This is a genomic window from Pseudomonas sp. Irchel s3b6 (assembly GCF_900187415.1).
GTDB lineage: Bacteria > Pseudomonadota > Gammaproteobacteria > Pseudomonadales > Pseudomonadaceae > Aquipseudomonas.
On the sequence record NZ_FYDM01000024.1, the window covers coordinates 1 to 41,898 of the forward strand.

Here is a 41,898-nt window from a genome sequence, read left to right on the forward strand (position 1 = left end):
CGTCAGGCGCGACTCTCATCGTGGCGCTGGGGCATGCCCCAAACAGACGCCGGATAGATTTATGCAAGCCAACCACTTCACCCGTTTATCAGTATTGCAAAAATGGGGGTGACCATAGATTTTTGTGGGCGGGATTTGGAGCGCTGCTACTGCCGAGCGATTTGACAGAAACCTGCCGCCCCCTGAAATAGATGCAAGCCTTCTCCGGAGCCGGACGATCCAGAAAAATAAACACGCCCCCCTTTCTCGCCCCTAGATATTGACCACGACAGCCGGGCATGATAGCGAGTGCTATACTTCTCTCGGATTGCATGAAGTGTGCAACGTTCCCCATGGGTACAGATACCGACTGCAAATCTCAGTTAACGACTGCAGGACAGAGGAGGTCTGCAGCAAACACGAGATGGGAGGTGTGCCATGAATCGACACTATTACATCAGTGACAATCTCGACGATCTTGAAACCGTTGAAAATGAATTGGAAGCCGGCGGCATCAATACCGAACAAATTCATGTGCTCAGCGAAGAAGTTGCCGATGTTGAACAACATCACCTCCACGAAGTTAACTCGTTAATGAAACAAGATGCTGTTCACTCTGGCGAGATTGGTGCGGTGATCGGTGTGCCACTCGCGGCGCTGGTCCTGGGTGGCGCCTATTGGATGGGCTGGACCGAATCCGCCGCAGGCTGGGTGCCTTTTATCTTCCTTGCCTTTGTTATCTTTGGCTTCTGCATCTGGGAAGGCGGTTTTTTTGGGTTCCAGGTGCCGAACACTCACTTCCGCAATTTTAAACAGGTGGTCGATGAGGGCAAATATATCTTCTTCGTGGATGTCGAGCCGAATCAGGAATCGGTATTGGACCGGGTAATCGAACATCATCCAACGCTGAAGATCGCCGGCACGGGTACGGCAGCCCCCCACTGGACAGTCGCCTGGCAGCACAAATGGCATCAGTTCAAGCGAGTGATATCGGGTTAGCCCCAGGAGGCTCAAGGCCATCCGGAAGTGCTTATTGGCCGAAGAAAACTACCCGGCTGAGGAAAACATACTCCGCCTCGGAGGCCATCAGCCCGACGAGCACCAGTAAACACAACGGTGGCACCAATATGGCATAGACCATGGCCAACCGTTCCCAGGCCATATGCATGAAGATGGAGACAATCAAACCTGCCTTCAACAACATGAAAGTGATAATCAGGGACCACCTGAGGTAGCCCTGGAAGTGAAAATAGTCGACCAGATACGACAGTGTGCTGAGGACGAATAACAGCCCCCAGATTTTAAGGTACAAACTGATTGGATGTTGCTGACCCTGAGCATGCGCCATCATCCGTGCTCCTCTTCAGAACCATGAACAGTCTCTTGGACCTACCATAAATAAAAGAAAGCAAAGATAAACACCCACACCAAATCCACGAAGTGCCAATAAAGCCCAGCTATCTCGACGATCTGATAGTTTCCGGAGCGCTCATAATCTCCCCGCAATACTTTCAGCGCCACAATGCTGAGGTAGATGACACCGATTGACACATGCAGTCCGTGGAAACCGGTAATCATGAAAAAGCTGGCACCAAATTGCGCCGCCCCCATAGGGTTCCCCCAGGGACGCACCCCTTCTGAAATGAGCTTGCTCCATTCAAATGCCTGCATGCCGACGAAGGTCGCACCCAAGGCTGCGGTCGCCAGCATCAGGGCAGTGGTTTTCGCGCGATCACGGCGATAGGCGAAATTGACTGCCATGGCCATGGTGCCGCTGCTACTGATCAGCACAAAGGTCATGATGGCGATCAGAATAAGCGGGATTTCTCTACCGGCGATCGTTAATGCGAACACTTCACTGGGGTTCGGCCAAGGGACGGTAATGGTCATGCGTACCGACATGTAGCCGATCAAAAAACAGGTGAATATAAAAGTATCGCTGAGCAGGAATATCCACATCATCGCCTTGCCCCAAGGCACCTGCTGGAAAGCCTCCCTATCCGAGGACCAGTCGCTGGCGATGCCCTGCCATCCCGGTGCAGGCAGCACGCTGGGTGGATCGGATGAACTGGACTCGTCTGGGGCGGGTGGGTGCGATGCCATGGCTTTTCACCTCAGGCCGCAGAATCTGGCGATGGCTTCATAGGTTTGCGGCGTGCTGGTCAGCAGAGCGAATAGCACGAACCAAAGACCCAACAAGTAATGCCAATAGATGGCACAGAGTTCTATGCTCGCGCGAAGTTGCGGCAACGGCACGCGATGCAGGAATTTAGCGACGGTTCTGCTCCAGGCTATCAGCCCGCCCAGCAAGTGGAGCCCATGCAGGCCGGTCAACAGGTAGAAGAAACTGTTGGCCGGATTACTGGCGACAAAGTAGCCCCAGGCGACAAACTGCTGCCAGACCCAGAGTTGCCCCACCAGAAAGGCAATTGCAAATACGCCCCCCAATGCAAAGCCAATGACCGTTGCGCCAAGCCGAGCCTTTCGGACTGCCATACGCGACCACTGCAGTGCGATGCAACTGAACACCAGAAAAGCCGAATTCAGCCATAGCTGCCATGGATTGGCTAACGGCGCCAAGGGCTCTGTCAGGGGTAGCCAGTCGGCCATTTGTGAGCGGGCGATAAAGGCAATCAGGAAGAGAAAGAATAACGAGCTCACCACCACCAGAAACAAGCGCAGGCCTGTTCTTGCGGTTCTATCGGCACCCTCGGTGGCCTGAATGCCCTCGGGATCGCGATTCCAATTGCCGCCGGGGTCTGCGCCGTCGGCGCTTCTCAATAGCAGTCTGTTCATGTTTTAACGTCCGCTATCCTGGTTCCGGCGCTGAGTTGCCGCATATGCTCCAGCTCCTCGGCGGAAACCGTTTGCGGAACGAAATCCTGTTCTATCCCCGGCACACTGTAGTCATAGGCCCAGCGATGCACGACCGGCAGCTTCGCGCCCCAGTTACCGTGTATCGGCGGGGTGTCCGGCGTTTGCCATTCCAGACTGGCCGCGCCCCAGGGATTACTGCCTGCGGGCTTGCCTTTAAATACACTCCAGGCCAGGTTGAACACGAACAGCAATTGGGAAATGCCGACGGTCAATGCGACCACCGTAATGAAGGCATTCAAATCTTGCGCCGACTGCGGGATGAACGCGTAGTTTTCATAGGCGTAGTAGCGGCGTGGCATGCCCTGGAAACCCAGGTAGTGCATGGGGAAGAAGATGGCGTAGGTGCCCAGAAAGGTAATCCAGAAATGCAGCTTGCCCAGGGTGTCGTTCAACATGCGCCCGGTGACTTTCGGGAACCAATGATAGATGCCGCCGAACACCACCAGTACCGGTGCGACACCCATGACCATATGAAAATGGGCGACGACGAAATAGGTGTCCGAGAGCGGAATATCCACGATCACATTGCCGAGAAACAACCCGGTCAGACCGCCGACCAGGAAGGTGACGATAAAGGCCAGGGCAAACAGCATCGGCACGGTCAGATGGATATCGCCCCGCCACAGGGTCAGCACCCAGTTGTAGACTTTCAGCGCAGTTGGTACCGCGATGATCAAGGTGGTGATGGCGAAGAAAAAGCCAAAGTAGGGGTTCATTCCGCTGACATACATATGGTGTGCCCAGACCACAAAACTGAGTACGCCAATCGCAATAATGGCCCACACCATCATTCGGTAGCCGAAGATATTTTTACGCGCATGCGTGCTGATCAAGTCGGAGACCAGACCAAATGCGGGAAGAGCAACGATGTAGACTTCCGGGTGGCCGAAGAACCAGAACAGGTGCTGGAATAATATCGGGCTGCCACCCTGGTGATCGAGCTGCTGCCCCAACGAGATGATCGCCGGCATGAAGAAGCTGGTGCCCAACAGCTTGTCAAACAGCATCATGACCGCACTGACAAACAACGCCGGGAAAGCCAGCAAGGCCATAATCGAGGCCATGAAGATGCCCCATACGGAAAGCGGCATGCGAAACAATGTCATGCCGTGCGTGCGCGCCTGCAACACCGTGGTGACGTAGTTCAACCCGCCCATGGTGGCGGCGACAATAAAAATCGCCAGTGAGACGAGCATCAGCACGATGCCCCACTCGACCCCTGGTGTCCCCTGAGTAATGGACTGTGGCGGATAGAGCGTCCAGCCCGAACCGGTGGGGCCGCCAGGGACAAAAAAACTGGCGAGCAACACCAGTACCGCTACTAGATAGAACCAGTAACTCAGCATGTTGACATAGGGGAAGACCATGTCGCGGGCGCCCACCATCAGTGGGATCAGATAGTTGCCGAAGCCACCCAGAAACAAGGCCGTCAGCAAATAAATGACCATGATCATGCCGTGCATGGTCATCGCCTGATAGTAAGCACTGGCGTCCATGAACGCCAAACTACCGGGGAAGCCTATCTGCATGCGCATCAAGCCGGACAACACCACGGCGATAAGACCCACGAACAGAGCCGTCAAGGAATATTGAATGGCTATGATCTTGTGGTCCTGACTCCAGATATATTTGGTCAGGAAACTTTTAGGTTCGTGCAGTCCTGCTGTTTCGGCTTGATCCGTATAGGCCATCACGTCATCCTCCTGCCGAAGTTTCGGTGTATTTCTGGCTCCTTTACGGCTCCTTGCCTGGCTCCGCCTTGCTCGCATCAGCGTCGGTATTCGCTTTGGATTTGATAAAAGCGATCAGTGCGTTCAACTCCTTATCACTCGGAGCAAAGGCCGGCATGACGGCTGCATAGCCCTTGACGATTTTGGCGCCGGGATTAAGAACCGAATCCTTTATGTAGCTCTCATCGGCCTTTATCGTCGTGCCGTCGGCAAGGGTTACTGCCTTGCCATACAGGCCCTGCCAGCTGGGACCGACGCCCTTACTGCCATCGACACTGTGGCAGACCACGCAGCCAAGCGACTCGGCCAGCCGCTGTCCCTGCACCGCCAAGTCTTCACCTGGGCCCGACGCTTCACCAGTAGAAAGCTCATCGTCTTGCCGCGCAGCACCCAGTGATTTGATCAAGGCGACGAGAGCACCCAGTTCATCGTCATTGAGAGTATAGGCCACCATGATCGGCGGGTAGCCTTGTACCAGTCGGGCCTTCGGATCGAGGATCGACTCTTTCAGGTAGGCCTCATCGACCAGCACATTGGTGCCATCGGCAAGCTGTTCCGTGCGGCCATACAGCCCCTTCCATCCCGGGCCGAGACTGGCGCTGCCATCCTGGCTGTGGCAGGCACCGCAGCCGTATGTTTCGACCAACTGGCGGCCTTTTTCCAGCACGCTGTCCCGACTGGGCTTGGCAGCTGTCGTTAATGTCTGGGCAAACGTCGGTTGGCTGTTCAGCCATTGAGCGAAGGCGTCCCGTTCTTCCACAATCATATGGCCACGCATGTTGTAATGACCGACGCCACAGTATTCAGCGCAAAGGACTTCATATTTCCCGGTTTTAGTCGGCGTAAACCAAAAGTGCGACACCATCCCAGGCACCATATCCATCTTGCTGCGAATTTGCGGCACATAGAAATTGTGCAGCACATCTTTAGAGCGCAGTAAGACTTTCACCGGTTGATCGAGTGGAAGGTGAACTTCATTGTTTCGTATAAGGACATCGTCCTGCCCAACAGGATCCTTGGGATCAAGGCCGAGGGGGTTGGCCGAATCAACAAACTTGATATCCGATCTGCCCAGCTTCCCGTCCTGGCCGGGAAAACGAAAGGCCCACTGCCACTGCTGGGCGACCACTTCAAGTTCATAAGCATTTTTCGGCACCCGGATGAAATCGTTGTAAACAACCAGACCTGGCGCCAACATCGCGGCAATACCTACCGAGGTAACGATAATCAACCATAACTCCAGTTTTTTACTTTCTGGCTGGTAGTGCGCCCTGGCACCCTCCTTGTGACGATAACGCATCACGGCGACCGCCATGAATACCGTGATGGCAATGAAAAATATTCCGCTAATGATCAGGGTGATGAACAGGGTGGTGTCTATTGACCCCCAGTTGGAAGCTGCCGGTGTCGCCTGCCAAGGCGCTAGTATGTGGAATAGCACTGATGCAATAACGATTAGTATCAAGATAATTGCTATTGCCATTTCCTCTTCATCCTATTCCTGTTGTTCATTGGTTATGCAAAAGCATCGCCACTGACGTCCAAGCAGGGCAGACAAAGACCACCCATCCGGGCGGCAAAGTCAGTAAGGAGTATAGAGCCATCGGGTTGTACCGTGAGGTTGGCAAGCAAGGCCCGGCTACCCGCTATACTGAATCTCTGATGACGGACGGCAGGGACCGGCCAGAAGCGGCCCGAAAAGTCGAACCCTGCCCTTGTGCGGTCATCAAACATAAGTGATGGCATTGAGCAGGGACGATAGCTACAGAGTCCAGCAATCCACATGGGAGGTTTCGTCATGAGTGCGCTGACGATCGAAGGCTGGTGCAAAACCAGCGGAGCCCAAAAGTCCACCCCGATGGGGGAAGTCCATTTCTACGTCGATGGACCTCTCCATCTGCGTCTGGAGGAGGCCGAAGAGCGCCTGCAGAAGAGCCAAGAGCCTGAAGCCATGGTCGATGTCGATATGGACACGATGGAGTTGATCATGCCCGAGGGATACGGCCCCTTGTCCGACTGTCAAATGCGCGTCTATTTACACGACGAACGCGGTCAGTTTCATCTGGTCGGGCACCGTGCGAGCGATGGCAGCTTGATCTACACCAACGCGGTGTTGATTGATCAGTTGCTTGAGTAACGACTACGCGATTCTCGACATCGGTTTCTCTCTATAGGGAAATGCGGTGCTGAAAACTCACGTTTTAAAAAGAGCCAGCCAATGACTCTTTGCGTCCAGGCTATGTAAAAACGCGGGCCCCGTCCCGATCCTGACAGTCAAACCTACTCTGAAATGTTTTTACACAGCCTCTCAGTGACCGGTTTTTTATACCTGCGATTTCTCATTTCATCAGTCCTTCCGAGCGAATCGAACCATCCGGCAATACTTGCGTCCCCTTCCCCGACCGCTATGCCTCGCTGCGATTCCTACACTGATCCCTACCATTCATCACTTGGACCGCCAAGCCTGGTGGTTATAGTGTTGATAACAAAATATCAGTAGGTATAGTAACCACCTACACAGCACAGGGACGTGATGTGAATAGCCGATACTTGATCGCCCAAATCGTCGCAGACGGCTGGTACCTGGTACGGATCAGGGGCAGTCACCACCACTTCAAGCATCCAACCAAGCCTGGACGGGGGACTGTTCCGCATCCGAAAAAGGACTTATTGACCAAGACGGCCGTGAGCATCCTGCAACAGGCCTTGCTGTACTGAATCGGCGCACAGCAACCAGAGGACAACGAACATGCTTTACCCGATTGCAATTTCAATGGGCGATGACGCACACGCCTGGGGCGTTGAAGTGCCGGATATTCCGGGGTGCTTCTCGGCCGGTGATGACCTGGACGATGCCATCGCCATGGCACGGGAGGCCATCGAAGGTCACTTCGAGATTCTGGCCGAAGACGGCTCGGCGATTCCGCCAGCCAACAAAGTCACCGTGCACGCGGCCAATCCACAATACGCTGGTGTCACTTGGGCGCTGGTGGACATTGATGTCACCAAGTACCTGGGCAAGGCGCAGAAACTCAACATCACCCTGCCCGGTTATCTGCTGACCCGTATCGACGAATACGTGCTGCATCACCCGGAAGAAAAAAGCCGCTCCGGCTTTCTGGCCTCGGCGGCGTTGAAGGTGTTGCAAGAGGGCTGATCGCCCTTAGCGGGTCGCGACGATGAAGACACGCGGGAATGGCAACAGCACCGAGCCATCGGCCAGTACTGGAAAGAAGGGCTCGATTGCCTCCAGGTACTGCGCCAGGTACTGGGCTTTTTCCACCTCGTTCAGTGGCTCCAGGAACGGTCGCAGGCCACTGCCCTTGAACCACTCGACCACCGCCGCCGGACCACCCGCCAGCGGGTGATGGTAGGTGGTGCGCCACACATCGACCCGCGAGCTGCAGGAACACAGCATCTGGTAGTAGGTCGTGGCATCGTCCAGGGTCGTGCGCTGTCCGGCGATATCAACCAGCTTGTCGGCCCATGGGCCGTTGGCGGCGACTTCGCGCATCATACGGTGTGCGGGTTGCTCGAGGTTGTCAGGCATCTGGATCGCCAAGCTGCCACCGGGCGCGAGCTTGGCCACCAGCGATGGCAGCAACGTGGCGTGGTCAGGCAACCACTGGAGCACCGCGTTGGCGAAGATCACATCAAATGGGCCAGGCTCGTTCCAGGTCGCGATATTCGTGGTGTCGAAGCGCACACTCGGCAAGCGCTTGCGGGCGGACTCGATCATGTCGGCAGAACTGTCGATACCACGGACCGAGGCATCGGCAAAACGCTGTACCAGCAACTCGGTGGAGTTACCGGGGCCGCAACCGATGTCGATCACCGAACGCGCATCCAGGTTGGGGATCGCAGCCAGCAGATCACGCGCCGGGCGCGTGCGCTCATCCTCGAAAGCCACGTACTGTTTGGCGGACCAACTCATCGCATACTCCTGTAATCGATCAGGACGGGAGCGACGTGCCAGGTTCAGCCTTTCGCTCGCGGGACGTCAGTAAGCGACGGCCCCGCAACTTCGTCAAGCTGCAGTAACCGGTTGAAACATCTGCGCCATGCAACCGACGAGCACGCATTGAACATTTTGTTTGGGTAAGTCGAACGCTGCGCTGTGGCGAGCGAGCTTGCTCGCGCTGGTCTGCGTAGCGGCCCCATCGTTACGAGCGCTGCGCACTCGAGCGGGAGCAAGCTCCCTCGCCACAATAATGCCGTCCGACTGGAGATCGTCTTGACCAACTGATACTAACCCAAGGGCCACACTTTCACCGGCACGTCTATGTCCACATCCTCCCCTGCTTTCCTGCTTGGTGTGAGCACCTTTTTACGGTCAATAGCTGCCTGATGGCCGCCCCCCCCATTCAGTAAACGTCGGATTTACCAGTTTCGGCCCCGTGATTAATCGTAATACCCAACTGTCTTTTTCAAGCGATCCGAGTACTCGTAAATATCATCGATCGAATTGATCGGGTGACGGGTTTCATTTTTTTCTTCGTCAAAGATACCGATGTACTTCTGTGAGCGATTGAAGTGCAGTCGGCAGATCGGTTTACGATTATTGTCGTCTAGCAGGATGCCGAAATAACTCTGTGTATCACGCTGCACAATGCGTTTGGCATCGACGACAGACCTCACCACCGCACGGACGATGTGATACCCCTCCAGTTCTTCCAGAGTCGTCAGTACTTTGTCATCCGACTCGTCACGCCCCTCCAGCTCAACGGCGCTTGAACCTGTCGACGACAACGAAGACAGACTGGGTTGGATAGCGCCACTCATCGCCGACTTAAGGCGATCATTGATCTGTTCATTGAGAAATTGCACAACAGCTTTTCGAGTCAGCTCTTGAAACTGCTCTCGGACTTTTTGTGTGATCACGCCGTCGTACACTCGGGATGCGAAGACTTTGACGAAATCGTCATCAGGCTTGCTGACCTGCGCGGCGATAACCTTTTTAATCTGGCTGACGTATTTCAACTCCCCCGCAGCATTGATGATCGAGTCGACATCGAATGCTGACTTGGTCAGTTTCGTCAGCTCTGGTACCGAATACTCGTCAATGTCGAGCAGATCGAGCTCAAGAAAAGGTTTTTCGTCCATTTTGTTGGGAGCATCCAGGTCGGTGAAAAACTTGTAGACCTGACCATTTGTGAGGATCGAGATGCGGGCACTGGTGACGTGGAAATAACGAAACAGCTGCGATGCATGATTTATGTGCAAAGGCTCACCAATTTTTTTGCACTCGATCAGGATCTGAACATCTCCATCTTTCATGATCGCGTAATCGATTTTTTCTCCCTTCTTCGTTCCTACATCGCAAATAAACTCAGGGATCACCTCGGACGGATCAAACACGTCATAACCAAGGACGGTGCTGATGAAGGGCATGACGAAGGCGTTTTTGGTGGCTTCCTCCGTCTGAATGGATACGCCTTGCAGGCGAACTTTTGCGGCTAGACTTGAAAGCTTTTCAATAAATTCCATGAGCGGCCTCTTACCTGTTTCAGATCCATGTTTGTACATGCTGGCAAAGTGATCGCCATTGATACTAGTCTCAAACCGGCACAAAGAAAGAAACCGAACAAAGGTCGAGGTCAGATGCAGAGAATTGCTACAAATTCGAAGTGAGAGACGCCCTGGCCATAGGCATGAGATCACCGATGAGGATTACCTATAGCTACAGACACCAGCAGGACTTGAATCATCGCTCAAGCAGATTAACGACTCGCCCGCAAGGCCCTGGCCATTTGCAGATGATGCTCAAGCCTGGGCAAGGTTTCTTCGACGAAGGCCTTGATCTCCGGCACGTCGGTGGTGCTCGCTTCTTGCTGCAGGTGTTCGATGGTGTGCTCGGTGGTTTTCACCTGGCTGGCGGTGTAGGCCGAATCGAACGACTCGCCTTCCTGGATGTGCGGTATCAGGGTTTTGGCCTTGCTCATGACTTCTTCTCGTGGCGCCACTGGCAGGTCGAGTTTCCTGGCGATTTTCGCCAGGTGCTGGTTGGCCGTGGTGCGGTCGTTGATCACCACAATGGTGTAATCCTTGATCGCCTTGGACTCGGTTTTCTGGTGCGCCATACGGCTGACTTCAATATCCGCCATGCCCTGGGCCGAGGCCTCGTTGATGAAATCGACCGGTGATTCGGCCAATGCGCTGCGGGCACCAAGCCCCAGTAGCACGGCAAGACAGATGATCGATAGTCGGCTGGCCACCGAGATCATGGTCACGCCCTCCTTGAACAGACAGATGAGTGCAGTGGGTGTCCCCACTTGTCTTCAGAAGGCAAAACAAGGCAAAGGTTTAGCCAATCGGCACTGACAGCGACGAACGGCTCCCTGAACCCGATCAGGCGCGATCCAGACGCTCACTCAAGCGTTTGGCGGCGTACATGGCTTCATCGGCATGCTTGAACAGTTGCTTCTCTTCGGTGCCGTGCTCGGGGTACAGCGCCACGCCAATGCTCGGCAGGATGTTCAGGCTATGGCTGTCCAGGCGCATGGGTTGAGCAAGCACTTGACGGATCTTGATCGCCACTCGCGCGGCATCTTCAGCGGCCTGGACACTGTCGAGCAACACGACGAATTCATCGCCGCCAATGCGCGCCACGGTGTCAGACTCTCGTACACAGCCTTGCAGCCGATTGGCCACCGCTTGCAGCAACATGTCGCCAACGCCGTGGCCGTAGGTGTCGTTGACCTGCTTGAAATCATCCAGGTCGACGTACAGCAGCGCCATGCGTCCCAGGTCCCGCTTGGCTTTGCCCAAGGCCGAGGCCAGGCGCTCTCGCAGCAACTCGCGGTTGGGCAAACGGGTCAGGTGGTCGTGCTGGGCCATGTATTGCAGACGGCTGTGCAACTGCTTGCGCTCAATGGCCGCCGCGACTTGGGCGCAGACGTACTGCAGCAGTTCCTTGTCGCGCTCGGTGTAGTGCACGTCACCCGGCATGCTTTTGACGATCAAGGCACCAATGGTGCCTTTCTGCGAGTTCAGGGGCACACCCAGCCAGCACGGAGAGTCCTGATCACTGACGACGCCGGAACAACCGGACACTGCAAATGGCTGCTCGGGTGTCACCAGCACCGGTTGCCCGGAGTGGATCACCTCGGCGCACAGCCTCCCGGTCACACTGAACTCGGGATCACACTCGTGATGGTCGACATGGTAGGGAAAGTTCAGTTGTTCGCAGTGCTCGTCATAGAGCGCCACCGAGAAGTTCAGCGCCGGCAACCACTCACCGATCAGCTGGTGAATTCGCTTGAACAGCGCCAGCAGATCCTCGGCGGCGTGGGCCGCTTCGGAGATCGCATACAAGGCTGCCTGCCGGGACTCGGCCAGTTTGCGCTCGGTGATGTCGCGGGCCACGGCGATGCGCAATTGATCGACTTCGGACCAGCGCGCCGACCACATGATATGGACCACCTGACCGTCCTTGCGCAGGTAGCGGTTTTCGAAGCTGGGGTTCGGTTGGCCACGCATGATTTCCCGGGCAGCGTCCAGGGTCCGCTGACGGTCGGCCGGGTGCACCATCTCGATCATCTGTTGGCCGATCAGCTCGTCCTGGGTGTAACCGAACACTTGCTCGCAGGAAGCACTGACAAAGACAAAGCGTCCCTGGCTGTCGACGGCACATACGACGTCGAGCAGCAGATCGATGTAACTGGCCAGCGGTGCGGAGTTTCTGGTGGTCATGTTGGATGGATACTGTCCAAAAATGCAGCTATGAGTATCAGTCCATGGACCTGGCAATCCCTGAGCGCGGGTGCCTTGTTACAACTGACGCAGCCTTGCGTGCAGCCTCAAGTCTTGTTTGCTAGCAGGCCCGGCACCGCATGCAGCAGGGCGTTGATGGCGAAACCGATGAACATTACCCCGCAAATCCGGGTGATTGCCAGCTCATGACGCTGATACAGCGAGCGCACCCGACGAGCGCCCACGACCCCGATCAGAATAGCGTATGCCGCGATACCGCCAAGGAAACTCAGCGCGATCAGCCACGGCAGCATCGACCAGTGCAGCAACTCGGCGCGGCTGGACAGCAATGCGGTAAAAGTCGCCACGGCCACCGGGTATGCCTTGGGATTGGTCAGGCCGAACATGATCCCATGCCAGAACGGCTGGCGCGCCGGTCCTTGCTCCGTGTCGCCGCTGCCGGGGCGGCTGCGGATCGCCCGCACGCCCAGCCAGAACAGGTACAGGCCGCTGAGCACTCCGAGCACGTCAAACGCGCTGCTGCCAATTTCCCGCGCACCGACAATGGCGATCAACGCCGTGCTGCACCAGACCACATCGCCCAACAAGTGACCACAGAGAAACCCCGCGCCCGCGCGCCGGCCTCGGGCAGCGCCAATCCCGAAAACCGCGAGCACACCCGGCCCCGGCGTGATGCCGTAGATAAAACCCGAGGCGAGTACGGCGAACAACAATGAAGACGTCATCGGTTAACACTCCCTGTAAGGCCATCCAGGCCTGAACGGCGTGCTGGAGTGCGCTTTTTAACACAAGCCCAGGCGGTGCCTGTAACCATAAAAACTCAGAAGATCATGACTTGAAGTCATACCTCACCCAGCGGGCCGATGCCGGGTGCTACGGCGTGAAGAATTTCATCCCGGCATAGGGCCGCTGGCGACAGGCCTCAAGCCGTGATGCCAGATCACCGACGTGGGCTTCGAGCTGATGCCCGTCGGGGTCCAGGAAATAGAACGACGCGCCTTCACTGCGGTTGCCTCGCCACTCTGGCACAGCGGCTGTTCGCAAGCGCGCGACGAACACCGGGAAATCGTCGGCACCCAGGCTGAAGGCGTAATGGGTGTAATCGACAACGGCGCCTGGCTCACGCCTGGGGTCGAGCGACAGGCACAACCACAACCCTGGCAACGACAGATAGGCACCGTTGTCCCAGGTGGCATCGAGGCGCAGCTGCAGCAGGCCATGATAGAACGCCAGACTGCGTTCCAGGTCAGTGACCGCCAGGGTCAGGTGGTTGAGGCCGTGGAGCATGCCGGGTACCTCGCGAGTGATATTCTGAATCAAAGCACTGGGGGCAACAGACGAGCGGGACTAGCTCCGCCCCCCTGACTGCAATGTAGTATGTTGTATTACAAACCACTACATCGAGACAGCCATGTCCGTCATGTCTTTGCGCCTGCCAGACGAAATTGCCGACACCCTCGCCAGCCTGGCCAAAGCGACAGGTCGGAGTAAATCTTTCCTGGCCGTCGATGCGCTACGTGAGTACCTGGCTCGAGAAACCTGGCAAATCGAAGAAATCCAGCACGCGTTGAAAGAAGCTGATGCCGGAGACTTTGCCAGTGATGAAGAAGTCAGTGCCCTCACCGGCAAGTGGACCGGTAATGCGCGTTGAGTGGCTGAGAACCGCACTCAAAAATATTGATGACGAAGCCACTTACCTTGCCTTGGAAAATCCGAAGACAGCAACCGACTTCGTCAAAGCCATCTTCGCCAGTGTCGAGCAGCTCTCCCGATTTCCGGCCATGGGCCGTGAGGGCCGCCTGCCCGGCACTCGAGAGTGGGTGCTACCCGACCCCCCCTACCTTATCCCTTATCGTGTTCGCCAAGGCAGGCTTCAAATACTGCGCGTGTTCCACACCCGTCGCTTACCGCCCGGAGCATGGTAGGTCACGGTCCGTGTCATAGACCCTGCATCTCCTTGGGAACCACATACTGCCGACCGTCATAGCGCAGCGTCGTCAGCACCGTCTTGCCCACCGTTTCCTTGTATTCACAGTCATCGCGCCCCACCAGGTTCTGCGTGTCGGTGGTCACCGACCTGACGATCAGGTCGGCAAAGCCATGGCTACTGGTTTTGGCCATGTCCAGGGTGCGTTTGGTGTGACTGAATTCGCCGGCGCAGTTGGTATCCCACTCGCCGTTGCCGGATTCGATCACCAACTGTTCAAGGACCGGACGCAACACGTTGCCTTCGCGCACGTACAGCGACAGGACGGCTTGCTCGAACGGGTTGGCACGCGATGAACCGGTGAAGCCGGCACGCACGCCGAATGCTCGCAGATCGGAGGTGAGTTTATAGCGCGCGGTGTCGATGCTCAGCCCATCGAAGCGCACGGCATCGGAGCTGTACACCGACGCCTGGGCATAGCGGGCCAGCGGCTTGCCGTCGACGTTGGACACCACGGCCAGTTTCAGGTCGTACATGCCCATGCCATCCGGCGCATCGCTGAGGGTGGGGTCCGGCTCGATCTGCGACAACGCGGTGATGGTCTGGCCATCGTAGGCCGGCCAGTCCTTGCACACCGAGTAGCCCGGCACGCCCTCGGGCAACAGCGGTTTTTCACATTCGGCATAGGCCTGAGTTGCACTCAGCGCGCCACTCATGGCCACGCAGCCCAGCCAGCGGTATTTCAAGGTCATTCCGTGTTCCTTGTGTACGTCTTGATCAAACAGTCAGCCATGCACTATCGCCTGCCCGACCTGTCGATTCAACCAGTTCAACGCAGGGTCACCTCCCCGGTGGCCATGCCAGGCGAGCACGAAGGTGAATGGGGGGATGTGAAACGGGGGCGGCAGGATCACCAATTGCGACTGATCGATACCCTGCAGGCCACGGGCGGCGACGGTGAGGATCAGGTCGGTTGCGCGAATCAATTGCGGGGCCACACTCCAGTGCGGCAGGCTGACGGTGACGTGACGGCGCTCGCCAAGGGTGGTCAGCGCGCGCTCGATTTCCGGGGTGCCGCTGCCACGCATTTCCAGCAGGACATGGGGCCGGGCGAGATAGGTCGGCAGGTCGAGCATGCCGCTGGCCGGCAAGCTGTCGCGATCCACCAGGCAGGCAAACCGCTCCTCGAACAGCGTCGTGGAGCGCAGCTCGTTGGGCAGTTCGGGAAACACCCCGGCGGCCAGGTCGATATCGCCGTTGAGCACACCTTCGAGCATGCCTTCGCGACTGGCGTGGCTGATTTGCAGGTCGATGCCCGGCGCCTCACGGCGCAAGGTACGGATCAGCCCCGGCAGGACAAGGGCCGCGCCGTAGTCGGACATCGCCAGGCGGAACCTGCGTTTGGCTGACGCGGGGTCAAAGGCGTTGGGTGCCAGCAACGCCTGGACCTGCGACAGCGCTTCGCGCAGTGGCGCTGCCAGTTCCAGCGCACGCGGAGTGGCGACCAACCCGGCACCGGCACGCACCAGCAAGGGATCACCCAGCATGTCACGCAGCCGCGCCAGCGCGTGGCTGACCGCCGGCTGGCTGAGATGAAGGCGCTCGGCCGCGCGCGTCACGTGCTGCTCGCTGAGCAAAGCGTCGAGGATCACCAGCAGGTTCAAATCGATACGGCGCAGATCATTCATCCGATGCATGTTCTGGATAGCTATTTGGAATTTAAATCTGCGCGACGAATACCTTAGAGTCCAGCAAAACCTGTTGGAGAAACCTCATGAGTACCTTGCATTGGGCCGGACTGTTGCTACTGGCGGTGATCGCCGGCGCCGTGGTGCCCTTTCAAAGCGCGATCAACGCCAACCTCAGTCGCGGCCTCGGCCATCCCTTGTGGGCGACCCTTGCATCGTTGCTGGTGAGTATGGCGGTGTTGTTGCCGGTGATCATCGCCCTGCGTTTGCCGCTACCGTCCCTGGGGTTCATCAGCAAGGCGCCCCTGGGGATGTGGGCCGGCGGTGCCTTCGGTGTGTGCTTCATTGCCCTGGCCTTGATGCTGCTTCCCAAACTGGGGGCATCCGGGTTCATTGCCCTGGCGCTGAGCGGGCAGGTGGTGGCGTCGCTGGTGCTGGATCACTTCGGGTTGTTCGGGCTGGTGGAGCGGCATCTGACCCTGCCGAAGCTGCTCGGCGCGGCCATGCTGATTGCCGGGGTGGTGTTGATTCAATTCAGCACCAGCCCCGCCAGAGCCCTGCTGCCGGACCCGTGATTCAGCCCCCTGCTCCACGGTCCCGGCGTAAACCGCTACGGGCGCCAGCCTGGCCACTGGCGCTGATGAGCGTGGCCCTGGCGGTGACAGCCATGGGCTGAACCGTCAGAACGCGTTGCGGAAAATCTCTTCGATCTGCCGCTGATCCGCCGCCCGTGGATTGGTCAGGCCACAAGCATCTTTCAGCGCGTTGGCCGCGAGGAGCGGGACGTCTTGCAGCTTGGCCCCAAGGTCGCGCAAGCCGGCTGGAATCTCCACGTCCCGGGACAATTCACGGATCGCTGCGATAGCCGCCTCAGCACCCTCCTGCGGGTTGAGACCACGGGTCTCGACACCCAGCGCATGGGCCACCACCGCCAGGCGTTCAGCACAGATCGCGGCGTTGAAGCTTTGCACGTGAGGCAACAGCACCGCGTTGCACACGCCATGGGGCAAGTCGTAAAGGCCGCCCAACTGGTGGGCCATTGCATGGACAAACCCCAGGGACGCGTTGTTGAACGCCATGCCCGCGAGGAACTGCGCGTAAGCCATGTTCTCCCGGGCGATCATGTCGCTGCCGTCGCGCACCGCCAGGCGTAAATTGCGACTGATCAGCTCGATGGCTTTCAGCGCACAGGCATCGGTGATCGGATTGGCGGCGGTGGAGACATAGGCTTCGATGGCGTGGGTCAAGGCGTCCATGCCGGTGGCGGCGGTCAGGCCCTTGGGCATGGCGGCCATCAGGGCCGGATCGTTGACCGACAACAGTGGTGTGACATTGCGGTCGACGATGGCCATTTTCACGTGGCGTGATTCATCGGTGATGATGCAGAAGCGGGTCATTTCACTGGCGGTGCCGGCGGTGGTGTTAATCGCAACCAACGGCAGCTGTGGCATGGCGGACCGGTCGACGCCTTCGTAGTCGGCGATCTTGCCGCCATTGGTGGCGCACAGGGCGATGCCCTTGGCGCAGTCGTGGGGCGAGCCGCCGCCCAGAGACACCACGAAATCGCATTCGCTGCGCTGCAGCAGTTCCAGGCCGCTCTCCACATTGGCGATGCTCGGGTTGGCCTTGGCGCCATCGAACACCACCGAATCGATGTCCTGCATCGCCAGTTTTTCGGCGATCAGGCTGGCCACGCCCGCTTCGGCCAACCCTGTGTCGGTCACGATCAAGGCCTTGCGAAACCCATAGTTGCTGATGGCAGTCATGGCTTCATCGAGGCAACCGGTGCCCATGATGTTCACGGCGGGAATGAAAAATGTGCTGGTCACGGCGATTCCTCCTCGATAGACCGAACCGTCACTCCTGATTCGGCGGATACCCCAAGGATCGACCCATCGCTCACCGCGCATCTTGATCTGGCTCAACACCCGGTCGTGATAAAGTCTGCGCCCTGCCCCCACCTGCTTGAGAAGACCGACGCGATGACCGAGTTCCAGGATGTTGATGCCCACCTAGAAGACTGGAAGGCGTTGCGTGCAACCACCCCGTTCAGTGCCCTGTTGGTGGGCAACGGTGCCAGTCGCGCGGTGTGGGATGACTTCGGTTACGACTCGCTGTTCGAAAACGCGCGCACGGTGGAGGAAAAGCCGTTGAGCCCGTCCGAGCTGAGTGTGTTCGAGGCGATGCAGACGCGCAGTTTCGAGCAAGTGCTGGGCGCACTGAAAACCACCAGCCGGGTCAACAAGGCCCTGGCCGTCAGCTCCGCAGCACCGCGCAATCGTTACTACGCGATCAAGGAAGCGCTGATCAACACCGTGCATGCGGTGCACATTCCCTGGCGCCTGGTGCAGGCCTCAAGCCTGGCGATGATCAGTCAGGAGCTGAGCAGCTATCCGACGGTGTTCACCACCAACTATGACTTGCTCAATTACTGGGCGATCCAGCACCAGCCCGACGGCATCAGCGACCTGTTTCATGGCGCAGGGCCGAGCTTCGACCTGAGCGCCAGCACCACCGACAAGACCCGCCTGCTGTACCTGCACGGCGGCCTGCACCTGGTGCGCAACCAGGACGGCACCGCGCGCAAACTGACCTCCACCGAAGGGACGCTGCTGGGCAGCTTTGCGATCAATAACACGATCAAGACCCTGGACGATGTGCCGCTGTTCGTCAGCGAAGGCAGCAGCGAAGACAAGCTCAAGACCATCCGCAGTTCGGATTACCTGTCGTTCTGCTACGACCAGTTGCTGCATCAACACGATGGGTTGTGCATCTTCGGTCACAGCCTCGGCAAGCAGGACGAGCACCTCATTCACGCCCTGCGCCAAGCCAGGCCGAACACCGTGGCGATCTCGATCTATCCACGCAGCGCAGCGTTTATCCAGAGCCAGAAACGGCATTACGCAAAGGTGTTTGAGGGGACGGGGGTTGAGCTGCGGTTTTTCGACTCGAAGTCGCACGCACTGGGTAACTCGGCGCTGACGGTGCCGGTCGAGGTCTGACACTGTCACTGTGGCGAGGGCGCGCGCTCAAGTCAGGCGCGGCATAACCCGATCACTCCTCGCTGCTATGCACCACCACCAGCAACTGCGCCTGCACCTCACCCACCGAGCGCAGGCGGTGAGGCTTTTGTGCGTTGAAGTGCAGCGCATCCCCCCGATCCAGGATCACTCGCTCGTTCATGAAGTCGACTTCGACCTGGCCCTCATGGACAAACAGGAACTCCTCCCCCAGGTGCTCCTTGAAGGTCTTGTCGCTGAACTCCTTGGGCGGATAGACGATGAAGGGCAACAGGCTGCGCTCACTGACCTGATGAGCCAGTACCGCGTAACCCGGCGCCTGGTCATTGGCCGCCAGAGACTGTCGCTCATGGGCGCGCACCAGGCTGTAGCTGTCGAGGCTGATCGCGTCCTCGGAGAACAACTCCTCGACCTTGACGTTCAGCGCCTTGGCCAGTTTCAGCGCCGCCGCAATGGACGGAGTGTTGAGCCCGCGCTCGACTTTCGACAGATAGCTCTTGGTCATGCCGGATTTTTCGGCCAGGGCCTCCAGCGTAACACCGAGTTTTTTTCTCAATAATTTCAAACGGATAGACATGTGGAGCGATTAATCCATCAAGGAGGCAACGATTAGTCCTTGCCAATGACACAAAGTGTCATATAGCCTCTTAAGTATCATGTGCGATCACCCAACGACCTTGCGAGCAGCGGGAGAACCACATCCGACGTCCATTGATTGCTACAAAGGACACCTGATATGGCCAAGACATTAGCACTACCTAAAGAGCAACTCATCAAGCAGGCGCTTTCGCAGATGCAAAGCACCCTGGCGGATAATACGTGGACTGACCGGCAAAAGCTGGCGCTGACCTGCCGCATTCTGTTCGAGAACGGTCACGACTCGGGGCTGGCCGGGCAAATTACCGCCCGCGGCCCACAACCGGGCACCTACTACACCCAGCAACTGGGCCTGGGTTTCGACGAAATCACCGCGAGCAACCTGCTGCTGGTCAACGAAGACCTGGAAGTGCTGGAAGGCCACGGCATGCCGAACCCGGCCAACCGATTCCACAGCTGGGTCTACCGCGCCCGCCCGGACGTGAACTGCATCATCCACACGCACCCGACCCACGTCGCCGCCTTGTCGATGCTGGAAGTGCCACTGGAAATCTCCCACATGGACCTCTGCCCGCTCTACGAGGACTGCGCCTTTCTCGAAGCCTGGCCGGGGGTGCCGGTGGGCAACGAAGAAGGTGAAATCATCGCTGGGGCTCTGGGCGACAAGCGCGCGATTGTGCTTTCCCACCACGGCCAGCTGTCGACCGGACGGACCATCGAGGAAGCCTGCGTGATTGCACAGTTGATCGAGCGCGCGGCCAAGCTACAGTTGCTGGCGATGTCGGCCGGTACGCTCAAACCGATCCTGCCGGCACTCGGCCGCGAAGCCCATGACTGGATCTCCAAGCCCAAGCGCCACGGCGCCGCGTTCAACTACTACGCCCGGCAGAACCTGCGCCAACACGCCGATTGCCTGAACTGAAACCGCTCATTCGCTTAATGGAGAGACAGCATGTCCAGCCCTTCTATTCACGGCATCATCGGCTACACCATCACCCCCTTCACCGCCAACGGTGAACACATTGATCTCGACGCACTGGGGCGCTCCATCGATCGCCTGATCGACAGCGGCGTACACGCCATCGCCCCACTGGGCAGCACGGGCGAAGGCGCCTACCTGAGCGATGCGGAGTGGGATCAGGTCAGCGAATTCAGCATCAGGCACGTCGCCAGGCGCGTGCCGACCATCGTCAGCGTCTCAGACCTGACCACCGCCAAGGCAGTGCGGCGCGCCCGTTTCGCCGAAACCCATGGCGCCGACGTGGTGATGGTGCTGCCAGCGTCCTACTGGAAACTCAGCGAAGCCGAGATTCTCGCCCACTACCACGCCATCGGCGAGAGCATCGGCGTGCCGATCATGCTCTACAACAACCCGGCCACCAGCGGCACCGACATGTCGGTGGACCTGATCCTGCGGATCTTCAATGCCGTGGAAAACGTGACCATGGTCAAGGAGAGCACCGGCGATATCCAGCGCATGCACAAGCTGCAACTGCTCGGCGAAGGCCAGGTGCCGTTCTACAATGGCTGCAACCCGCTGGCGCTGGAAGCATTCGCAGCCGGAGCCAAAGGCTGGTGCACCGCGGCGCCGAACCTGATCCCGCAACTCAACGGTGCGCTGTACCAGGCCGTGCTGGCCAATGATCTGGGCAAGGCACGAGAGCTGTTCTATCGCCAGTTGCCGTTGCTGGACTTCATCCTCAAGGGAGGACTGCCGGCGACCATCAAGGCCGGCCTGCGCATGACCGGGCTGGAAGTGGGTGATCCGCGCCTGCCGGTGTTCCCGTTGAATGAAACGGGTTGCAGTCAGTTGCAGGAATTGCTGGATACCTTGCGCTGAGACAATCCCCCTGATGATTGTTCCCGCGCTCTGCGTGGGAATACAGCCCGTGACGCTCCGCGTCACTGGACGCAGAGCATCCCTGGAGGCATTCCCACGCGCGAGCGTAGGAATGATCGGAAGGTGTATTCAAAGCACCGGCGTGGTCTTGTCTTTGATGATTGTGGTCGGGCCATTGGTCTTGACGCTGGCAATGCCTTTGTCCCTGGCGGCGTCCGAGGAATACGCCTCGCTGTTGCCGATGACCTGATGATTGGCCGCCTTGAGATTGAAGTAAGGATGGCCGTCCTTGGTGGTTTTTTTCTCGTAGCGATCATCCAATGGGCTATTGGTCTGCACCGAGGCGATGCCGTTATCGGCGGCGGTACGCGTGGTGTAAAGCTCGCTGGTGAGAATGGTTTCGGCGTTGGCCGCTTTCAGCACGAAGCGGAATTGGCCATTGCTGCTTTTACTCAACTCATACCATCCAGACATGCGTCTGCTCCTGTCGATTGAAATGGCGGGGGGATTACGACTCTGAAGTAAAGCCCTTCCTCGGCGTTTGGCCAGTTCAAATTTCCGGGTGCCGGTGCGCGGGAGTTCAGATAGCCATGGCGGGCCTCCCGACATAGAGGCCCGCAGATTACTTGACCGCCGCCCGCACCACTGACAAACCGGGCGCCCGCTCCCGCCGCTGGCTCAGGTAACGGGTGCAGCTGACCCGCAGGAACGAGGCGAAGTTCACCACTTCGCCTCGATAGTCCATCACCTCTTCATAGAGTTTGGCGATCAACTGGTTGGTGGTCATGCCATCCATTTCGGCGATCTCGCTGAGAATGTCCCAGAACTGGTTCTCCAGGCGCAGCGTGGTCACCACCCCGCAGATGCGCAGTGAGCGCGAGCGTGACTCGTACAGAATCGGGTCGGCTTTGACATAGAGCTCGCACATGCGCAGGCCTCCGCTTACAAGGTGATGGTCGTGCCCAGCAGACCGAGGAACCCGGCCAGCCAGCTCGGGTGCGCCGGCCAGGCAGGTGCCGTCGCCAGATTGCCCTGAACGTGGCCTTGCGTCACCGGGATGTCGATGTACGTGCCACCGGCCAACCGCACTTCCGGTGCGCAGGCCGGATACGCGCTGCATTCGCGCCCTTCCAGAATCCCCGCCGCCGCCAGCAATTGCGCACCGTGGCAGACCGCGGCAATCGGTTTTGCGGCCTGGTCGAAGGCTTGCACCAGTTGCAGGACCTTGTCGTTCAAGCGCAGGTATTCCGGCGCACGACCACCAGGCACCAGCAACGCGTCGTAGTCCGCGGCATCGACCTTGGCGAAGTCGAAGTTCAGGGCGAACAGGTGACCGGGTTTTTCGCTGTAGGTCTGGTCGCCTTCGAAGTCATGGATCGCGGTGCGCACGGTCTGCCCGGCGGTTTTGTCCGGGCACACCGCGTGCACCGTGTGACCGACCATCAGCAGCGCCTGGAACGGCACCATCACTTCATAGTCTTCGACGTAATCGCCAACCAGCATCAGAATCTTTTTCGCAGCCATGGGGAGGACTCCTCTGAATGAATCGTGGGCACAACGGAATCTTCAAGGTAGTCCCGATCAGGTAGGGGTGGGTAATAATCAGCTACTACATAGCGCTGCACACTGTTTACGAGCCGCAGAGGCTTCTGTGGTGAATGTCAAAACTGTACGGATAACTCTGCACCTGACTGTAACAGCGCAGCCTGCACGGTTTGTGGCTAGATGAAGACATCTCTCCCTCGCTTCTGGTTACCGTCATGTCCTCGCGCGAAAATACCGGCATGGCCCTGGGCCTGCTCGGCGTCATCATCTTCAGCCTGACCCTGCCCTTCACCCGGATCGTCGTGCAAGAACTGCACCCGCTGCTCAACGGTCTGGGCCGCGCGCTGTTCGCGGCGATTCCAGCGGCCGTGTTGTTACTGTGGAATCGGGAAAAATGGCCCACCTGGCAGCAGGTCAAAGGTCTGTCGCTGGTGATCGCCGGGGTGATTCTCGGGTTTCCCGTGCTCTCGGCCTGGGCCATGCAAACCCTGCCGGCGTCCCACGGTGCGCTGGTCAATGGCCTGCAGCCGCTGTGCGTGGCGCTGTATGCCGCCTGGCTGTCCCATGAGCGCCCCTCGAAAGCCTTCTGGGCCTGTGCCGCATTGGGTAGCGCGCTGGTACTGGGTTACGCGCTGATCAGTGGCGCCGGGAGTATTCAGGCCGGTGACTGGCTGATGCTCGCAGCCATTGCCGTCGGTGGGCTGGGGTATGCCGAAGGTGGTCGCCTGGCCAGGGAGATGGGCGGCTGGCAAGTGATCTGCTGGGCACTGGTACTGTCGACTCCCCTGTTGATCGGCCCCGTGCTGTACCTGGCCATGCAGCATCAGGGCGAGATTTCCGCCAAGACCTGGTGGGCCTTTGGCTATGTATCGCTGTTCTCGCAGTTCATCGGTTTTTTTGCCTGGTATGCCGGGCTGGCCATGGGTGGCATTGCCCGGGTCAGTCAGATCCAGTTACTGCAGATCTTCTTCACCATCGCGTTCTCGGCACTGTTCTTTGGAGAACAGGTCCAGCCGATCACCTGGTTGTTCGCCGCCGGGGTGATCGTGACGGTGGTGTTGGGACGCAAGACCGCGATACGGCCAGCGCGCGCGGTCACGGCGTAGCCGCACGCGGGTATCACGCCAGGTAGCCGTCAGCCCGCAGCAGGGTTTCCAGGCAATGTTCACTGATGTGATAGAACGCCTTGAGCTCCTGGATTTTCACCAACAACTGGGCCGGGTCCACCGGTTCGGCACGCTTGACCGCCAGGATCATCTTGTTCTTGTTGGTATGGTCCAGGGAGATGAACTCGAAGACCTTGGTTTCATAACCACAGGCTTCGAGGAACAGCGCCCGCAGGCTGTCAGTGACCATCTCTGCCTGTTGGCCAAGGTGCAAGCCGTATTGCAGCATCGGCTTGAGCAGTGCCGGGCTCTGGATTTGCAGGCGAATCTGTTTGTGGCAGCACGGCGAGCACATGATGATCGACGCGCCCGAACGGATGCCGGTGTGGATCGCGTAATCAGTGGCGATATCGCAGGCATGCAGGGCAATCATCACGTCCAGCTCGCTGGGCGCCACGCTGCGTACGTCACCGCACTTGAACACCAGCCCCGGATGCTCCAGGCGTGCGGCCGCGGCGTTGCACAGGCTGACCATGTCTTCACGCAGTTCAACGCCGGTGACCACGCCTTCAGCCTTCAAGATATTGCGCAGATAATCGTGAATGGCGAAGGTCAGGTAGCCCTTGCCCGAGCCGAAATCCGCCACCTGTACCGGCTTGTCCAGCGCCAGCGGTGAAGCGGTCAGTGCATGGCTGAACACTTCAATGAACTTGTTGATCTGCTTCCACTTGCGCGACATCGCCGGGATCAACTCGTGCTGCTTGTTGGTCACGCCCAGGTCGGCGAGAAACGGCCGGTTCAAGTCCAGGAAACGGTTTTTCTCGCGATTGTGGTCCGCCGAAGGCACTTCACGCAGTTGCTGCGGCTTGCTCTTGAACAGCGAGCTCTTGCCCTTCTTGCTGTACTCAAGCTGGGCTTCATCGGTCAGCGACAGCAGATGGGCGTTCTTGAACGACTGCGGCAACAGCCCGGCAATCGTTGCCACACCCTCTTCCACGGGGAAGTTCTTGGTAATGTCGCGGGTCTTGTAGCGATAGACGAAGGACAGGCACGGCTGATCCTTCACGGTCAGTTGCTTGACGATGATGCGCTGCAAGTCCGTTTCGTCACCGACATACTTGGCCAACACCAACTTGATGAACGCGCTCTGCGCCAGGCTGCTGGTCAACAGGTTGATGAATTGCGCGTGATGATCCGGCGTGAGGCTGGCGGGAGTTGCGGTAGCGGACATGTAGGAAGCGCCTCGGGCGGTACGAATCTGGGGGATGCCGGTATTTTAGGGGGGATGACGGTTTAGGGCACGGGGTTATTTTTCATCAGGTCCGGCAAGCGCGGTCCAGGACCTGATGACTCGGCTAAAAAACTCAGGGTTCCACCAGTCGGAGTTTGCGATTGGCAGGGGCGTTAATCACGTATTTGACAATCAGTCCCACCGGTACCGCCCAGGTCAGGCCGTTGGCCGGATCCGTGACCACCGCCACGGTTTCGGAACTGGCTGCGATATCCAGACGTCGGCGATCGTGGCTGGACTTGAGTATTCCGTAGGCATGGCTCACCAGCCGCTCCGCCAGATGCATCGGCACGTCGATGCTCTGCAAGTGCCTCACTGCGCGACAGAACAGCACCTGGTCGTCAATGAGGCCACCGCTCTCATGCCGGGCCAGAAACGCCAGGGCAATGCCCAACAGTTCTTCATTCAAATCCGGTAGTTCATCGACTCCCTGCATGCTCACGACTCCACGGGGGTTTCCATCGAAGGCTCGCTCACCACCACAGGTCGCGCGGCGCGACGCAGGTCGGGCCCGGCGCAAGGCAAGCGCACGGCCGGGTTGGGCATGCCACTGGGTGACAGTTCATGGGTCATTTCGAACTCCGCACGCACCGACCAGCCGCAGGCTTCCGAGGTGCATTGCAAATACGCCACCCGCAGGAAAATATGACGGCCCTCGCTGGTTCGAATGCGCATCCTGCTCAGACAATGAGGACAGACCATTTTGTAGGTACTCATGCTTAACTCCCGACTGTCATCTGGTGGCGATAAACCCGATCAAACACAATACTGTCTGAGGCATTGACGGGCCCTGCCCGGTGATACGAAAAACGTCTGCCAGACATAAGAAAGTGCAGTAAGCAGACGCACAATTGATATGAGCCAAGCTCGTAGGAAATCCCCCCGATACCATTAGGAAGCTTCGTCATCGTATTCTTCTGATTCATAGTTGATGGTTGATCACCCATAAAAAGTACTCATTTCGCATAAGTTAGGCACTCGAAAAACATATGTCAAAAGGAAGAGGCTCAAATTGCGTAGCAAAAAATCACAAGCTGTCCTCGCTCGCCTGAAGCAAATTACCGGCACAACAACCGATGCTTCTTTGTCTTCAGCACTGCAGGTCAGCCCGCAAACTCTCAGCAGCTGGAAAGGACGCGACAGCATGCCATACGCATTATGCGTATACATCGCACAAACCCGTGGTATTTCCCTCGACTGGCTGCTGCTAGGTGAGGGCCCTGTACAACGGCATACGCCTGCCAATCACATTGAACACGCCCAACCCGATACACCACGCGAACATACGATTCTTGCCCTCTGGCGATTGCTCAACGAAGATGATCGCTGTGCAATACAGTGCGCACTGGAAGAAAAAAAGCGCCTGCGAGAACTTGAACTAAAGCTTGCCGAAATGGCTTCACACCTATCAGCACTTCAACACTCCAACGACATATAAAGCCACAATCATCCCCACCCTTGTTATTTAAAGGCGCGCCACCAGACTACGATGTTGCCACCGCTGCGAATAATCAGCGCGCATAACAAAACACTGGTTAGCGTGTGCCACTGGCTCACCGGCTGAAGTGCCAGCATTACATCCATACCGGCCAGGCACAGTCCCCCCCCGCACAGACTGGTCAATAGCCTGCCTTGCCAGCCGTGACGCTCTTCGTCGCGCTGGTAACAGGCCAGCCTGAATGCGCTGAGCAAATGCGCCGCGGCGGTGATGCAGACCAGAACAAACATCCCTCCCTCAATCATCTGCGCCCCCTCAAGTGCCGGATAATCTCTGCAAGACCAGCACCGTCGACCCACTGCATGATTTTTATACTGATCGGAATGACGATCAGCGCGCACAGGAATGCCGTCACGCCGCCGGTCAGGAAGGGGGCCAGCGACAACGCCACGGGGGTAAACAGATAGCCGACCCCCGCCGACAAGATCAATGAAGCGATGCGCTGCCAGGCCTTGAAGTTGTTGCGCGTGGTCGTGACCAGCCAGGCGCCGAGGGTGGCACCAAACAGTACCTCGCCATCGATGACGGGCAATGTCGCCGCCATACCCAACCCTAGCAATACATCACTGACGCTGTTGTAGGCCGAATCAGTCAGGCTCATGGGCACCTCCCGTGCGCGCACTGGCGACAGTAATCACCCCCACCTCAATGGCCTTGAGCAAGGCAGCACTGCGTGACTTCACTGCGAACTTGCGGCGAATATTATTGAAGTGAAAATTGATCGTGGTTTCCGAGCAATTCTGGATCCTGGCGATCTCCCAGGAGGTTTTCCCCCGAGAGCACCACAGCAGCGCTTGCGTCTCTTTGGCGGTCAGCATGACCGGCGCAGGTTTTGCCTCACCTGCAGAGGCTGCACAGCCAACAGAATCGAGTGGTTGATGCGTTGACATGACATGAACTCCCTCTACGTCAGAACCCCTGTGGTCAGGGCGTTCCCGGATAAAGAGAGAGGGTGGAGATCGGCCGGCGCCCGGGCAACGAGCGCCAGTTGTAGCGTTAAAACCTACAGAACCTAGCCAAGCACCACCAGGCGATTGGGTAACTCGTTACGCACATGGGTCACCGGAACGTGCACCTTGAGCAATTCGCCACAAGCCTCGATGCAGTTCACAAAGCCCTGCAATGTCTGCCCCTGTTTCACTTGCTGGGTGAAGGTCGCGACGATGGCGTCCCAGTGGGTGTTGTCCAGGCGACTGGAAATGCCCTCGTCCACCAGGATCTCCACATAACGCTCGGCCTCGCAGACGAAAATCAGCATGCCGGTACTGCCCACGGTGTGGTGCAGGTTCTGCTCCAGGAATTGCCGGCGCGCCAGGTTCGAGGCGCGCCAGTGGCGCACTGAACGCGGGATCAGGTGCGTGGTGATCGACGGGATCCGGAACACCAGGCACAACACGATGAAGCTCGCCCACTGCACCAGTAACAACGTGTGCATGCTCAGCCAGCCGGAAAGGTAATGCACGATGCCCGGCACGGTCAGTGCCACCAGGCTGGCCCACAACAGCGGAATGTAAGTGTAGTCGTCGGCCCGGGCCGCCAGCACGGTAACCAGTTCAGCGTCAGTGTCGCGCTCGACCCGGGAAATTGCCTCGGCGACCTGGCGTTGTTCGTACTCACTCAGTAGTGCCATGGTTTTGAATGCTCGTTCATTGTTGTTCTCACCAGCCGCCCGACGAACCACCGCCACCGAAACTGCCCCCACCGCCACTGAAGCCGCCGCCCCCTCCCGAGCCACCGCCAAAGCCGCCACCGCCAAACCCGCCGGATCCCCCGCGACCGCCGCCACTGGGCAGGATGCCGAGCATCTGGCAAACAAACAGGGTGAGGATAAACAGCAGGACCAGAAATACAAACAAACCCGGATGCTGCGCGACAAAGTCGCCGTCGTGCTGATCGCCCGAGTCGTAAGCCGTGGTCGGTTCATCCAGCGGGCTGCCACCCAGCACCACCAGCATCGCCGCCACACCGTCGCTGATGCCCTTGCTGAAGTGGCCGGTCTTGAACGCCGGCGTGATCACCTGGTTGATGATCACCGAACTCTGCGCATCGGTCAGCCGGTCTTCCAGACCATAGCCGACTTCGATACGCAGCTTGCGCTCATCCCGTGCAACGATCAGCAAGGCGCCGTTGTTCTTGTCCTTCTGCCCGATCCCCCAATAGCGTCCCAACTGATAACCGTAGTCATCGATGCTGGTGCCTTGCAGGTCGGATAGCGTCACCACCACCAACTGCTCACCCGTGGCCAGTTCATGTGCCTTGAGTTGCTGGCTCAGTTGCTCGCGCACCGACGGCTCGATCATCTGGGCCTCGTCCACCACCCGCCCGGTCAATGCCGGAAACTTGAGCTCGGCCTGCGCGGTGATGGCAAACACCCAGAGCACCAGCACCTGGCTCATTTTCAAGACGCGCATGGGCACCTCATCCCTCGTGAATTGGGGTGTATCCCGACAGCACGCGTGTCACCGCCGGGAGCCTGCGCCTGTCAGAACTTCACTTGCGGGGCTTTATCGGCATCCGGGCTGGTGGCCTCGAAGGTCTCGCGCAACGGCAAGTCGCTGTACATCACGCTGTGCCACAGACGGCCCGGAAAGGTGCGGATTTCGGTGTTGTATTTCTGCACCGCGAGGATGAAATCACGGCGCGCCACACCGATGCGGTTTTCCGTGCCTTCGAGTTGCGATTGCAGCGCCAGGAAGTTCTGATTGGCCTTCAGGTCCGGGTAGCGCTCGGACACCACCATCAAACGGCTCAAGGCGCCGCTGAGCTGGTCCTGTGCCTGCTGGAACTGCTTGAGCTTTTCCGGATTATCGAGTGTGCTGGCGTCCACCTGGATGGCGGTGGCCTTGGCCCGGGCCTCGATGACCGCGGTCAGGGTGTCCTGTTCATGTTTGGCATACCCCTTGACCGTCTCCACCAGGTTGGGAATCAGGTCGGCGCGTCGCTGGTACTGGTTCTGCACTTGCGACCAGGCCGCCTTGGCCTGTTCGTCGAGGGTCGGAATGGTGTTGATGCCGCAGCCGGACAGAACCGCTGTCACCAGCATCAGGACCGCCACTTGCCAGCCCGAGCGATAGCGCTGTTGTTCATTCATCTGAGTGATGCTCCCTTGCCCTGCGCGATGGAAATAGCCCGCAATCCTTCATTGCTGTCTCTTGGGGCATAATCTGCCCCCGCCACTGGATTGCATCGAGCCAATCGGCTAAAAGGTGCCCAGCGCGAGTTCCGAAGTTTGCGGTATTTACCCGAACAACAATAGTCGCTCCCTAAATTTTGGCTGACCGATGCGTACTCACTACCGTCGCTTGGGCTTTTGAGAAAACTATTCATGAAGAAGCTGTGTTTGCTGGGCCTGACCATCGGCCTGGCCAGTCACTCGGTATTGGCCGACACAAAGCCTGCCCCGATTGAAAACAAGGACGCTTTCGTCAGCAACCTGATGAAGCAGATGACCCTGGACGAAAAGATCGGCCAATTGCGCCTGATCAGCATCGGCCCGGAAATGCCCCGCGAGCTGATCCGCCAGGAAATCGCCGCCGGCAAGATCGGCGGTACGTTCAACTCGATCATCCGCCCGGAAAACCGTCCGATGCAGGACGCGGCCATGCGCAGCCGGCTGAAAATCCCGATGTTCTTTGCCTATGACGTGATCCACGGCCACCGGACGATTTTCCCGATCCCCCTGGCCCTGGCCTCGAGCTGGGACATGGACGCCATTGGCCTGAGCGGACGCATTGCGGCAAAAGAAGCCGCCGCCGACAGCCTCGACATCACCTTCGCGCCCATGGTCGACATCTCCCGCGACCCCCGCTGGGGCCGCACCTCTGAAGGGTTCGGCGAGGACACCTACCTGGTGTCGCGCATCGCCCAGGTGATGGTCAAGGCCTACCAGGGCACCGGCCTGATCGGCGCCGATAACATCATGGCCAGCGTCAAGCACTTTGCCTTGTATGGCGCGGTGGAAGGCGGTCGCGACTACAACATCGTGGACATGAGCCCGGCCAAAATGTACCAGGACTACCTGCCGCCCTACCGCGCCGCGATTGATGCTGGCGCAGGTGGCGTGATGGTGGCCCTGAACTCGATCAACGGCGTACCGGCCACCGCCAACACCTGGCTGATGAAGGACCTGCTGCGCAAGGAGTGGGGCTTCAAAGGGCTGGCGGTCAGTGACCACGGCGCAATTTTCGAGCTGATCAATCACGGTGTGGCCCGCGACGGTCGTGAAGCGGCGAAGCTAGCGATCAAGGCCGGCATCGCCATGAGCATGAATGACAAGCTCTACGCTACCGAACTGCCAAGCCTGCTCAAGTCCGGTGAAATCCAGCAGAGCGACATCGACAGCGCAGTGCGTGAAGTGCTCGGCGCCAAGTACGACATGGGCCTGTTCAAGGACCCGTACCTGCGCATTGGCAAGGCCGAGGACGATCCCGCCGACACCTATGCCGAGAGCCGCCTGCACCGCGCCGAAGCCCGTGACGTCGCCCGGCGCAGCATGGTGTTGCTGAAGAACCACAACGAAACCCTGCCACTGAAGAAAACCGCGAAGATTGTCCTGGTCGGCCCGCTGGCCAAGGCGCCGATCGACATGATGGGCAGTTGGGCGGCGGCCGGTCGACCGGCGCAGTCGGTCACCCTGTTCGATGGCATGACCCGTGCCCTAGGTGATCAGGCCACTCTGACCTACGCCCGTGGCACCAACATCACCTCGGACAAGAAAGTCGTCGACTACCTGAACTTCCTCAACTTCGATGCCCCGGAAGTGGTCGACGACCCGCGTTCGGCGCAGGTCATGATCGACGAAGCGGTGAAAGCCGCGCAGCAGGCTGACGTCATCGTCGCGGCCGTGGGCGAATCCCGTGGCATGTCCCACGAGTCGTCGAGCCGCACCGACCTGAATATCCCGAGCAACCAGCGCGACCTGATCAAGGCCCTCAAGGCCACCGGCAAACCGCTGGTACTGGTGCTGATGAACGGCCGTCCACTGACGATTCTCGAAGAAAACGAACAGGCCGATGCGATCCTCGAAACCTGGTTCAGTGGCACCGAAGGCGGCAACGCCATCGCGGACGTGCTGTTCGGCGACTACAACCCGTCCGGCAAGCTGCCTATCAGCTTCCCGCGTTCGGTGGGGCAGATTCCGACCTACTACAACCACCTGACCATCGGCCGCCCGTTTACCCCCGGTAAGCCTGGCAACTACACCTCGCAGTACTTTGATGACATCACCGGCCCCCTGTATCCGTTTGGCTACGGCCTGAGCTACACCCGCTTCAGCCTGGCGGACATGGCACTGTCATCGACCACACTGAACAAGACCGGCAAGATCGATGCCCGCGTCACCGTTAAAAACACCGGCAAGCGCGACGGCGAAACCGTGGTGCAGTTGTACCTCCAGGATGTCACCGGTTCGATGATCCGCCCGATCAAGGAACTGAAAAACTTCCAGAAGGTGATGCTCAAGGCCGGGGAACAGAAAGTCATTCACTTCAGCATCGAAGAGAACGACCTGAAGTTCTACAACAACCAGCTCAAGTACGCGGCTGAGCCTGGCACGTTCAACGTGCAGATCGGCCTCGACTCCGCGGACGTGACGCAACAGAGCTTCGAGTTGCTCTAAGCCCCTGAAACTGATCGCTCCCACGCTCTGCGTGGGAGCGATCAGCTGGATCAGCCCCGCCGATCCAGCAGATTGACCACCACCCGGTCCACCCATCCCCACACCCGCTGCTTCACCCGTTTCCACAACGGTCGCCGTTGCCACTCCTCCAGGTTGACCCGCTGACTCAAGGCAAAGTCATTCTCGAAGCTCGTCGCCACCGCCAGCGTCAGCGCCGGGTCGATGGCCTCCAGATTGGCTTCCAGGTTGAAGCGCAGATTCCAGTGATCGAAATTGCATGAGCCGATGCTGACCCAGTCATCCACCAGGACCATCTTCAGGTGCAGGAAACACGGCTGGTACTCGAAAATTTTCACGCCAGCCTTGAGCAGCCTTGGGTAGTAGCGATGCCCGGCGTAGCGCACCGATGGATGATCGGTGCGCGGCCCGGTGAGCAACAGGCGGACATCGATGCCCCGTGCGGCAGCCTTGCGCAGCGAACGACGGACCTTCCAGGTCGGCAGAAAATACGGCGTGGCCAGCCAGATCCGCTGTTGACCGCTGTTCAAGGCACGGAACAGCGACTGCAGGATATCCCGGTGCTGACCGGCGTCGGCGTACGCCACCCGCCCCATGCCCTGCCCCGCTGACGGCACCCGGGGCAGGCGCGGCAAACCGAAGTGCGAGGCGGGTTTCCAGGCTCGACGGTGGCGGTTGGCGATCCATTGCCGGTCAAACAGCAACTGCCAGTCGAGCACCAGGGGACCGCTGATTTCCACCATGACCTCATGCCACTCGCTGGTGTCGTGACCCGGCGTCCAGAACTCATCCGTGACGCCGGTACCTCCGACCACCGCCAACGTCTGATCGACCAATAGCAATTTGCGGTGATCGCGATAGAAGTTGCCCAACCAGCGCCGCCAGTTCAGGCGATTGTAAAACCGCAGCTCGACACCGGCGGCCATCAGCCGTTGGCGCAGGCTCAGGGTAAACGCCAGGCTGCCATAGTCATCGAACAGGCAGCGCACCCGCACGCCACGCTCGGCGGCCTGCACCAGCGCCTGGACCATGGCCTCGGCGCACGCCCCCGCCTCCACCAGGTAGAGTTCCAGTTCGACTTGCTCTTGGGCGCGGGCAATCGCCACCAGCATTCGCGGAAAGAACTGCGGACCGTCGATCAGCAGCTCATAACGGTTGCCGTCGCGCCAGGGGAACACTGCGCCGCGCATGTCAGCGCGCCGTAAAAATCAGTACCGCGCCCACCGGTACCGACAGGCTGATCGCCGACAGACCGGCAACCTGGCGCAAGCGCTCAAGCCCCGGGGCAAGATTGAAATCCTCGGCGCTGATGACCACGGGCTCAAGGGTGACCACCTGAAAGCGCCGGTCATCCAGGCGGGTCGCCAACAGCTCGGCGTTGTACTGGTGTTGTAGGCCGTGAAGGCTGACGGTCAGCGGCAAGCGCAACTCCAGCTGCGCGCCTGGGGCCAGGTCGTTGATCGGTCGCAGATCGATCTGTGCCGTGATCAGGGCTTCGGGAAAGGTCTGAATCTCGAACAATTCCTTGCGCATGCGCTCATCGCGTAGCGGAATGCCGCTGTTGATCGAGTCCAGCTCGACCTCGACTTGCGCCAGGCCCTTGGGATCGACCTTACCGTGCAGCACCAGAAAGCGCTGAACTTCGGAGATATTGGCATTCTTGGTGGACACGAACGACAGCCGTGAAGACTCACCGTCCAGATACCAGTTGGCGTGGGCCGGCACGGTTGCAAACAGCAACGGCAAGCAGGCCAGGGAGGTGCAGCAGAACCGCTTGAACATAGAGACTCATGGGCAAGTAAACCTGAGCCGAACCTTAGCCTGAGTCGAGGCGCTTGCAAACAGCGCCGGGCAAAAGAGCTAGGGCATCAGGCGGCAGCCCTGACGCGCACCGAGCCAGGCCGCCGTGTTGCTGCGCCCCATGCCACTGGCCGTGACCCGCTTATGCTCAGTGTCATCGATGAATCCGTTGATGGGCACGTACTGCTTCACATAGCCCTGGCAATAGTCCGCCGGCTGATGGGCCACATAACGGCACGAACAATACTCCTTGGCGGTGTAGGCGCTGATGATGTCCGGGAACGCCCATAATGCGACCCGTTGCTGCCAGCCCCACCCCAGCAGCACGACCATCGCTACCCACATCAACGTGAGCCAAGGTCGACGACGAACGAAACCGCGCGTCATGGCTGCGCCTTCTGCGCAAAGGCCGCCCGCGCGCGCTTGAGCAATTCGTTGTGCCGATAACTGCCATCACGGTCATCGCCATAGCGCACGATCACCAGGTTTTCACCGGGCAGCACATACAGCGCCTGCCCCCAGTGCCCGAGGGCGGCGAAGGTCGCTTCGGGCGCGTCCGGCCAGGGTCTTGGCGCGCCATCAACCGCCCGATTGAGCCACCAATGCCCCCCCGGTACCGCCGCGTCCTGATGGGCCCGGTACCCGGCGAATGGCTGGAGGCTGAACGCGACCCAGTCCCTGGGCAACAACTGGTGTTCGCCCCAACGACCGTTGCGTTGCATCAGCAGGCCGATACGCGCCAGGTCACGGGCCGTCATGTAGACATAGGACGAGGCGACAAAGGTGCCAGTGGTATCGGTTTCCCACACGGCGCTGCGGACCCCCAGCGGCTCGAACAGCGCACGCCAGGGATAGTCGGCATAACGTTGCGCCCCCACCATGGCCTTGAGCGCGGCGGCCAACAGATTGCTGTCACCGCTGGAGTAACGAAAGTGCTGGCCCGGCGGGCTGAACGGGTCATGGCCGGCCGTAAAGGCGGCCATGTCGGCGTGACCGCGGGTATACAGCATGGCCACCACGGAAGAGTTCAGCGGTGCGTACTCGTAATCTTCCTGCCAATCCAGCCCCGATGCCCAGTGCAACAGATCGGCAAGGGTCACGCCCGGATGACGCTGCATCGGCGGATAAAACTTCGCGACCGGGTCCTGCAACCGCAACAACCCTTCGCCATAGGCCACCCCCAGCAGGGCGGCCAGCAGGCTCTTGCTGACCGACCAGGTCAGGTGCGGGGTGTCGGCGGTCGTGAGGCCTGCGTAGCGTTCATAGATCAACTGGCCATCGCGAATCACCAGCAAGGCATCGGTGCGAATGCCTTTGCGGGTGGCGTCGTCCCGAGGGGTGAAGGCGTAATCCTCCAGCGCTTGAAGCGCAGGTCCGCTGACCTTGGGGCCAGGTGGCCATTGATCAGTGGGCCAGCTTTCGGCGCACACCGAACAGCTGACCAACAGCATCAACAGCAGGGACAAGCCTTTGAACATGACGAGGGCTCGGCGAATTGAATCTGCTGAGCCTAGTCGAGATCAATGACAGTTCGAAATCAGGTGGTCCGCGATCTGGCCCGTCACTTCAACGAAACATCCACCAACGCCTTGGCCAGCCGCTTGGCCCTGGCCCCCGCCGCCAGATCCAGCACCGCCTGATCCCTTGCCCATAGCGCCGCCCACTCGGCGGGGCCAGCGGCAAAGGCGGCATTGAGCGCTACCTTCAATCCGTCAAACTGCGCGAACAAACCACCCAGCAGCACATGACCGGCGCTGCTGTCGGGTGGCTGGCGACTGGCTTCCGCGCACCCGGCCAGCAGCGCCAGCAGCTGCAGTTGCAGCGACTGCGCCCAGCCACAGTCCTGACCGACGCCATACAGCCAGGCGCTCATGGCGCTGAGCACATAGAGGTCTTCGAGGGTCCTGAAAGGCTTGACGTAGGCATCCCAGCCATCGCCGGCCAACAGCTCACAGGCGGCGTTTTCGAGGTACAGCCGACCGTGGCTGATGTCCGGCATCAACGGTATCGCCGGCATTTTTTCCACCCGGACGCCGGACTCACCACGGTACACCACCGCCAGGCTCAGGCGGGGAGCCTCTCCCATCTCCTCGCTGCGCGCTGCCACCAGCATCCAGTCCGCCGCATTGCCCGCGGTAACGAAATCCTTGCGCCCGCTCAAGCGCAAGTCGGCCAGGCGGGTTTGCATGTCGGCCGGCCGCAGGCTGCGCTGTTCGGTCGCACACAAGGCACCCAGACTGTGCGGTGCGCTGGGCCATAACATGCGCAACGCGGCCTGGTACCCCACCAGGAAGGCCTGCCCGGGCGTCGCCATCATGCGCCCGCCGCGCACTGCCAACTCGAAGGGCGAGACCCCGCCCAGGACCTCCAGCAAATTCGCGTAACCCTCGGCCAGGTCGGGGTTTGCGGGCAGTCGCGCAGTGCAGTTCAACAGGGCTTGCCAAGGCATAAAAGGGGTCCTCAAGGGCTGTCACACAAGCATCACCAAAACTTCATGGCGATGACACCGGGGCTACATAGCCTGACTTTGCACAACAAAGTCGATCGACTGCAACCCACGATGGGTGCGCAGCCCGTACGGAGACTCGCAATGACTCAGATCGCACGCATCAGCGACACCGGCACTGAACGCCGCCTGCAAGCCGAACGCCTGATCGGCCCCCAGGCACTGCAGCAAGCCCAGGCCCTGCGTTTCAGCGTATTCAGCGGCGAGTTCAACGCCAAACTCAAAGGCGCGGAACGGGGTCTGGACATGGATGACTATGATGTTCACTGCACCCACATCGGAGTCCGTGACTTGAACACCGGGCGCCTGGTGGCCACCACCCGTCTGCTCGACCACCAGGCCGCCAGCAGCCTGGGGCGTTTCTACAGCGAAGAAGAATTCAGCCTGCATGGCCTGGTACATCTGCAAGGCCCGATCCTGGAGATCGGGAGGACCTGCGTCGACCCGGCCTACCGCAACGGTGGCACCATCGCGGTCCTGTGGGGCGAACTGGCCGAAGTGCTGAACCAGGGCGGCTACAGTTACCTGATGGGTTGCGCGAGCATTCCGATGCAGGACGGCGGGATCCAGGCCCAGGCGATCATGCAGCGCCTGCGCGAACGCTACCTGTGCACCGAGCACCTGCGCGCCGAGCCGAAGAAGCCTCTGCCGAGCCTCGACATCCCGTCCAACGTGATCGCCGAAATGCCTCCACTGCTCAAGGCCTACATGCGTCTGGGCGCGAAGATCTGTGGCGAACCGTGCTGGGACGAGGACTTCCAGGTCGCCGACGTGTTCATTCTGCTCAAGCGCGATGAGTTATGCCCGCGTTACGCCAAGCACTTCAAGGCGGCCGTATGATGAGCCGCCTGCGAGTGTACGCGCGGATAGCGCGGGTGCTACTGGTGGTAGCGCTGGGCCTGAGCATGGCGGCGCTGTTCGGCCTGTTCGAACGCATGGGCCTGGCCAACTCCATGGTGCGGCGCCAACGCTGGTCGCGCTTTTTCATGACCCGCCTGAGCAATGCCCTGCCGTTTCGCGTCACGGTGCACGGTGACGTACCGCAACGGCCAATGCTCTGGGTCAGCAACCACGTGTCCTGGACCGACATTCCCTTGCTGGGCATGCTCACGCCCCTGTCGTTCCTGTCCAAGGCCGAAGTGCGCACCTGGCCGGTTGCCGGCTGGCTCGCGGCCAAGGCCGGCAGCCTGTTCATTCGCCGGGGCGCGGGTGACAGCCAACTGGTGCGCAAACAGATGAGTCGCCACCTGGAGCGCCAACACCCGCTGGTGATATTCCCGGAGGGCACGACCACCGATGGTCGCTCGTTGCGCACCTTCCACGGTCGCTTGTTGTCGGCGGCCATCGACGCGGACGTGTCGCTGCAGCCGGTGGCTATTCGTTACCTGCGTAATGGCCAGATTGACACGCTGGCCCCCTTCATCGGTGACGACGATCTGCTTTCACATCTGATGCGCCTGTTCGCCAACGATCAGGGCGACGTGCACATCCACCTGCTCAGACCGATTGCCTGCCACGGCCAGGAACGGGCGGCACTGGCGTTCGCCGCACAGCAAGCAGTGCAAAGGGTGTTGTTTGGTGAGGTTCCGGAAACCACACAGCCAGTCCCTTCGCGCCCGGCCATCGCAGCCTGACACAGGCTCCCAGCGGGTACAAAAAACTCTGTGGGAGAGCGCCGAGCGGTGCTCTCCCACATCAGCGCTGCACTGCCAGTTGGCTTTGCGCAAACGCCTGGAGTTGCGGATAGAGCAACCGAAAGTCCTCGCTCAACGGCTCATACAACCGCTCCAGTTCCTGCATCGCCGCCGCCAGTTCTTCCGGGCGCGACAAGCGTCGCGAGATCCCGCGCAACACCTGATCCAGCACCGCAAAATCCCGGTACGAACCCAGCCAGTCATCCGCGGCCATGTACGGCGCGATCTGCGCCAGCCTCCCCGGCAACTGTGGTTCGGCGGCAAGCACCCGGTAAACATCCGCAGTGAAATGCGCAAGCGATGAGTCGGCGTACAGCGCCCAGTCCCGCGCCAGGCAGTGGTCGAAAAACACATCGAGCACGATCCCGGCATAACGCCGCCGGGTCAGGGTAAATCGCGACAACGCGACATCCACCAGCACATGGCGGTCGGTGAACGCATCGATGTGTCGATGCAGGGTGATGGCGTGCTCGATCTCCGGGTTGAACTGCCCGTGCAGCCGGCCTTTGACAAAATCGCCATACAAACTGCCGAGCAATTGACCGGGACGCTGGCCACCAAGGTGAAGATGTGCAAGATAGTTCATGGTGCATAGCTTAGCACCGCACCTCACATATCGTTATAACCCGATATACCGATTTATGCTGGTATCAGATCAAAATCATATTGGTATATCGCGAAATACCGATTTAAAGTTCGCTTCATCGCGATATAACGCTGTACCCAACCCGAGCACTGCCATGTCCACCATTGACCTCGACGAAATAATAAAAGCCCTGGCACACCCAGTACGGCGAGACATCCTCAACTGGCTGAAAGACCCCGCGACCGCCTTTCCCGATCAAGAGCACAGCACCGACTTCGGCGTCTGCTGCGGACAAATCGATAAACGCTGCGGCCTGTCGCAGTCGACCGTCTCCGCGCACCTGGCGACCTTGCACCGCGCGGGCCTGATCCGCAGCCAGAAGGTCGGCCAATGGCACTTCTACAAACGTAACGAGGACACCATCCAGACCTTCCTCGACACCTTAGGCAAAGAGCTCTGAGGAGCTCATAAAGGATCCAACCATGCCCCTCTCGCTTCTCATCCTGGCCTTGAGCGCCTTCGCTATCGGTACGACCGAGTTCGTCATCATGGGCTTGTTGCCCGATGTGGCGGCCGACCTGGGCGTCTCGATCCCCGGCGCAGGCTGGCTGGTGACCGGCTACGCCCTGGGCGTGGCCATCGGCGCCCCCTTCATGGCAATGGCTACCGCCAGACTGCCACGCAAGGCGGCACTGGTCGCGTTGATGGGCATATTCATCGTCGGCAACCTGTTGTGCGCCATGGCCAGTGACTACAACGTGCTGATGTTTGCCCGTGTGGTCACGGCCCTGTGCCATGGCGCGTTCTTCGGTATCGGTTCGGTGGTTGCCGCCAGCCTGGTGCCCGCCAACAAGCGCGCGTCGGCCGTGGCCCTGATGTTCACCGGCCTGACGCTGGCCAACGTACTGGGTGTGCCATTGGGTACCGCGCTGGGTCAGGAAGCCGGCTGGCGCTCGACGTTCTGGGCCGTGACGGTGATTGGCGTGATCGCGCTGATCGGCCTGATCCGCTTCCTGCCGGCCAAGCGTGATGAAGAAAAACTCGACATGCGCGCCGAACTGGTGGCCCTCAAGGGGGCCGGGATCTGGCTGTCGTTGAGCATGACCGTGCTGTTCTCCGCCTCCATGTTCACCCTCTTCACCTACGTCGCGCCGTTGCTGGGCGATGTCACCGGGGTCTCGCCCAAAGGCGTGACCTGGACCCTGCTGTTGATCGGCCTTGGCCTGACCCTGGGCAACATCGTCGGCGGCAAGCTGGCGGACAAGCGCCTGGCGGCGACCCTGATCGGCGTATTCGTGTCCATGGCGGTGATCTCCACCGTACTGAGCTGGACCAGCGTTGCCGTGATCCCGACCGAAATCACCCTGTTCCTCTGGGCTACCGCTGCCTTTGCCGCGGTACCTGCACTGCAAGTCAACGTGGTGGCCTTTGGCAAGGCCGCGCCCAACCTGGTGTCGACCCTGAACATTGGCGCGTTCAACCTCGGCAACGCCCTGGGTGCCTGGGTTGGCGGCAGCGTCATCGCCCACGGCTTCGGCTTGACCAGCGTGCCCCTGGCCGCCGCGGCGCTGGCCGTCCTGGCCCTGCTGGTGACCCTGATTACTTTCCGTCAGAGCGGCGATGCCGAACTGGCACCCGCGACAAACTGATCATTTAAAGAAGGGTTGTATTTCATGACGACTATTTTCGATCCCATCACGCTCGGCGACCTTACCCTCGAAAACCGCATCATCATGGCGCCACTGACCCGCTGTCGCGCCGACGAAGGCCGCGTGCCCAACGCCTTGATGGCCGAGTACTACGTACAACGCGCCTCCGCCGGCCTGATCCTCAGCGAAGCCACGTCCGTGACGCCGATGGGGGTTGGCTACCCGGACACGCCAGGCATCTGGTCCAACGACCAGGTGCGGGGCTGGAGCAACGTGACCCGCGCCATTCACGGCGCGGGCGGCAAGATTTTCCTGCAGCTGTGGCACGTTGGCCGGATCTCCCACCCGACCTACCTGGACGGTGAAACGCCGGTGGCCCCGAGCGCCATCCAGCCAAAAGGCCACGTCAGCCTGGTTCGCCCGCTGGCCGACTACCCGACGCCGCGCGCCCTGGAAACCGCCGAGATCGAAGACATCGTCGACGCTTACCGTGTGGGGGCGGAAAACGCTAAAGCCGCCGGTTTCGACGGCGTGGAAATCCACGGCGCCAACGGTTACCTGCTGGATCAGTTCCTGCAAAGCAGCACCAACCAGCGCACCGACCACTACGGCGGCTCCCTGGAAAACCGCGCACGCCTGTTGCTGGAAGTGACTGACGCGGCCATTGAGGTCTGGGGGGCAGGTCGTGTGGGTGTGCACCTATCGCCGCGTGCCGACAGCCATGACATGGGGGACGACAACCTGGCCGAGACGTTCATCTACGTGGCCCGTGAACTGGGCAAGCGTGGCATCGCCTTCATCTGCTCCCGCGAGAAGGAAGCCGGCGACAGCCTCGGTCCGCGCCTGAAAGAAGCCTTCGGCGGCCCGTACATCGCCAACGAACGCTTCACCAAGGACAGCGCCAACGCCTGGCTCGCCAGCGGCAAGGCCGATGCAGTCGCCTTCGGCGTTCCATTCATTGCCAACCCGGACCTGCCGGCCCGCCTCAAAACCGACGCACCGCTCAACGAAGCGCGCCCGGAACTGTTCTATGCCAAGGGCCCGGTCGGCTACATCGACTACCCGACCCTGTAATCGCCACGCCCAATACAAAATGTATGGTCAGCCCATCTCCTGCAACCTCTTTGGCTGTTTTCGGTAAAGCTGGCTTGCGCTAATGTATCCGGGCTCATGGTGAGCGCTGTGGCAACAGCGCTCGGCCCTCGATGAGTAGCCGC

Annotated in this window: 51 protein-coding genes; 18 read left to right on the top strand and 33 right to left on the bottom strand. The window is 59.6% G+C overall.

The genetic code is table 11. From position 1 onward, the window contains the following. The first annotated feature begins 417 nt into the window (after window positions 1–417). Window positions 418–978: a hypothetical protein gene (locus CKW07_RS23975; protein ID WP_095147350.1), complete on the top strand. Its 561-nt coding sequence runs from the start codon at window positions 418–420 to the stop codon at window positions 976–978. 31 nt (window positions 979–1,009) lie between these two features. Here the strand turns inward: CKW07_RS23975 and CKW07_RS23980 are convergent, their stop codons facing one another. Genes CKW07_RS23980 through CKW07_RS24000 form a run of 5 tightly spaced genes read right to left on the bottom strand, consistent with a single transcriptional unit; the run spans window position 1,010 to window position 6,069 of the window. After that, the gene (locus CKW07_RS23980; RefSeq protein ID WP_095147399.1) at window positions 1,010–1,327 is read right to left on the bottom strand and encodes a cytochrome C oxidase subunit IV family protein; all 318 of its coding nucleotides are present in this window, start codon (window positions 1,325–1,327) and stop codon (window positions 1,010–1,012) included. A 41-nt stretch (window positions 1,328–1,368) separates the two neighbouring features. Beyond that, window positions 1,369–2,082 (bottom strand): heme-copper oxidase subunit III family protein, encoded by a 714-nt coding sequence (locus tag CKW07_RS23985; protein ID WP_095147351.1) that lies wholly within the window; start codon window positions 2,080–2,082, stop codon window positions 1,369–1,371. Window positions 2,083–2,088: 6 nt separating this feature from the next. After that, window positions 2,089–2,775: a cytochrome c oxidase subunit 3 gene (locus tag CKW07_RS23990; RefSeq protein WP_095147352.1), complete on the bottom strand. Its 687-nt coding sequence runs from the start codon at window positions 2,773–2,775 to the stop codon at window positions 2,089–2,091. Further along, on the bottom strand, window positions 2,772–4,547 hold the full coding sequence (ctaD, locus tag CKW07_RS23995; protein ID WP_095147353.1) for a cytochrome c oxidase subunit I: 1,776 nt from the start codon (window positions 4,545–4,547) through the stop codon (window positions 2,772–2,774). The genes CKW07_RS23990 and ctaD overlap by 4 nt, the downstream gene beginning before the upstream one ends. 43 nt (window positions 4,548–4,590) lie before the next feature. Further along, a complete protein-coding gene (locus tag CKW07_RS24000; protein ID WP_095147354.1) occupies window positions 4,591–6,069 on the bottom strand; it encodes a cytochrome c oxidase subunit II in 1,479 nt (492 codons plus the stop codon). Window positions 6,070–6,384: 315 nt separating this feature from the next. Here CKW07_RS24000 and CKW07_RS24005 point away from each other — a divergent pair, with 315 nt between their 5' ends. From CKW07_RS24005 to CKW07_RS24015, 3 genes are all read left to right on the top strand, one after another. Continuing rightward, window positions 6,385–6,723 carry a hypothetical protein gene (locus CKW07_RS24005; protein WP_095147355.1) on the top strand — a complete coding sequence of 113 codons (339 nt, stop codon included), beginning with the start codon at window positions 6,385–6,387 and terminating at the stop codon, window positions 6,721–6,723. 398 nt (window positions 6,724–7,121) lie between these two features. Beyond that, window positions 7,122–7,304, top strand: coding sequence for a type II toxin-antitoxin system HicA family toxin (locus CKW07_RS24010; RefSeq protein ID WP_095147356.1), 183 nt, complete (start codon window positions 7,122–7,124; stop codon window positions 7,302–7,304). A gap of 31 nt (window positions 7,305–7,335) precedes the next feature. Continuing rightward, complete coding sequence (locus CKW07_RS24015) at window positions 7,336–7,743, top strand: type II toxin-antitoxin system HicB family antitoxin (RefSeq protein ID WP_095147357.1); 408 nt, start codon at window positions 7,336–7,338, stop codon at window positions 7,741–7,743. A gap of 6 nt (window positions 7,744–7,749) precedes the next feature. Here the strand turns inward: CKW07_RS24015 and tam are convergent, their stop codons facing one another. From tam to fos, 6 genes are all read right to left on the bottom strand, one after another. Further along, window positions 7,750–8,520, bottom strand: coding sequence for a trans-aconitate 2-methyltransferase (tam, locus tag CKW07_RS24020; RefSeq protein WP_095147358.1), 771 nt, complete (start codon window positions 8,518–8,520; stop codon window positions 7,750–7,752). Window positions 8,521–8,987: 467 nt separating this feature from the next. Further along, the gene (locus CKW07_RS24025) at window positions 8,988–10,073 is read right to left on the bottom strand and encodes a type I restriction endonuclease (RefSeq protein ID WP_095147359.1); all 1,086 of its coding nucleotides are present in this window, start codon (window positions 10,071–10,073) and stop codon (window positions 8,988–8,990) included. A 233-nt stretch (window positions 10,074–10,306) separates the two neighbouring features. Continuing rightward, the gene (locus tag CKW07_RS24030; RefSeq protein ID WP_095147360.1) at window positions 10,307–10,810 is read right to left on the bottom strand and encodes a DUF4142 domain-containing protein; all 504 of its coding nucleotides are present in this window, start codon (window positions 10,808–10,810) and stop codon (window positions 10,307–10,309) included. A 124-nt stretch (window positions 10,811–10,934) separates the two neighbouring features. Further along, a complete protein-coding gene (locus tag CKW07_RS24035; protein WP_095147361.1) occupies window positions 10,935–12,278 on the bottom strand; it encodes a GGDEF domain-containing protein in 1,344 nt (447 codons plus the stop codon). Window positions 12,279–12,385: 107 nt separating this feature from the next. Beyond that, window positions 12,386–13,024, bottom strand: a complete 639-nt coding sequence (locus tag CKW07_RS24040) for a LysE family translocator (protein WP_095147362.1) — start codon at window positions 13,022–13,024, stop codon at window positions 12,386–12,388. Window positions 13,025–13,172: 148 nt separating this feature from the next. Beyond that, entirely contained in the window at window positions 13,173–13,586 is a 414-nt protein-coding gene (gene fos, locus CKW07_RS24045; protein WP_095147363.1) for a fosfomycin resistance glutathione transferase, read from the bottom strand. 124 nt (window positions 13,587–13,710) lie between these two features. On the opposite strand from fos, the gene CKW07_RS24050 reads away from it, so the two are divergent. Continuing rightward, window positions 13,711–13,950, top strand: coding sequence for a CopG family ribbon-helix-helix protein (locus tag CKW07_RS24050; RefSeq protein ID WP_095147364.1), 240 nt, complete (start codon window positions 13,711–13,713; stop codon window positions 13,948–13,950). After that, window positions 13,940–14,224, top strand: coding sequence for a type II toxin-antitoxin system RelE/ParE family toxin (locus CKW07_RS24055; RefSeq protein ID WP_095147365.1), 285 nt, complete (start codon window positions 13,940–13,942; stop codon window positions 14,222–14,224). The genes CKW07_RS24050 and CKW07_RS24055 overlap by 11 nt, the downstream gene beginning before the upstream one ends. Before the next feature lie 13 nt (window positions 14,225–14,237). On the opposite strand, the gene CKW07_RS24060 is transcribed toward CKW07_RS24055, so the two are convergent. Then, a complete protein-coding gene (locus CKW07_RS24060) occupies window positions 14,238–14,978 on the bottom strand; it encodes a hypothetical protein (RefSeq protein ID WP_095147366.1) in 741 nt (246 codons plus the stop codon). 33 nt (window positions 14,979–15,011) lie between these two features. Further along, window positions 15,012–15,923 carry a LysR family transcriptional regulator gene (locus tag CKW07_RS24065; RefSeq protein ID WP_095147367.1) on the bottom strand — a complete coding sequence of 304 codons (912 nt, stop codon included), beginning with the start codon at window positions 15,921–15,923 and terminating at the stop codon, window positions 15,012–15,014. 77 nt (window positions 15,924–16,000) lie between these two features. Here CKW07_RS24065 and CKW07_RS24070 point away from each other — a divergent pair, with 77 nt between their 5' ends. Beyond that, entirely contained in the window at window positions 16,001–16,489 is a 489-nt protein-coding gene (locus CKW07_RS24070; protein ID WP_095147368.1) for a DMT family transporter, read from the top strand. A gap of 105 nt (window positions 16,490–16,594) precedes the next feature. On the opposite strand, the gene yiaY is transcribed toward CKW07_RS24070, so the two are convergent. Further along, window positions 16,595–17,743: an L-threonine dehydrogenase gene (gene yiaY, locus CKW07_RS24075; protein ID WP_095147369.1), complete on the bottom strand. Its 1,149-nt coding sequence runs from the start codon at window positions 17,741–17,743 to the stop codon at window positions 16,595–16,597. A gap of 153 nt (window positions 17,744–17,896) precedes the next feature. Between yiaY and CKW07_RS24080 the strand changes: the two genes are divergently transcribed. Beyond that, complete coding sequence (locus tag CKW07_RS24080) at window positions 17,897–18,916, top strand: DUF4917 family protein (RefSeq protein WP_095147370.1); 1,020 nt, start codon at window positions 17,897–17,899, stop codon at window positions 18,914–18,916. Between the two features lie 52 nt (window positions 18,917–18,968). Here the strand turns inward: CKW07_RS24080 and CKW07_RS24085 are convergent, their stop codons facing one another. Beyond that, complete coding sequence (locus tag CKW07_RS24085; RefSeq protein WP_095147371.1) at window positions 18,969–19,511, bottom strand: helix-turn-helix domain-containing protein; 543 nt, start codon at window positions 19,509–19,511, stop codon at window positions 18,969–18,971. Between the two features lie 159 nt (window positions 19,512–19,670). On the opposite strand from CKW07_RS24085, the gene CKW07_RS24090 reads away from it, so the two are divergent. Next, on the top strand, window positions 19,671–20,453 hold the full coding sequence (locus CKW07_RS24090) for an aldolase (protein WP_095147372.1): 783 nt from the start codon (window positions 19,671–19,673) through the stop codon (window positions 20,451–20,453). A gap of 30 nt (window positions 20,454–20,483) precedes the next feature. Further along, entirely contained in the window at window positions 20,484–21,371 is an 888-nt protein-coding gene (locus CKW07_RS24095) for a dihydrodipicolinate synthase family protein (RefSeq protein WP_095147373.1), read from the top strand. Between the two features lie 129 nt (window positions 21,372–21,500). Here the strand turns inward: CKW07_RS24095 and CKW07_RS24100 are convergent, their stop codons facing one another. The 3 genes from CKW07_RS24100 to CKW07_RS24110 all read right to left on the bottom strand — a co-directional run bounded on the left by CKW07_RS24100 (window position 21,501) and on the right by CKW07_RS24110 (window position 22,895). Beyond that, window positions 21,501–21,845, bottom strand: a complete 345-nt coding sequence (locus CKW07_RS24100) for a YegP family protein (protein WP_095147374.1) — start codon at window positions 21,843–21,845, stop codon at window positions 21,501–21,503. A 148-nt stretch (window positions 21,846–21,993) separates the two neighbouring features. Then, window positions 21,994–22,299, bottom strand: a complete 306-nt coding sequence (locus CKW07_RS24105) for a ribbon-helix-helix domain-containing protein (RefSeq protein WP_095147375.1) — start codon at window positions 22,297–22,299, stop codon at window positions 21,994–21,996. 14 nt (window positions 22,300–22,313) lie between these two features. Beyond that, complete coding sequence (locus CKW07_RS24110) at window positions 22,314–22,895, bottom strand: DJ-1/PfpI family protein (RefSeq protein WP_095147376.1); 582 nt, start codon at window positions 22,893–22,895, stop codon at window positions 22,314–22,316. A gap of 236 nt (window positions 22,896–23,131) precedes the next feature. On the opposite strand from CKW07_RS24110, the gene CKW07_RS24115 reads away from it, so the two are divergent. Then, the gene (locus tag CKW07_RS24115; protein WP_095147377.1) at window positions 23,132–24,022 is read left to right on the top strand and encodes a DMT family transporter; all 891 of its coding nucleotides are present in this window, start codon (window positions 23,132–23,134) and stop codon (window positions 24,020–24,022) included. A 13-nt stretch (window positions 24,023–24,035) separates the two neighbouring features. Here the strand turns inward: CKW07_RS24115 and CKW07_RS24120 are convergent, their stop codons facing one another. The 3 genes from CKW07_RS24120 to CKW07_RS24130 form a co-directional block, all read right to left on the bottom strand. After that, window positions 24,036–25,253 carry an SAM-dependent methyltransferase gene (locus CKW07_RS24120; RefSeq protein ID WP_095147378.1) on the bottom strand — a complete coding sequence of 406 codons (1,218 nt, stop codon included), beginning with the start codon at window positions 25,251–25,253 and terminating at the stop codon, window positions 24,036–24,038. A gap of 133 nt (window positions 25,254–25,386) precedes the next feature. After that, window positions 25,387–25,749 (bottom strand): hypothetical protein, encoded by a 363-nt coding sequence (locus tag CKW07_RS24125; protein ID WP_095147379.1) that lies wholly within the window; start codon window positions 25,747–25,749, stop codon window positions 25,387–25,389. A 2-nt stretch (window positions 25,750–25,751) separates the two neighbouring features. Then, window positions 25,752–26,030, bottom strand: coding sequence for an ogr/Delta-like zinc finger family protein (locus CKW07_RS24130; RefSeq protein WP_095147380.1), 279 nt, complete (start codon window positions 26,028–26,030; stop codon window positions 25,752–25,754). A 295-nt stretch (window positions 26,031–26,325) separates the two neighbouring features. On the opposite strand from CKW07_RS24130, the gene CKW07_RS24135 reads away from it, so the two are divergent. Next, window positions 26,326–26,751, top strand: a complete 426-nt coding sequence (locus CKW07_RS24135; RefSeq protein ID WP_095147381.1) for a helix-turn-helix domain-containing protein — start codon at window positions 26,326–26,328, stop codon at window positions 26,749–26,751. A 23-nt stretch (window positions 26,752–26,774) separates the two neighbouring features. Here the strand turns inward: CKW07_RS24135 and CKW07_RS24140 are convergent, their stop codons facing one another. The 6 genes from CKW07_RS24140 to CKW07_RS24165 form a co-directional block, all read right to left on the bottom strand. After that, window positions 26,775–27,041 carry a phage holin family protein gene (locus CKW07_RS24140; protein WP_095147400.1) on the bottom strand — a complete coding sequence of 89 codons (267 nt, stop codon included), beginning with the start codon at window positions 27,039–27,041 and terminating at the stop codon, window positions 26,775–26,777. 11 nt (window positions 27,042–27,052) lie between these two features. Next, the gene (locus CKW07_RS24145) at window positions 27,053–27,412 is read right to left on the bottom strand and encodes a putative holin (RefSeq protein WP_095147382.1); all 360 of its coding nucleotides are present in this window, start codon (window positions 27,410–27,412) and stop codon (window positions 27,053–27,055) included. Continuing rightward, entirely contained in the window at window positions 27,399–27,701 is a 303-nt protein-coding gene (locus tag CKW07_RS24150) for a helix-turn-helix domain-containing protein (protein ID WP_095147383.1), read from the bottom strand. Before CKW07_RS24150 ends, CKW07_RS24145 begins: the two co-directional genes overlap by 14 nt. A 122-nt stretch (window positions 27,702–27,823) precedes the next feature. Next, window positions 27,824–28,441: a TPM domain-containing protein gene (locus tag CKW07_RS24155; protein WP_095147384.1), complete on the bottom strand. Its 618-nt coding sequence runs from the start codon at window positions 28,439–28,441 to the stop codon at window positions 27,824–27,826. Between the two features lie 28 nt (window positions 28,442–28,469). Then, window positions 28,470–29,222 (bottom strand): YgcG family protein, encoded by a 753-nt coding sequence (locus CKW07_RS25865; RefSeq protein WP_095147385.1) that lies wholly within the window; start codon window positions 29,220–29,222, stop codon window positions 28,470–28,472. A 71-nt stretch (window positions 29,223–29,293) separates the two neighbouring features. Continuing rightward, on the bottom strand, window positions 29,294–29,902 hold the full coding sequence (locus CKW07_RS24165) for a LemA family protein (RefSeq protein ID WP_095147386.1): 609 nt from the start codon (window positions 29,900–29,902) through the stop codon (window positions 29,294–29,296). Between the two features lie 234 nt (window positions 29,903–30,136). On the opposite strand from CKW07_RS24165, the gene bglX reads away from it, so the two are divergent. After that, entirely contained in the window at window positions 30,137–32,428 is a 2,292-nt protein-coding gene (gene bglX, locus CKW07_RS24170) for a beta-glucosidase BglX (RefSeq protein ID WP_095147387.1), read from the top strand. Window positions 32,429–32,478: 50 nt separating this feature from the next. Here the strand turns inward: bglX and CKW07_RS24175 are convergent, their stop codons facing one another. The 5 genes from CKW07_RS24175 to CKW07_RS24195 form a co-directional block, all read right to left on the bottom strand. Continuing rightward, window positions 32,479–33,636, bottom strand: coding sequence for a phosphatidylserine/phosphatidylglycerophosphate/cardiolipin synthase family protein (locus tag CKW07_RS24175; protein WP_095147388.1), 1,158 nt, complete (start codon window positions 33,634–33,636; stop codon window positions 32,479–32,481). A 1-nt stretch (window position 33,637) separates the two neighbouring features. Then, a complete protein-coding gene (locus CKW07_RS24180; protein ID WP_095147389.1) occupies window positions 33,638–34,228 on the bottom strand; it encodes a YceI family protein in 591 nt (196 codons plus the stop codon). Between the two features lie 78 nt (window positions 34,229–34,306). After that, window positions 34,307–34,633: an amidase gene (locus tag CKW07_RS24185; protein WP_095147390.1), complete on the bottom strand. Its 327-nt coding sequence runs from the start codon at window positions 34,631–34,633 to the stop codon at window positions 34,307–34,309. Continuing rightward, window positions 34,630–35,724, bottom strand: a complete 1,095-nt coding sequence (locus tag CKW07_RS24190; RefSeq protein ID WP_095147391.1) for a serine hydrolase — start codon at window positions 35,722–35,724, stop codon at window positions 34,630–34,632. Before CKW07_RS24190 ends, CKW07_RS24185 begins: the two co-directional genes overlap by 4 nt. An 83-nt stretch (window positions 35,725–35,807) precedes the next feature. Then, entirely contained in the window at window positions 35,808–36,695 is an 888-nt protein-coding gene (locus tag CKW07_RS24195; protein ID WP_095147392.1) for an acyl-CoA dehydrogenase family protein, read from the bottom strand. A gap of 141 nt (window positions 36,696–36,836) precedes the next feature. Here CKW07_RS24195 and olsB point away from each other — a divergent pair, with 141 nt between their 5' ends. Beyond that, window positions 36,837–37,592, top strand: a complete 756-nt coding sequence (gene olsB / locus CKW07_RS24200) for an L-ornithine N(alpha)-acyltransferase (RefSeq protein ID WP_095147393.1) — start codon at window positions 36,837–36,839, stop codon at window positions 37,590–37,592. Next, a complete protein-coding gene (locus tag CKW07_RS24205) occupies window positions 37,592–38,386 on the top strand; it encodes a lysophospholipid acyltransferase family protein (protein WP_095147394.1) in 795 nt (264 codons plus the stop codon). The genes olsB and CKW07_RS24205 overlap by 1 nt, the downstream gene beginning before the upstream one ends. 61 nt (window positions 38,387–38,447) lie before the next feature. Here CKW07_RS24205 and CKW07_RS24210 read toward each other — a convergent pair whose 3' ends face one another. Beyond that, window positions 38,448–39,032 (bottom strand): ACP phosphodiesterase, encoded by a 585-nt coding sequence (locus tag CKW07_RS24210; protein WP_095147395.1) that lies wholly within the window; start codon window positions 39,030–39,032, stop codon window positions 38,448–38,450. Between the two features lie 154 nt (window positions 39,033–39,186). On the opposite strand from CKW07_RS24210, the gene CKW07_RS24215 reads away from it, so the two are divergent. From CKW07_RS24215 to CKW07_RS24225, 3 genes are read left to right on the top strand one after another with little or no spacing between them, the layout of a single operon-like run. Continuing rightward, window positions 39,187–39,492 (top strand): helix-turn-helix transcriptional regulator, encoded by a 306-nt coding sequence (locus tag CKW07_RS24215; RefSeq protein ID WP_095147396.1) that lies wholly within the window; start codon window positions 39,187–39,189, stop codon window positions 39,490–39,492. 22 nt (window positions 39,493–39,514) lie between these two features. Then, window positions 39,515–40,681 carry an MFS transporter gene (locus CKW07_RS24220; RefSeq protein ID WP_095147397.1) on the top strand — a complete coding sequence of 389 codons (1,167 nt, stop codon included), beginning with the start codon at window positions 39,515–39,517 and terminating at the stop codon, window positions 40,679–40,681. Between the two features lie 24 nt (window positions 40,682–40,705). Continuing rightward, complete coding sequence (locus CKW07_RS24225) at window positions 40,706–41,755, top strand: alkene reductase (protein WP_095147398.1); 1,050 nt, start codon at window positions 40,706–40,708, stop codon at window positions 41,753–41,755. Window positions 41,756–41,898 lie beyond the last annotated feature (143 nt).

Excerpts from the sequence above, each read along its gene's own strand:
- CKW07_RS24150 (WP_095147383.1), bottom strand. The coding sequence starts at position 27,701 with ATGTCAACGCATCAACCACTCGATTCTGTTGGCTGTGCAGCCTCTGCA.
- CKW07_RS23990 (WP_095147352.1), bottom strand. The coding sequence starts at position 2,775 with ATGAACAGACTGCTATTGAGAAGCGCCGACGGCGCAGACCCCGGCGGC.
- CKW07_RS24155 (WP_095147384.1), bottom strand. The coding sequence starts at position 28,441 with ATGGCACTACTGAGTGAGTACGAACAACGCCAGGTCGCCGAGGCAATT.
- tam (WP_095147358.1), bottom strand. The coding sequence starts at position 8,520 with ATGAGTTGGTCCGCCAAACAGTACGTGGCTTTCGAGGATGAGCGCACG.
- CKW07_RS24085 (WP_095147371.1), bottom strand. The coding sequence starts at position 19,511 with ATGTCTATCCGTTTGAAATTATTGAGAAAAAAACTCGGTGTTACGCTG.
- CKW07_RS24015 (WP_095147357.1), top strand. The coding sequence starts at position 7,336 with ATGCTTTACCCGATTGCAATTTCAATGGGCGATGACGCACACGCCTGG.
- CKW07_RS24220 (WP_095147397.1), top strand. The coding sequence starts at position 39,515 with ATGCCCCTCTCGCTTCTCATCCTGGCCTTGAGCGCCTTCGCTATCGGT.
- CKW07_RS24035 (WP_095147361.1), bottom strand. The coding sequence starts at position 12,278 with ATGACCACCAGAAACTCCGCACCGCTGGCCAGTTACATCGATCTGCTG.
- CKW07_RS24195 (WP_095147392.1), bottom strand. The coding sequence starts at position 36,695 with ATGCCTTGGCAAGCCCTGTTGAACTGCACTGCGCGACTGCCCGCAAAC.
- CKW07_RS24025 (WP_095147359.1), bottom strand. The coding sequence starts at position 10,073 with ATGGAATTTATTGAAAAGCTTTCAAGTCTAGCCGCAAAAGTTCGCCTG.
- CKW07_RS24070 (WP_095147368.1), top strand. The coding sequence starts at position 16,001 with ATGAGTACCTTGCATTGGGCCGGACTGTTGCTACTGGCGGTGATCGCC.
- CKW07_RS24190 (WP_095147391.1), bottom strand. The coding sequence starts at position 35,724 with ATGTTCAAAGGCTTGTCCCTGCTGTTGATGCTGTTGGTCAGCTGTTCG.
- CKW07_RS24225 (WP_095147398.1), top strand. The coding sequence starts at position 40,706 with ATGACGACTATTTTCGATCCCATCACGCTCGGCGACCTTACCCTCGAA.
- CKW07_RS24030 (WP_095147360.1), bottom strand. The coding sequence starts at position 10,810 with ATGATCTCGGTGGCCAGCCGACTATCGATCATCTGTCTTGCCGTGCTA.
- CKW07_RS23975 (WP_095147350.1), top strand. The coding sequence starts at position 418 with ATGAATCGACACTATTACATCAGTGACAATCTCGACGATCTTGAAACC.
- CKW07_RS24065 (WP_095147367.1), bottom strand. The coding sequence starts at position 15,923 with ATGCATCGGATGAATGATCTGCGCCGTATCGATTTGAACCTGCTGGTG.
- CKW07_RS24100 (WP_095147374.1), bottom strand. The coding sequence starts at position 21,845 with ATGTCTGGATGGTATGAGTTGAGTAAAAGCAGCAATGGCCAATTCCGC.
- CKW07_RS24105 (WP_095147375.1), bottom strand. The coding sequence starts at position 22,299 with ATGTGCGAGCTCTATGTCAAAGCCGACCCGATTCTGTACGAGTCACGC.
- CKW07_RS24050 (WP_095147364.1), top strand. The coding sequence starts at position 13,711 with ATGTCCGTCATGTCTTTGCGCCTGCCAGACGAAATTGCCGACACCCTC.
- CKW07_RS25865 (WP_095147385.1), bottom strand. The coding sequence starts at position 29,222 with ATGCGCGTCTTGAAAATGAGCCAGGTGCTGGTGCTCTGGGTGTTTGCC.
- CKW07_RS24175 (WP_095147388.1), bottom strand. The coding sequence starts at position 33,636 with ATGCGCGGCGCAGTGTTCCCCTGGCGCGACGGCAACCGTTATGAGCTG.
- CKW07_RS24090 (WP_095147372.1), top strand. The coding sequence starts at position 19,671 with ATGGCCAAGACATTAGCACTACCTAAAGAGCAACTCATCAAGCAGGCG.
- ctaD (WP_095147353.1), bottom strand. The coding sequence starts at position 4,547 with ATGGCCTATACGGATCAAGCCGAAACAGCAGGACTGCACGAACCTAAA.
- CKW07_RS23985 (WP_095147351.1), bottom strand. The coding sequence starts at position 2,082 with ATGGCATCGCACCCACCCGCCCCAGACGAGTCCAGTTCATCCGATCCA.
- fos (WP_095147363.1), bottom strand. The coding sequence starts at position 13,586 with ATGCTCCACGGCCTCAACCACCTGACCCTGGCGGTCACTGACCTGGAA.
- CKW07_RS24215 (WP_095147396.1), top strand. The coding sequence starts at position 39,187 with ATGTCCACCATTGACCTCGACGAAATAATAAAAGCCCTGGCACACCCA.
- CKW07_RS24205 (WP_095147394.1), top strand. The coding sequence starts at position 37,592 with ATGAGCCGCCTGCGAGTGTACGCGCGGATAGCGCGGGTGCTACTGGTG.
- CKW07_RS24005 (WP_095147355.1), top strand. The coding sequence starts at position 6,385 with ATGAGTGCGCTGACGATCGAAGGCTGGTGCAAAACCAGCGGAGCCCAA.
- CKW07_RS24060 (WP_095147366.1), bottom strand. The coding sequence starts at position 14,978 with ATGACCTTGAAATACCGCTGGCTGGGCTGCGTGGCCATGAGTGGCGCG.
- CKW07_RS24165 (WP_095147386.1), bottom strand. The coding sequence starts at position 29,902 with ATGAATGAACAACAGCGCTATCGCTCGGGCTGGCAAGTGGCGGTCCTG.
- CKW07_RS24000 (WP_095147354.1), bottom strand. The coding sequence starts at position 6,069 with ATGGCAATAGCAATTATCTTGATACTAATCGTTATTGCATCAGTGCTA.
- bglX (WP_095147387.1), top strand. The coding sequence starts at position 30,137 with ATGAAGAAGCTGTGTTTGCTGGGCCTGACCATCGGCCTGGCCAGTCAC.
- CKW07_RS24115 (WP_095147377.1), top strand. The coding sequence starts at position 23,132 with ATGTCCTCGCGCGAAAATACCGGCATGGCCCTGGGCCTGCTCGGCGTC.
- CKW07_RS24145 (WP_095147382.1), bottom strand. The coding sequence starts at position 27,412 with ATGAGCCTGACTGATTCGGCCTACAACAGCGTCAGTGATGTATTGCTA.
- CKW07_RS23980 (WP_095147399.1), bottom strand. The coding sequence starts at position 1,327 with ATGGCGCATGCTCAGGGTCAGCAACATCCAATCAGTTTGTACCTTAAA.
- CKW07_RS24210 (WP_095147395.1), bottom strand. The coding sequence starts at position 39,032 with ATGAACTATCTTGCACATCTTCACCTTGGTGGCCAGCGTCCCGGTCAA.
- CKW07_RS24185 (WP_095147390.1), bottom strand. The coding sequence starts at position 34,633 with ATGACGCGCGGTTTCGTTCGTCGTCGACCTTGGCTCACGTTGATGTGG.
- CKW07_RS24080 (WP_095147370.1), top strand. The coding sequence starts at position 17,897 with ATGACCGAGTTCCAGGATGTTGATGCCCACCTAGAAGACTGGAAGGCG.
- CKW07_RS24120 (WP_095147378.1), bottom strand. The coding sequence starts at position 25,253 with ATGTCCGCTACCGCAACTCCCGCCAGCCTCACGCCGGATCATCACGCG.
- CKW07_RS24095 (WP_095147373.1), top strand. The coding sequence starts at position 20,484 with ATGTCCAGCCCTTCTATTCACGGCATCATCGGCTACACCATCACCCCC.
- CKW07_RS24055 (WP_095147365.1), top strand. The coding sequence starts at position 13,940 with ATGCGCGTTGAGTGGCTGAGAACCGCACTCAAAAATATTGATGACGAA.
- CKW07_RS24110 (WP_095147376.1), bottom strand. The coding sequence starts at position 22,895 with ATGGCTGCGAAAAAGATTCTGATGCTGGTTGGCGATTACGTCGAAGAC.
- olsB (WP_095147393.1), top strand. The coding sequence starts at position 36,837 with ATGACTCAGATCGCACGCATCAGCGACACCGGCACTGAACGCCGCCTG.
- CKW07_RS24125 (WP_095147379.1), bottom strand. The coding sequence starts at position 25,749 with ATGCAGGGAGTCGATGAACTACCGGATTTGAATGAAGAACTGTTGGGC.
- CKW07_RS24130 (WP_095147380.1), bottom strand. The coding sequence starts at position 26,030 with ATGAGTACCTACAAAATGGTCTGTCCTCATTGTCTGAGCAGGATGCGC.
- CKW07_RS24180 (WP_095147389.1), bottom strand. The coding sequence starts at position 34,228 with ATGTTCAAGCGGTTCTGCTGCACCTCCCTGGCCTGCTTGCCGTTGCTG.
- CKW07_RS24040 (WP_095147362.1), bottom strand. The coding sequence starts at position 13,024 with ATGACGTCTTCATTGTTGTTCGCCGTACTCGCCTCGGGTTTTATCTAC.
- CKW07_RS24140 (WP_095147400.1), bottom strand. The coding sequence starts at position 27,041 with ATGTTTGTTCTGGTCTGCATCACCGCCGCGGCGCATTTGCTCAGCGCA.